Source organism: Pseudomonas sp. HP_14 (genome assembly GCF_055283875.1).
On record NZ_JBTOQI010000015.1, the window covers coordinates 1 to 57,671 of the forward strand.

Genomic DNA, 57,671 nt, shown 5'->3' on the forward strand with positions numbered 1-57,671 from the left:
TGCGTGGGTGTGCGCCTGCGCCCCGCTGGTGCGGGGGGGGCGCGACCCGCCCCCCACGCCCCCCCGCCCCCCCCCCCCCCCCCCCCCCGTCGGCCCCCCCCCCCCCCCCCCCCCCCCCCCCACAGGGTTTATGCTTAATCAGTTAAATCGCAGCCAATGCTAAACTCCCGCCCTTCATCCAGCGGTCCCTTCCTTGTGTCTATCGCCCCCATTCACTGGCAACCCAACGCTCCCCTCCAGCGGCTGAACCTGCCTTGGCTCGCCAGTGCCGGGGTCGAGGTTGCGGTCCTGCGTCTTGACCTCATCGACCCGCTGATCAGCGGCAACAAGTGGTTCAAGCTTGCTCATCACCTGAGGGCCGCCAGTGAGATCAGCGCCAATGGCGTCATCAGCCTTGGCGGCGCGCATTCCAACCATCTGCATGCCTTGGCTGCAGCGGGCAAGCGATTTGGCTTCGCGACGGTCGGCTTGTTGCGCGGTCATCCTGTGCAAACGCCCACCACCGTGGACCTGCAAGCGTTCGGTATGCACCTGCACTGGCTGGGCTATGGTGGTTATCGCGCGCGGAATGAACCGGACTTCTGGCCGTCGTGGCTGAAGCAATACCCTGATTTCTATCCGGTCCCGGAAGGCGGCGGAGGTTTGCCCGGCGCGCTTGGTTGCGCGGAGTTATTGGAGATGGTGCACGACCAACTGAGCGTCATGGGCTGGAGTAGTTACCACGGTTGGTGGCTGGCCGCCGGGACGGGCACGACGCTGGCTGGACTGGTGTTGGCCGAGCAGGGCGCGCGTCCAGTGTATGGCGCCATGGCAGTACCTGATGATCATGGGGTTGAGCAGAATGTCACAGCAATTCTGGCCCATCGCAAAACCGGTAGGAGCGAACTGGTTCGCGAAGCGTCTAGCCTGACACACCGCCTCGCGAACAAGTTCGCTCCTACCGATGACTACATCCTCATCAACGCCTCCCGTGGCGGCTTCGCCAAAACCGACCCCCACTTGCTGGATTTCATCACCACCAGCGAATCTCAAAGCAGTATTCCCCTCGAACCGCTGTACACCGGCAAGGCGCTGCTGGCCCTGCACGATGAGGTGCTCGCCGGACGTTTTTCGGCGGGCACCCGGCTGATTTTCGTCCACACCGGCGGCTTGCAAAGTCGTCGGGCGATGGGCTTGTAAGCTTTGATTTAAAGCCTTTGGCATGAATCATGCGCTGTCGAACCACGGTGGGGTCGGTCCTGACTATGCGGATGACACTTTTGGAGTAAGCCGCTTCAGCGACTGTCCCGATAATCGATAGCTTCCTGATGAAATGTCGAGGTCCAGCATGACAAGCGCCGCTACGGAACAAGTCAGCCCCAAAACGCTGAGAAAAGTGATTGTCGCCGCCGCCATCGGCAACTTCGTCGAATGGTTCGACTTCGCCGTTTATGGCTTTCTGGCGACTGCGATCGCCCAGCAGTTTTTCCCCAGTGGCGATGCCAGCGCTGCGCTGCTGAAAACCTTCGCGGTGTTCGCCGTGGCGTTCGCATTCCGGCCATTGGGAGGGATTTTCTTCGGTATGCTCGGCGACCGGATTGGCCGCAAACGCACTCTGGCAATGACCATTTTATTGATGGCCGCTGCCACGACCTTGATTGGTCTGCTACCGACCTACGCCGCCATCGGCGTGATGGCGCCGATTCTGCTGACGTTGATTCGCTGCGCTCAGGGCTTTTCAGCAGGCGGTGAATACGCCGGTGCCTGCGCCTACCTCATGGAACACGCTCCCAGTGACAAGCGAGCCTGGTATGGCAGTTTTGTCCCGGTCTCGACCTTTTCTGCGTTCGCTGCCGCAGCCGTCGTCGCCTACGCCCTTGAGGCATCACTTTCCCCGGAGGCCATGGGCAGTTGGGGCTGGCGCTTGCCGTTCCTGATCGCTGCACCGCTGGGGCTGGTCGGCTTGTACCTGCGCTGGAAACTGGACGAAACACCGGCGTTCCAGGCAGTGACCCAGGAACATGACGTCGCCCATTCGCCCCTCAAGGAAACCCTGCGCAACCACGGCGCGGCGATCTGCTGCCTGGGTGCGTTTGTGTCACTGACGGCGCTGTCGTTCTATATGTTCACCACGTACTTTGCCACCTACCTGCAAGTCGCGGGTGGTCTCAGCCGGGCGACGGCGTTGCTGGTGTCGTTGATTGCGTTGCTGTTTGCGGCAGCGATCTGCCCGTTGGCCGGGTTGTATTCCGACAAGGTGGGGCGCCGCAAGACGGTCATGACGGCCTGCGCGCTGTTGATCGTGGTGGTCTTTCCGTCTTTCCTGATGGCCAGTTCCGGTTCGTTCGCTGCCTCTATTGTCGGCGTGATGTTGCTGGCGGTCGGTGCAGTGTTGTGTGGTGTGGTGACAGCGGCGCTGCTCTCGGAAACCTTCCCGACCCGCACTCGTTATACCGCTTCGGCAATCACCTACAACATGGCTTACACGATCTTTGGCGGTACCGCGCCGTTGATGGCAACCTGGTTGATCACCACGACGGGCAGTAATCTGTCACCCGCGTTTTACCTGATCGCGATTGCGTTGTTGGCATTGGCAGGTGGGTTGGCGCTGCCGGAAACCTCGCGGATATCGCTGCATGACGTGCCGACGGGGGAGAAGGGCGTGGCTGTTGGGGCCACGGCTTGACTGGCTGCTGTAAAAGAAAATACAGCGACTGAATTGAAATGCATTTTCTGTAGGAGCTGCCGAAGGCTGCGAAGCATTTATCCAGGCACACTGCCATCGCAGCCTTCGGCAGCTCCTACAGGTCCAATGTTTGCCGCCCGGCAAGGGAGGCAGGATGCGGTCATGCAAAATCAGATTTCGCGTTCATTCTACGCAACAATATGTAGCGGCCATGCCCCAAAAAATGGCACATTGGCGGACCTTGTGCCGCTGACATATTTTGCAATATCCAGGTCGTGGCACATCCAATAGCTTCGCGGATGAACTCCATGGACGTCAGTAACTCCCCCACCAGTGCAATTCCCGCTGCAACCCCTACGCCTTCCAGTACCAGCAGTCCGCTGGTCATGCGCATCATTGGTGCTGTGGCACTGGCGCATCTGGTTAACGACCTGATTCAGGCGGTATTGCCGTCGATCTACCCACTGCTCAAGGAAAGTTACGGCCTGACGTTTACTCAGGTTGGATTGATCACCCTGACGTTCCAGATCACTGCTTCATTGCTGCAGCCATGGGTGGGTTATTACACCGACCGTCATCCCAATCCGCTGGTGCTGCCGGTGGGCTCGCTGTGCACACTGATTGGCATTTTGATGCTGGCCGTGGTGGGCAGCTTCCCGATGATTCTTCTGGCCTCGGCCCTGATCGGCATTGGCTCCTCGACCTTCCACCCGGAAGCTTCGCGTATTGCGCGGCTGGCCTCAGGCGGGCGGTTCGGCCTGGCGCAGTCGACCTTTCAAGTGGGCGGCAATACCGGCTCGGCATTCGGCCCGTTACTGGCGGCGGCGATCATCATCCCTTTCGGCCAGGGGCATGTGGCCTGGTTCGGGCTGGTCGCGCTGTTTTCCGTTGGATTGCTGTACGCGATCAGCCGCTGGTACCGCGCGCATTTGAGCCTGTTCAAGCTCAAACAAGGTCAGGCCGCGAGCCATGGCTTGTCGAAAGGCCGGGTCACTGGCGCACTGGTCGTGCTGGCATTCCTGATCTTTTCCAAGTTCTTCTACATGTCGAGCATCACCAGTTACTTCACCTTCTATCTGATCGAGAAGTTCGACCTGTCGGTGGCCAACTCCCAGCTGTATCTGTTCCTGTTCCTCGGTGCAGTGGCAGCGGGCACGTTCTTTGGTGGGCCGATTGGTGACCGGATCGGCCGTAAAGCGGTGATCTGGTTCTCGATTCTGGGCGCTGCGCCGTTCACCCTTGCGTTGCCTTACGCTGATCTGTTCTGGACAAGCATTCTGAGCGTGATCATCGGCTTCATTCTGGCCTCGGCGTTTTCCGCCATCGTGGTCTACGCCCAGGAGCTGGTGCCGGGTAATGTCGGCATGATCGCCGGGATCTTTTTCGGCCTGATGTTTGGCTTTGGTGGTATTGGCGCGGCTTTGCTGGGCTATCTGGCGGATAGCCACGGCATTCTGTTCGTCTACAACCTGTGTTCCTACCTGCCGCTGCTGGGGATCATGGCGATTCTGCTGCCGCGCACTAAAAAAGCCGCTTGAGGATCATGCGGGCGACACAGGTAACGTAATGGATTGAATCGTATTGCTCGTGTCACCCAGCCTTGGCCAGATGTCGGAAACCAGAAACACCCGTTCGGCTTCCTCCCATTCGCTGCTGCCGTTTTCCACCATTCTTACCAACAGTTGCGCCGGGGCCAGTGGATCCAGCTGAGTCAGCCAGTCTTGCAACTGCGAATCTGTCCAGGCTTCGGGGTAATGGGCGGGTGCGAGCCAGGCGTGTCTAGGCAGTAACTGCCAGCGGCCTTCGGGCCGTTGCGCGACAAATGCGTGCCAATCCTTTTGATGCAGCCAACTGCCCCGCAAGTGCTGGTGATGGACGCCTTGCGGAGAATCAGTCTGGCCGGGCCACGGATACAGCAGATAGCCGCCAAGCCACAGTTGGGCATCGAACGTTTCTATACCCAGTGCGGCAAGTAGCTCACGACTTTCCGGCCGTGCGGAAATCGGCAGTTGATGTTGGCTCAGATGGGCAAGTTTGAGGTCAAGTCGATCATGGCAGCCTGGTCCCAGCCATTGCGACGAATCGCTGCCGTTACCTTGTTGCGGACCTAGATAGAGTTTTATCGCCAGCTCCACATGGTGCACACCGTCGGCATCGCGCAGCAACATGTCCAGTTCACCCAGGGTTTGTCCGCCATTGCGAATTGGCAGGTTGGCTGCAACCATTTCGACACCGGGCGCCTGAGCCACTGCAAATTGCCATAAACGCTCGTAATACACGCCCAGCCGACGGGTTGCGCTCAATGCCAGCCAGTGGAGCAGGGCACGGCTGTCCTGATCGAGCAGGAACAGAAAATCCGCCAATTGCTGCGGCTCCCGCACCCAGTCACTGGCCGTCAGCGGATGGCGCTGGGGCCACGGCGTCTGCTCCAGCATCGGCGGCGCCAGAATCACCCACGCCAGATCCCGCACGTGTGGCGTGCGTAACTGGCGGGGCAGGTGGGTGAGGCTGGGAAAAAGAGTCATGGGCGCAGGATAGCCTTAACTGGCAGTCACTGGTCAAAGTAGGAGCTGCCGAAGGCTGCGATCGGCCGGGAACCGGGCGTTTAATCAGACCTGTGGAAGGTCGTTCCGACCTTTTCGCAGCCTTCGGCAGCTCCTACAGGGTGAACATCCGGGAACGATCAATTGCCGCTACCCCGGCCTTTCGCCCATAATCCCTGTCTTTAAGCCGCATCAAACCCCGCAGGAGCCCCATGGAGCAGTTTCGTAATATCGGCATCATCGGCCGCCTGGGCAGTGTTCAGGTGCTCGATACCGTGCGCCGACTCAAGAGATTCCTGCTGGAACGGCACCTGCACGTCATTCTGGAAGACACCATCGCCGAGGTTTTGCCCGGCCATGGCCTGCAAACCTCATCGCGCAAGATGCTCGGCGAAGTCTGCGATATGGTCATCGTGGTGGGTGGTGATGGCAGCCTGTTGGGTGCCGCCCGTGCGCTGGCCAAACACAACGTGCCGGTGCTGGGTATCAACCGTGGCAGCCTGGGCTTCCTGACCGATATTCGCCCTGACGAGCTGGAAGTCAAAGTCGCCGAAGTGCTCGATGGCCATTATCTGGTCGAGAACCGCTTCCTGTTGCAGGCCGAAGTCCGCCGTCACGGCGAAGCCATCGGTCAGGGCGACGCGCTCAACGATGTCGTGCTGCATCCCGGCAAGTCGACTCGGATGATCGAATTCGAGATCTACATCGACGGCCAGTTTGTGTGCAGCCAGAAGGCCGATGGCCTGATCGTCGCCACGCCTACCGGGTCAACTGCCTATGCGCTGTCCGCTGGCGGGCCGATCATGCATCCCAAGCTGGATGCGATCGTCATTGTGCCGATGTACCCGCACACCTTGTCCGGTCGACCTATCGTGGTTGATGGCAACAGCGAGCTGAAAATCGTAGTGTCCAAGGACATGACGATTTATCCGCAGGTCTCGTGCGACGGCCAGAACCACTTCACCTGCGCACCGGGCGACACCATCACGGTCAGCAAGAAATCGCAGAAGCTGCGTCTGATTCACCCCCTTGATCACAACTACTATGAAGTCTGTCGCACCAAGCTTGGCTGGGGTAGCCGACTTGGTGGTGGAGGCGACTGATGCTCGATCCCGCGCGTAGCTACGATTTGATCGGTGACGTGCATGGTTGTGCCCATACGCTGGAGAAACTGCTCAGCGTGCTGGGTTATCGCTTTCAGGCGGGCGTCTGGCGCCATCCTGAACGCATCGCGTTATTTCTCGGTGACATCATTGACCGCGGCCCGTTGATTCGCGAATCGCTGCATATCGTGCGTGACATGGTCAAGGCGGGTCACGCGCTGTGCATCATGGGTAACCATGAGTTCAACGCGCTGGGCTGGCACACCCCGGCCCCGCCGGAGAGTGGCAAGCAGTTCGTACGCGAGCACTCGCTGCGTCACAGCAAACTCATGGGCGAGACTCTGACCCAGTTCGAACACTATCCGGATGAGTGGAAGGAGTTCGTCGACTGGTTCTACGAGCTGCCACTGTTCATGGATGCCGGACGCTTCCGGGTTGTGCATGCCTGCTGGGATGCCAGCCTGATCACTCCGCTGATCACCATGCATGGCGGCGGCTGCATCAATCAGCAGTTCGTTCAGGCGTCGGCGGTGCAGGGCAGTTTTGCCTGCGCGGTCTTTGACCGTTTACTGCGTGGCACGGACATGCGGCTGCCTCATGGCATAACGCTGACCGGCGGTGATGGCCTTACTCGCGAGTTTTTCCGCACCAAGTTCTGGGAAGACGATCCGCAAACCTACGGTGACGTGGTGTTCCAGCCCGACGCATTGCCTGAAGGCGTGGCCAAGACGCCCTTGTCCACCACTGAAAAGAATGCCTTGCTGCGCTACGGCGCCGATGAACCGATGCTGTTTGTCGGCCATTACTGGCGCAGCGGCATCCCTGCTCCGATCCGGCCAAACCTGGCCTGCCTGGACTACAGCGCCGTGCTCTACGGCAAACTGGTCGCCTACCGGCTTGACCAGGAAACCTGCATTGATCCGGACAAGTTCGTCTGGGTTGATGTTGAACGTCCCGAGGCTGTTTGATGAGTCCTGTTGCTGTATTACGTCTGCCGTTGACCACCGACCTGAGTGGCTTCGTCAGTTTGTTGAATCGCCTGCGCGTGCCTCACCGGGTTAGCGAAGAGGCGGGTGAGCAAGTGCTATGGGTGCCGGATACGCCGCAACTGGCGGACGATATCCGGGCTCTGTATCAGCAATACCCGGAAGGCGACGAGCATTATCAGCTGCCACCGGGCGAGCAGAGTACCAAGGCTCCACGGCCCGGTTTTGTTCAGCAATTGCGTAAGAGCCCGGTTACCACGCTGGTGCTGCTGGCTTCATTGATCGTTGGCGCGATCACGCTGCTGGGGGAGAACCTTGACGCGGTGCGCTGGCTGACGTTTCTCGATTTTCGCGTGCATGGCGAGTACGCCACGTTTCTACCGCCCGGCGACAGCCTGGCCGCCGGTCAATGGTGGCGAATCGTCACGCCGATGCTGATTCACTTCGGCATCCTGCATCTGGCCATGAATGCAATGTGGTACTGGGAGCTGGGCCGCCGTATCGAATGGCGTCAGGGCAGCCTGCATCTGCTCGGTCTGACCCTGCTGTTCAGTGCAGTTTCCAACACCATTCAATATCAGTTCGGCGGTGCCAGCCTGTTCGGTGGCTTGTCCGGCGTTCTGTATGGCCTGCTGGGTCATTGCTGGATCTTTCAATTGCTGGCACCCAACCCCATCTATCGTTTACCGCGCGGTGTGCTGGTGATGATGCTGGCCTGGCTGGTGCTGTGTCTTTCAGGATTGGTCAGCATGCTGGGTTTTGGCGAAATCGCCAACGGTGCCCATGTCGGCGGGCTGATCATGGGTTGTTTAACAGGTCTGATTGGCGGGGCAATTGCCCGGGTCAGAGCCTGATTTTGAATGCTGGTTAATTAAGAGTCAGGAGTGCGCTATGTCCTCTTTTGCCGAAATGATTGAAAACATCACCCCGGACATCTACGAAAGCCTGAAGCTGGCTGTGGAAATCGGGAAATGGTCCGATGGCCGCAAACTGACTCAGGAACAGCGTGAGTTGTCCTTGCAGGCCTTGATTGCCTGGGAAGTGCAGAACCTGCCGGAAGACCAGCGCATCGGTTACATGGGCCCGCAGGAGTGTGCGTCCAAGTCCACGACCGTGCCGAATATCCTGTTCAAGTCGGATGCTATCCATTGATTGAGATTGGTCGCGGAGCCGTTAATAAAATGTCGGCGCGTCTGGACGCGTCGGCGGTGCAGTATGCGTTTCGTCTGGGTGACACGGAGATTCCGGTCAACCCGCTGATTGGCAAAACAGTCCGTCTGGAGTTCCTTGGCGCTATCCATTGCAGCCATTGCGGACGCAAGACCAAGTCCAGCTACAGCCAGGGTTATTGCTACCCGTGCATGCTGAAGCTGGCGCAGTGCGACATCTGCATCATGAGTCCGGAAAAGTGCCACCACGAGCACGGCACGTGTCGTGATCCGGCGTGGGGCGAGCAATTCTGCATGACCGATCATGTGGTCTACCTGGCCAACTCGTCGGGCGTCAAAGTCGGCATTACCCGCGCCACGCAGTTGCCAACCCGCTGGCTGGATCAGGGCGCCAGTCAGGCGTTGCCGATCCTGCGGGTTGCGACCCGCCAGCAATCCGGTTTCGTCGAAGACCTGTTGCGCAGCCAGGTCGCCGACCGCACTAACTGGCGGGCGTTGCTCAAAGGCGACGCACAGCCTGTGGACCTGGCCGCCATTCGCCAGCAACTGTTCGACAGTTGCGCCGAAGGCCTGGCCGGGCTGCAAGAACGATTTGGCTTGCAGGCCATCCAAATGCTGCATGACGTCGAACCGATCGAGATCCGCTACCCCGTAGAGGCGTACCCGACCAAGATCGTCAGCTTCAATCTGGACAAGAACCCGATCGCTGAAGGCACATTGCTGGGGATCAAGGGCCAGTACCTGATCTTCGACACCGGCGTGATCAATATTCGTAAATACACGGCTTATCAGCTCGCCGTGCATCAGTAAGAGGACTCATCATGCGCACCGAACAACCGCAAATGATTTACCTGAAGGACTATCAGGCCCCTGAGTACCTCATCGACGAAACGCACCTGACGTTCGAGCTGTTCGATGACCACTCGCTGGTTCACGCGCAATTGGTGATGCGCCGCAATCCCGAGCGTGGCGCGGGTTTGCCGCCGCTGGTGCTGGACGGTCAGTTGCTGGAACTGCTGTCGGTCAAGCTGGGCGACGTCGAACTGAGCGCTGCTGATTACCAACTGACCCCGGACCACCTGACCCTGCACCCTACGGCCGAGTCGTTCACGGTCGACACCAGCGTGCGTATCCATCCGGAAACCAACACCGCACTGGAAGGGCTGTACAAGTCCAGCGGCATGTTCTGCACCCAGTGCGAGGCCGAAGGCTTCCGCAAGATCACCTATTACCTTGACCGTCCGGACGTGATGAGCAAGTTCACCACGACCCTGAGCGCCGACAAGCACAACTTCCCGGTCTTGCTCTCCAACGGCAACCCGATTGCCAGCGGGCCGGAAGATGACGGTCGCCACTGGGCGACTTGGGAAGACCCGTTCATGAAACCGGCGTACCTGTTTGCGCTGGTGGCTGGTGATTTGTGGTGCGTCGAAGACAAGTTCACCACCGTGAGCAACCGCGAGGTGACCCTGCGTATCTATGTCGAGCCGGAAAACATCGACAAATGCCAGCACGCCATGACCAGCCTGAAAAAGTCCATGCGTTGGGATGAAGAAGCCTACGGTCGTGAGTACGATCTGGATATCTTCATGATCGTCGCTGTGAACGACTTCAACATGGGCGCCATGGAGAACAAGGGTCTCAACATCTTCAACTCCAGCGCCGTGCTGGCCCGCGCCGAAACCGCCACCGACGCCGCGCACCAGCGGGTCGAGGCCATCGTCGCCCACGAATATTTCCACAACTGGTCGGGCAACCGCGTGACCTGTCGTGACTGGTTCCAGCTGTCGTTGAAAGAAGGCTTTACGGTTTACCGCGATGCGGGTTTCTCGTCAGATATGAACTCGGCCACGGTCAAGCGCATTCAGGACGTGGCGTACCTGCGTACCCACCAGTTCGCCGAAGATGCCGGTCCGATGGCCCACGCCGTGCGCCCGGACAGCTTCATCGAGATTTCCAACTTCTACACCCTGACCGTGTACGAAAAGGGATCGGAAGTCGTTGGCATGCTTCATACGCTGCTCGGCGCACAAGGCTTCCGCAAAGGCAGTGATCTGTACTTTGAGCGTCACGACGGCCAGGCCGTCACCTGCGACGACTTCATCAAGGCCATGGAAGACGCCAATGTCGTCGACCTGACCCAGTTCAAACGCTGGTACAGCCAGGCCGGTACGCCGCGTCTGGCGGTCAGCGAGTCCTATGACAGCGCTGCCAAAACCTATAGCCTGACCTTCCGCCAGAGCTGCCCGACCACACCGGGTCAGCCTGGCGAGAGCAAAAAACCGTTCGTGATCCCGGTAGAACTGGGCTTGCTGGACAAGCAGGGCGGTGAAATTCCGTTGCGCCTGCAAGGCGAAGACGCTGCCGCTGGCAACACGCGGGTGATTTCCGTCACCGAAGCCGAGCAGGCATTCACCTTTGTGGACATCGCCGAACAGCCATTGCCGTCGCTGCTCCGCGGTTTCTCGGCCCCGGTGAAACTCAGCTTCCCGTACAACCGCGATCAGTTGATGTTCCTCATGCAACATGACAGCGACGGCTTCAATCGCTGGGATGCGGGCCAGCAACTGTCGGTGCAGGTGCTGCAGGAATTGATTGGGCAGCATCAGAAAGGCCAGCCGCTGGTACTCGATCAGCGGTTGATTACTGCGCTGGGTACGGTGTTGGCTGATACTTCGCTGGATCAGGCCATGATTGCCGAAATGCTTTCTTTGCCGGGTGAAGCCTATCTGACCGAAATCAGTGAAGTGGCTGACGTCGATGCTATCCATGCCGCTCGCGAGTTCGTGCGCAAACAGCTTGCCGACAGCCTTTTCGACGCTCTGTGGGCGCGCTACACGGCTAATCGCAAGGTGTCGAAAGCCACTGAATACGTGGCTGAAGCCGAGCATTTCGCCCGTCGCGCCCTGCAAAACATTGCCCTGTCGTACCTGATGCTCAGTCAGAAACCGGAAGTGCTGGCCGCGACTATCGAGCAGTTCGATACCGCCGACAACATGACCGAGCGCCTGACGGCCCTTGCGGTGCTGGTCAACTCGCCGTTTACCGCCGAGAAGGACAAGGCGCTGGCGGTGTTTGCCGAGAACTTCAAAGACAACCCGCTGGTCATGGATCAATGGTTCAGCGTTCAGGCAGGCAGCCCGTTGCCTGGCGGTCTTGAGCGGGTCAAGGCGTTGATGCAGCACCCGGCATTCAACATCAAGAACCCGAACAAGGTCCGTGCGCTGATTGGCGCGTTTGCTGGCCAGAACCTGATCAACTTCCATGCTGCGGACGGCTCCGGCTACCGTTTCCTGGCCGATCTGGTGATCCAGCTCAATGGCTTCAACCCGCAGATCGCCTCGCGCCAATTGGCACCATTGACCCGCTGGCGCAAATACGACAGCAAACGTCAGGCACTGATGAAGGCCGAACTGGTACGCATCCGTGACTCGGGTGAGCTGTCCAGCGACGTGTTCGAAGTGGTAAGCAAAAGCCTCGCCGAGTAAAAACACCGGTTGATGAAAGGGCCCTCCGCGCAAGCGGCGGGCCCTTTTTTATGGCGTTAATCCGGTCCCAGTGGATTGCGGCGGGTGCGTTCACGGCACCTGCGCCGTCAGGACTACGATCTTCTTGGGTTCCTGCAGGCCGAACCGTCAAACCCGGCCTACACTGGCAATGAATTATCCCCTGTAGGTGCTGCCGAAGGCTGCGAGTCGATTTATCTGACCCAGCGCTTTCGCAGCCTTCTGCAGCTCCTGCAGGGGAGAGGGTTCCAGGCCTGCATCACCCCAACTGATAATCCACCAATCACACAAGAGGCCTCGACCAAAGATAACTATATGTCGATTGTCATGCGTTTCCAAAGCTGGATAGGATAGGTCGGCTTCCAGAAGTCCAAGGCTAGAGCGCTTCGCCAAGGCTTTCTGATAAAAGTCGCCTAATAAAAATAATGGAAAGGGGACGCTTCATGAGTGAGCCTGCAAATCGGCGCACACAGTCCGGTGGGGATTCGGCAGTCGGACAGCCATTGGCATTACGAATGGGCAAGCCCTTGGCGACAGCCTGGTCGCTGTGCGCAATCATGGCTTTATCAAGTCTGGCCATGCCATCAATGGCGGCCACCGAAAGTACGACCCAAAACCCTGACTCGCCTCAGAGCACTCTGTACTCCATCGAATCTGCCAAGGCCTCGCGCAGCCTTCTACTCGACGTAGCCCATGCGGGTGCGCGACTGGTGGTGGTTGGCGAGCGTGGACACATTTTGTATTCAGATGATCAGGGCAAAACCTGGGTTCAGGCCAAAGTGCCAACCCGGCAACTCCTGACCTCTGTGTATTTCGTTGATGACAAGCACGGCTGGGCCGTGGGGCATGACGCGCAAGTCCTGGCCAGCAGCGATGGCGGCACCACATGGGTCAAGCAATTCGAAGACCTGACGCGCGAGGCACCGCTGCTGGATGTGTGGTTCAAGGACACCACCACCGGTTTTGCAGTCGGTGCTTACGGTATGTTGCTGACGACCGTGGATGGCGGTCAGCACTGGGAAGACGTCAGCGACCGCCTCGACAACGAAGATCAGTATCACCTCAATGGCATTACCCATGTTGCCGATAGCGGCCTGTTTGTCGTCGGCGAAGCGGGGGCGATGTTCCGCTCTGGAGACGATGGCGAGTCCTGGGAAAAGCTTGAAGGGCCGTACCAGGGATCGTTGTTTGGCGCGATTGGCACCGGGCAGCCCGGCACGCTGCTGGTGTATGGGCTGCGTGGCAATCTCTACCGCTCCGCTGACTTTGGCGACACCTGGGAGCCTATCGAGTTAAAGGCTGCGCGGGGGCCGCTGGAGTTTGGTCTGTCCAATGCGACGCAACTGGAAGATGGCTCGCTTGTACTGGTGGGCAACGGTGGCAGTGTGATGCGCAGCGCCGACGACGGCCTGACATTCAAGGTTTACAACCGTCCTGACCGGGTTTCTTTATCCGGGGTGACGGCTGATGCACAGGGCAATCTGATTCTGGTTGGACAAGGAGGCGTACGCGTCACCTCGCCGACGGGCGCCGAGTCGAGCCAACAATAAGAACGATCAGGGCGGGGAAATTTCGGCATGAGTAATCTGCACGACACTCAGCAGCACAGCAGCGGCAAGGAAACCTTTCTTGAGCGTCTGATTTTCAATAATCGTCCGGCAGTCATCTTCATCTGTCTGCTGGTCAGCATCTTTCTGTTCTGGCAGGCGACGCTGGTTCGGCCTTCCACCAGTTTTGAAAAAATGATCCCGCTGGATCACCCCTTCATCCAGAAAATGATGGAGCACCGCAACGATCTGGCCAATCTGGGTAACACGGTGCGGATATCGGTCGAAGCGCTGGACGGCGACATATTTTCCAAGCAGTACATGGAAACCCTGCGGGAGATCAACGACGAGGTTTTCTACATATCCGGCGTCGATCGTTCTGGTCTGAAATCCCTGTGGAGCCCCAGCGTACGCTGGACCGAAGTGACGGAAGAGGGCTTTGCCGGTGGTGAGGTCATCCCGCAAAGCTATGACGGTTCGGACGACAGTCTCGATCAGTTGCGCAACAACGTACTCAAGTCCGGGCAGGTCGGACGGCTAGTGGCCAACGATTTCAAGTCGAGCATCGTTGATGTTCCGCTGCTCGAGTCCTACCCGGACCCGGCGGATCAGGGCACGCTGCTCAAGCTGGACTACCAGCAGTTTTCTCATCAACTGGAAGAGAAAATTCGCGACAAGTACGAAGTTCAGAACCCCAACATCAAGATCCATATCGTCGGTTTCGCCAAGAAAGTCGGCGACTTGATCGACGGCCTGTTGATGGTGGTGCTGTTCTTTGGTGTGGCCTTCGTCATTACCCTCGTGCTGCTGATCTGGTTTACCCGGTGTATTCGCAGCACTATCGCCGTGTTAAGCACCACCCTGATTGCGGTGGTCTGGCAATTGGGGTTGATGCACGTTGTAGGTTTTGGTCTGGACCCGTATTCGATGCTGGTGCCGTTCCTGATCTTTGCGATTGGCATTTCTCACGGCGTGCAGAAAATTAACGGTATTGCCTTGCAGTCCAGTGATGCCGATAACGCCCTGACTGCAGCGAGGCGTACGTTCCGCCAGTTGTTTCTGCCAGGCATGATCGCGATTCTGGCGGATGCGGTGGGTTTCATCACTTTGCTGATCATCGACATCGGCGTTATTCGCGAGCTGGCGATTGGCGCGTCGATTGGTGTCGCGGTCATCGTCTTCACCAACCTCATCCTGCTTCCCGTGGCGATTTCCTACGCGGGGATCAGCAAGAGGGCAATCAACCGCAGCAAAAAGGACGCGGTGTCCGAGCATCCCTTCTGGCGCCTGCTATCCGGTTTTGCCAGCGCCAAAGTCGCTCCGGTGTCGATCGTGCTGGCGTTAATCGCCTTCGGTGGCGGTCTCTGGTACAGCCAGAACCTGAAAATTGGCGACCTCGACCAGGGTGCACCGGAATTACGTCCCGATTCACGCTACAACCAGGACAACAGTTTCATCATCAACCACTACTCCACCAGCTCTGATGTGCTGGTGGTAATGGTCAAGACGCCGCCAGAAGGCTGCTCCGCGTATCCGACCATGTCAGCCATCAATGAACTGACCTGGAAGATGGAGAACACGCCGGGCGTGCAGTCGGCGATTTCTCTGGTGACGGTTTCCAAGCAGGTCATCAAGGGCATGAACGAGGGCAACCTCAAGTGGGAGGCCCTGTCGCGCAACAAAGACGTGCTCAACAGCTCGATTGCCCGGGCGGACGGCCTGTACAACAACGACTGTTCGTTGGCGCCATTGCTGGTCTTCCTCAACGACCACAAGGCAGAAACCCTGGACCGCGCCGTGCATGCTGTGCAGGAGTTCGCCAAGGAGAATAATCGTGAAGGCCTGGAGTTCATGCTGGCAGCGGGTAACGCGGGTATCGAAGCGGCCACAAATGAAGTGATCAAACGCTCCGAGTTGACCATCCTGATTCTGGTCTACATCTGCGTGGCGGCCATGTGCATGATCACCTTCCGCTCGTGGGCGGCGACACTGTGCATCGTCTTGCCGCTGGTGCTGACCTCGGTACTAGGCAACGCGCTCATGGCGTTCATGGGCATCGGCGTCAAGGTCGCAACCTTGCCGGTGGTGGCGTTGGGCGTGGGGATCGGTGTCGATTACGGCATCTACATCTATAGCCGTCTGGAAAGCTTCCTGCGCGCAGGACTGCCATTGCAGGAGGCGTATTACGAAACTCTGAAGTCCACCGGCAAAGCCGTTCTGTTTACCGGTCTGTGTCTGGCGATTGGCGTATGCACCTGGATCTTCTCGGCAATCAAGTTCCAGGCTGACATGGGCCTGATGCTGACGTTCATGCTGCTGTGGAACATGTTCGGCGCACTGTGGCTGCTTCCCGCTCTGGCGCGGTTCCTGATCAAGCCTGAGAAAATGGCGGGCAAGGTGGGGAATTCACTGTTTTCACATTGAGATCAATGCATCCACTGTAGGCGGTGCCGAAAGCTGCGAAGGCGATGTAACAGACATACCGCTTCGCAGCCTTCGGCAGCTCCTACAGGAGCAGTGTTACAACCCCAACTCCCGCCCCAGCACCACGCTCAACGCATTGCGCGCATCATCAAGCTGCACCAGCGTTGCATGCCGTGCGCCGAGGGCGTCGCGGTTTTCGATGGCGGTGAGGATTGCCTTGTGACGCGGCAACGCCAGCTCATGCAGGTTAGGGCGCTGGTTTGAGTGCTTGAGCGCTTCACGCAAGGCCAGCGAGAGCATGTTGCACAGGTGCGCGAGCAGATCGTTGTGAGTTGCGTCGGCAATCCTGCTGTGGAAGTCCAGGTCAGGCTGCAGCAACGCTTCCGGTGTTGGCGCAGCTTCCATCCGCTGGTAAGCCTCGCCGATTGATGCGATCTCCTCGTCGGTAGCATGTTGCGCGGCGAGGGCGGCGACGGCGGGTTCGATGACGGCACGGACGCTGGTCAACAGATTGAAGAATTCATTTTGTGGCGTGCACTGCATGATCCAGTGCAACACATCCGGATCGAGCAAATGCCATTCACGACGGGCTTTGACCACAGTGCCGACCCGCGGGCGCGAGTAAACGAGACCTTTGGCCACCAGCACCCGGGTTGCTTCGCGCAACACTGGTCGACTGACAGCGTATTCCTCACAAAGCAGGGCTTCAGCAGGCAACTTTTCATCCGGTTTGAAACGTCCGGAAACGATCTGCATGCCCAGCTCCTGGACAATGCGGGCGTGCATGCTTTTGCGGTCGGAAGGCTTTCGGTAATCCATGGGGACGCAAGTCGATCCTGAGCGATGAGTGCGGGGCATCATAGCATCGGGGAAGTCCGAGGCGTACGGGGCCCGGCAGGAGCGAACAAGTTCGCTCCTGCCGGGTAGCGCTGTGTCAAGCCGTTCAGGTAGGAGGCAACTTGTTGGCGAGGGGGCTGACGCGATTTTTCAGGCACACCGCCTCGCGAACAAGTTCGCTCCTACCGGTATGTGCTGCTCATCAATGCGAATGCCTTGGCACCTCAGCCCCGCGCATGCCCACCAGGAAGTCGAAGTCGCAGCCCTGATCAGCCTGCAGCACATGCTTCACGTACAGTTCGCGATAGCCACCCACCAACAGTTGCTGTTGTTGAGGTGGCTGCCAGTCGGCAAGGCGGGCGGCGAGTTCGGCGTCGGGAATGTCCAGATGCAGGCGGCCGCTGGCGCAATCAAGTTCGATCCAGTCGCCTTCCTGCACCACCGCCAACGGGCCACCCGCAGCGGCTTCGGGGGCCACGTGTAAAACCACCGTGCCGTAAGCCGTGCCGCTCATGCGGGCATCGGAAATGCGCACCATGTCAGTCACGCCCTGGGCGAGCAGTTTGGCTGGCAGGCCCATGTTGCCGACTTCGGCCATGCCCGGATAACCCTTGGGTCCGCAGTTTTTCATGACCATGATCGAGTTGGCATCTATGTCCAGATCCGGATCGTTGATCCGCGCCTTGTACATGTCGAAGTTCTCGAACACCACTGCGCGGCCACGGTGTTGCATCAATGAGGCGGTAGCAGCCGAAGGCTTGAGCACTGCACCTAGCGGCGCCAGGTTGCCGCGCAGCACACAAATGCCGCCGTCAGCGCGGATCGGGTTGTCCAGTGCGCGGATCACTTCGTCTTCGCCATAGATCGGCGCGTTCTGAGTATTCTCGCGAATGGATTTACCGTTGACGGTCAAGGCGTCCGGATTAGGCAGCAGGCTGGCCTCGTCCATGCGCCGCAGTACGGCGGGCAGGCCGCCCGAATAGTAGAACTCTTCCATCAGGAAGCGGCCGGACGGTTGCAGGTCGACGATAGTTGGCATGCCACGACCGATACGGGTCCAGTCGTCCAGCTCCAGGTCAACACCGATGCGTCCGGCGATGGCTTTCAAATGGATGACGGCGTTGGTCGAGCCGCCAATGGCCGCGTTGACCCGAATGGCGTTCTCGAACGCGGCCTTAGTGAGAATCTTCGACAGACGCAGGTCTTCTTTGACCATCTCCACAGCCCGCATCCCGGACATATGCGCCAACACGTAACGCCGGGAATCCACGGCCGGAATCGCTGCGTTGTGGGGCAGGGAAGTACCGAGGGCTTCGGCCATACAGGCCATGGTCGATGCGGTCCCCATGGTGTTGCAGGTACCCGCCGAGCGCGACATGCCGCCTTCTGCTGCGAGGAAGTCGTCGAGGGTGATTTGCCCGCCTTTATAGGCTTCATGCATCTGCCAGACTACGGTGCCGGAACCGATGTCCTTGCCTTTGTGCTTGCCATTGAGCATCGGCCCGCCGGTCACGACGATGGCGGGCACGTCGCAGCTGGCCGCGCCCATCAGCAGAGCGGGGGTGGTTTTGTCACAGCCGGTGAGCAACACAACACCGTCGATGGGGTTGCCGCGAATCGCTTCCTCGACGTCCATGCTGGTCAGGTTGCGGGTGAACATCGCGGTGGGGCGCAGGTTGGATTCGCCATTGGAGAACACCGGGAATTCCACAGGCCAGCCGCCTGCTTCGATCACACCACGTTTGACGTGTTCGGCAATCTGTCTGAAGTGGGCGTTGCAGGGGGTCAGCTCCGACCAGGTGTTGCAGATGCCGATGATGGGCTTGCCCTGAAACTGGTGATCGGCAATGCCCTGATTCTTCATCCAGCTGCGGTACATGAAGCCGTTTTTGTCGGCAGTACCAAACCATTGGGCAGAACGCAGGGGTTTTTTATCGGAATCAGACATGCTCGGCTCTCTTATTGTAAGACTTAATGGCTTTTATGATGGTTAAGTTAAGCGCAAATTCGCTACATTGGAAGAGTTGTGAGCTAAATAGTATTACTATATAGTCGATTTTCAGTGAGGGACGACCGTGGCGGCAGCATGCAAATGCTTCAGGCCAGAGGCGATCTCCACTCCATAACAAGAACAATTGGAGATCGCACACATGAGCCAGGAACTCAGGCTTATTCGCCGCATCACCCTGAAACTGATTCCCTTCCTGATCCTGCTTTACCTGATCGCTTATGTGGACCGCTCCGCCGTGGGCTTCGCCAAGTTGCACATGGGCGCGGACATCGGTATCGGCGATGCGGCCTACGGGCTGGGTGCCGGGCTGTTTTTCATCGGCTACTTCCTGTTCGAAATCCCCAGCAACCTGATGCTTGAACGCTTCGGTGCCCGTCGCTGGTTCGCGCGGATCATGATCACTTGGGGCGCGATCACCATTGGCATGGCCTTCGTGCAGGGGCCGCACAGCTTCTATGTGATGCGCTTTCTGCTGGGCGCGGCCGAGGCGGGCTTCTTTCCGGGCGTGCTGTACTACATCACGCAGTGGTTCCCGGTTCGCCATCGCGGCAAGATCCTCGGGCTGTTTATCCTCTCCCAACCGATTGCGATGATGATCACCGGTCCTGTGTCCGGTGGTTTGCTCGGCATGGACGGCGTGCTCGGTCTGCATGGCTGGCAGTGGCTGTTTATCGTCATCGGCACCCCGGCCATTCTGCTGACGTGGCCGGTTCTGCGCTGGTTGCCGGACGGCCCGCAACAAGTCAAATGGATGGACCAGACCGAGAAGGACTGGCTCACCGGCGAGTTGAAAAAGGATCTGGAGGAGTACGGTCAGACGCGTCACGGCAATCCGTTGCACGCCCTGAAGGACAAACGCGTCCTGCTGCTGGCGCTGTTTTACCTGCCGGTGACCTTGAGCATTTATGGCCTTGGCCTGTGGCTGCCGACGCTGATCAAACAGTTTGGCGGTACTGATCTGGTGACCGGCTTCGTGTCCTCGGTGCCTTACATCTTCGGCATCATCGGCTTGCTGATCATCCCGCGCAGTTCCGACCGTCTTAACGACCGGTACGGGCACCTTGCCGTCCTTTATGTGCTGGGTGCGATGGGGCTGTTCCTCAGTGCCTGGCTGACCTTGCCTGTCGCGCAACTGGCGGCGTTGTGCCTGGTGGCCTTCGCGTTGTTTTCCTGCACTGCGGTGTTCTGGACCTTGCCGGGCCGCTTCTTTGCGGGTGCCAGTGCGGCGGCGGGGATAGCCCTGATCAACTCGGTGGGCAATCTGGGTGGCTACATTGGTCCGTTCGTGATCGGCGCGCTCAAGGAATACACCGGCAACCTGGCTTCGGGCCTGTACTTCCTGTCCGGGGTAATGGTCTTTGGGCTGGTGTTGACCGGCGTGGTTTACCACTTGCTGGAGCGTAAGCATGTGCTGCCCGCCAGCGATTTCGCCGCCAGTGCTCGCAGCCGCACTTGATTAATAACGGTAGGAGCGAACTTGTTCGCGAGGCGGCGTGCCTGACACACCGCATTCTGCATTTCGCCAATAAGTTGCCTCCTACCGAAAGGTGCGTTAGTGAATTTTGAAAGGAGAAACCCATGAACCTGGTGCAATTCGAACTCAGCAATGGCCAGCGCCGCGTCGGTCTGGTCGACGGTGATCTGATCCGTGAAGTGCAGGGCGCGCAGAGTGTGCGTGATCTGGCGTTATCCGCTATCGACGCCGGGATCGGTCTGGCGCAGCAAGTCGACAAACAGGGCCTGGGCGACAGCCATAATTACGCGCAATTGTTGCAGGAACTGCGCATCCTGCCGCCGCTGGACCATCCCGATCCTTCGCACGTGCTGATCAGTGGTACCGGCCTGACTCACCTGGGCAGTGCTTCTGCCCGGGACAAGATGCACAAGCAGGCGGGCGATGAAGCCTCGATGACTGACACCATGCGCATCTTCAAATGGGGCGTGGAGGGGGGCAAACCAGCAGCCGGGCAGGCGGGTGTACAGCCGGAATGGTTTTACAAAGGCGATGGCAGCATCGTCGTGCGCCCCGGCAAAGCTTTTTCACTGCCGCCGTTCGCCGAAGACGGCGGCGAAGAACCCGAGCTTAGCGGTTTGTATGTGATCGGCAATGACGGTAAGCCGTATCGGCTGGGTTTCGCCATCGGCAATGAATACTCCGACCATGTCATGGAACGTCGTAATTACCTCTATCTAGCCCACTCGAAGTTGCGCGCCTGTTCCTTTGGCCCCGAGCTGCGCATTGGCGAGCTTCCGCAGAACCTGGCCGGGACCAGTCGGGTGCTGCGTGACGGTGAAGTGCTCTGGGAGAAGGAATTCCTCAGTGGTGAAGCCAACATGTGTCACAGCCTGGAAAACCTTGAATACCATCACTTCAAATACAGCCAGTTCCTGCGTCCGGGTGACGTGCATGTGCACTTCTTCGGCACCGCGACCCTGTCCTTTGCCGATGGCGTGCGCACTCAGCCGGGGGATCAGTTTCAGATCAGCCAGGCAGAGTTCGGTAAGCCGCTGGTGAACGGGATCGAGAAGACCGAAGCCGTGTTTTTGCCGGGCGGGATTGGAAAGTTGTGAGGGGCTTGCTCCGTTGGAATGCGATTTAACCCTGTGGGACCGAATTCATTCGGGAAGGCGTTTTTTTCGTCGATAAAGAGGCTGCGGATGTACTGGCCTCTTCGCGAATAAATTCGCTCCCACAGGGTTCATTCCACAGGATCAAATCGCATTTAAGTTCGACACCCACTAATAACAACAAGGAGGTGCGCACATGACCACCCACACTGCGCCAGTCGAATCGTTCGATGCGGACGCTTTCGAGGACAAGATCTACCGCAAGGTGAACTGGCGGATCATCCCGCTGTTCATTGTCTGCTTCCTGTTTGCCTATCTGGATCGCGTCAACATCAGCTTTGCCAAACTGCAGATGCAGAGCGATCTGGGTTTCAGCGAGACGGTCTATGGCCTCGGGGCCAGCCTGTTTTTCGTCGGCTATTTCCTGTTCGAAGTGCCGAGCAACATGCTCCTGCACAAGATCGGCGCCCGGGTATGGATCGCGCGGATCATGGTCACGTGGGGCATCACCTCCGCGTGCATGATGTTCGTGCAGACCGAGTTCTGGTTTTACACCCTGCGTTTTCTGATTGGTGTGATGGAGGCGGGCTTTGTGCCTGGCGTGCTGTACTTCTTCACCCAGTGGTACCCAAGTAACCGCCGCGCTCGGGTCAATTCCTACTTCAAGAGTTCGATCTGCCTGTGCGGTATTGTTGGCGGGCCGATTGCCGGGCTGATCCTCAACCACTTCGACGGTGTGCTGGGCATGCCGGGCTGGCGCTGGCTGTTCTTGCTGGAAGGCCTGCCGTCGGTATTGCTCGGTATCGTAGTGTTCTGGTTTGTCTGCGACCGCATCGAAGATGCCAAATGGCTGAACGACGCCGAGAAAAAAGTCGTGCTGGCGCGCATGGCCCGGGAAGTCGAGCCCGAGACGCCGCAAAGCTTCAAGGACATCTGGAAACATCCGACCACCTACGTGATGTCGGTGATTTACCTATGTCTGGTCATGGCACTGACGGGCCTGCTTTTCTGGATGCCGCAACTGATCAAAAGCGCAGGCGTTGCCGATACCATGACCATTGGCTGGCTGACGGTGATTCCCTATGTGGGCGCGGTAGTTGGCAACCTGCTGATCGGTGCCAGCTCTGATCGACACGGTGAGCGCCGTTGGCACATGGCAGCTTGCGCATTACTGACGGCGGCGGGCTATCTGGTCTGCGCGTTGCTTCCAGGGCAATTGCTGCCGTTGATGGTTGGCATGACCATGATCATGACTGGCATCATCGCCTGGATGCCGATTTTCTGGACCATTCCGCCACGCTTCCTTAGCGGCCTTGCAGCGGCGGCAGGTATCGCGCTGATCAACTCCATCGGCCAGTTGGGCGGGATCATCGCGCCGTTCATGGTCGGCCGGGTCAAGGATCTGACCGGTGCGGCGACGCCTGCGCTCTACGTCCTGTGCGCGGTTTGCGTCCTGGCCGCTGCGTTGATTATCTGGGGGATTCCGAACCGGTATTATGTGCGCGAGACCACCCACGACAAACCCTCATCGGCTGCCGTTGAAGCTACTGCTTAAACTTGCAGGTGGTTTTGGCCTATCATTCGCGCTTTTACACAGACGAAGACTGCCATGACCACCACCCCGACGACGATGAGTGCAGCCCTGAAAGACGCCACGATGCTGGAAATTGACGGGCTGCATGCCTGGGATTTCTTTCTGGGCGATTTCCTCACCCTCGAGTGCATGGACGGTCGCGAGCGCAAGACCTGGCGGTTCACCATGGAGCAGGTCAACGCCGCGACATTCGATGAAGCTCAGCAGTGCTGGCTGATCAGCGATGGCACTCATGATTACCGCATGAAGTGCCTCGAAGCGTTCACGCCGACCAAAGACGACGATGAAGACGTGCAAGAGGATTGATCCGCATAAAACCAATCAGGGCAAAGCAGTGTCTTAGACGTTGTTCGCGCGTCGATGGCGCCCAATAACAACCTGAAAAAAGAAGGCTCTGCCCATGACTCGTACATTTCTGCCTTGGCTGGCACTGGCCGGCGCAATGAGCGCTTTCCCGATACAGGCGCAAAGCATGACTGAATACGATGTACTGATTGGTTCTTATACCCAGGCCGCCAGCGAAGGTATCTATCGATACCGGTTCAACAGCCAGACTGGCCAGCTGGATGCCAAACCGTTGCAAGTGATCAAGACTGACAATCCGTCCTGGCTGACGCTGTCTAAAGATCAGCGCCACCTGTTCGTCGTCAACGAAAACGGCCCTGGCGGCAAAGATGTGGTCGGCAAAGTGAGCAGTTTTGCCATTGATGCCAAGACCCACCAGGTCACGCCGATCAACCAGGTGAAGAGCCAGGGCGATGAGCCGACGCATTCCAGCCTCAGCCCGGACCAGCGTTTTCTGTTCGTTTCCAACTATGCCGTGCAACCCGATCCGGGTGGTGCGCTGGCAGTCATTCCGGTTGGCCAGGACGGCAAGCTGTCCGACGTTGTTCAGGTCAGCAATAATCACGGTGCAAGTAAGGTCAATCCGGAGCGTCAGGCGTCTTCCCATGTGCACTCGGCCATCCCGACGCCGGACGGCAAGTATGTGGTGACCAGTGATCTTGGCGCTGACAAGATGCTGGTGTTCAGCTACGACGGCAAGCGTGCCAAGCCTTTGCAGCCGGCGAAAACGCCGACCGTGCAATTGCCGGCAGGCAGTGGCCCGCGTCATCTGTTGTTCAGTCAGGATGGCAAACGCGCCTGGTTAACCCTTGAGATGGTCGCGCAGGTCGCGGTGTTCGATTACCACGACGGAGTGTTCAAGCAGACCCAACTGGTGGATCTGAAGAACAAGGACCAGCAGCAGAAAGTCGGTGCCGGTGGCTTGCACACCTCGCCAAACGGCAAGTACCTCTACGTGGCCAATCGCGGCGAAGCCAACCAGTTGCTGGTATTTGCCATCGACGCGAAAGGGCAGCTCAGCGAAGTGCAGCGTCGCTCGGTTGAAGGCCTGGAGCCTCGTGAGTTCAGCTTCGACCCAAGCGGTCAGTTCATGCTGATTGCCAATCAGAAGAGCAATCAGATTGTGACGGTTAAAGTCGATCCGAAAACCGGTTTGCTCGGCGACACGGTGCAAAAGCTCGACTTTGATTCACCGTCGGACTTCCGTTTCCTGACGGGCAAGTGATTGTCCCGGAGCCTCAACCCCGCTATTTACGCGGGGTTGAGGTTCTATCAATTCAAGTGATATGAGCTAGTGCTACAAAACATTTCGGCTGAGCTGCCCTCGGGGGTAAGTTTGAGTCACGGCCAAGACGGTCAAGACTTGAAACGCAGTAAACAGAACTCCGAGGGTTAACGCCATGAACTTCAATATCTTTTCCATCATTGCCGCGTCTGCCATCTCCGCCACTGTTGCATTGCCTGCACAGGCCAGTGTTGATGTCAGCGACAAAAAAAATCACGCGACTCAGACATACACCCCTAAATACTTGCAGCAAAGTGCTAATTTCTACGCAGCACTGGATCACAAGACTCAACAATGAATAAGCGATTGAATCCATTCCCGGTTAACGAATAGAACATCGATACCCGGGAATGGATTCTTAAAGAAACAACCCTGTTTTGATTAAACGCCGCTTTCGCGAGCATGTTCGCTTACCCAGGTTTTTGCGACCTTCTGATCATCGCGTATCAGAGCCATGCAAATTCTGCCAGTGAGCCTGCTCGCGAAAGCGCCGGATGAGTCCCTCTTGGCCCGTGTCTCTCATAGGATGCGGGCTTTTTTTATGCGGATTTTTTGTGGCGTTTATAGGTGGGAGGGGGGGGGGGGGGGGGGGGGGGTCCCCCTCTTTTTCTCTACAACCCCTCCCCCCCCCCCCCCCCCGCTCCCACAAGGGATTGGGTTTCAAGGCTGAATTTTTAATAGGGCTAATTAAGGCACTCAATAATCAACCCAGCTGATACTCGCTATCTCTAACCATCGTTTTTCAATACTCCGTTTTTTCGCGATCCTGTCGGCCAGGAAACACAACACTGCAACTGACGGAGTTACACCCATGGCCACTGCCATTCTTCATTCAATCAAACAAGGCGCTTATATCGCCATTTCGCTTTATGTGGTTTTTATTGCAGTGGTCACTGTTACCAGCATGAATCCGCAACTGACTTCTCCCTCAACTCAAACCGTTGTTGACCGCACGGCTTTGAATACTCAGGAGCGTGCATCGTGAGTGGCGGCAAGATGTGGGTGACGGCGGGGCTGGCAGTCATGATCAATGGCAGTTCATTGTTGGGCATTGGCCAGAACTCGGTGGGCGGGGTCGCGCGTAATATCGAATGCCGGTATGAAATCGCTCAGGCTATCGAGTTGTCCAGAGCGCAGAAAGTGCAGGCGGGTACCCGGCCGGACAGGGTTGAGGTGGTTGTATCGGTTTAGGCTTGTTGGAGCGAGGCTTGCCCGCGAAGAACGCTGACGCGGTGTTCCTGTTGAATCCGGGTCCCCGTTCGCGGGCAAGCCTCGCTCCAACAAGAACTGTGATCACTTGACCATCACTGCTTTAAACAATGCTGACTGAATAAACCGCTGCAACCAGTCGCGCAACTCAGGATACGGACTTGTCTTAAACCAATCCGGATCCACTGCGCTGAATTGCCGTATGAACGGCGCGACGGCGATGTCCGCCAGGCTCACTTGATCCGTTACCAGAAAGTCCCGGTGCTGCAGGCGATTTTCCAGGTTCTGCAAAAACTCCTCACCCAGTTGCCGGTAGTGTTCCTGCGGATGCTCTGGGTGGCGCACGAAATATTTGTAGCGATCCAGATGCGGCTTGAACACCTGGTCGTTTTCTTCGATCAGCGCCTGAATGTCCCGACGACCATCACCGTTGTCGATCAGCAGCCAGTTATGCGGATCATTGCAGGCCAACGCCCAATGCATGATATCCAGGCTTTGCTCCAATACCTGATCGTCCACTATCAGAACAGGCACCGTGCCTTTAGGCGAGCGTTCGAGCATCTCGGGCGGTTTTGCCTTGAGGCTGACTTCGTGGATTTGCACCACGCAGCCCGCATACCGCAAAGCCATGCGAGCGCGCATGGCGTATGGGCAGCGGCGGAATGAGTAAAGCACTGCGCTCATCAGTGGCTGACCTCTACGGTACTCAAGCCATTGCCCTGACGCCGCACCTGAATTTGCACAGGAATGCGCTCGTGCATTTCCTGTACGTGAGAGATCACCCCGACCTTGCGTCCCTGGGCCTGCAAACCATCCAGCGCATCCATGGCCAGTTGCAGGGATTCCGGGTCGAGGCTGCCGAAGCCTTCGTCGATAAACAATGATTCGATTTTCAAGGTGCTTGACGCCATGGATGCCAGTCCGAGGGCCAGCGCCAGCGAAACGAGAAAGGTCTCGCCACCAGACAGCGAATGCACCGAGCGCAGCTCGTCGCCCATTTCCGTGTCCATCACCAGCAACCCGAGCATGCTGCCGCCGCGCTTGAGACGATAACGTCGCACCAGTTGTTTTAGCTGGGCGTTGGCATGATGGACCAGCAAGTCGAGGTTGTAAGCCTGAGCGATCTTGCGGAATCGATCGCCTTCAGCCGAGCCGATCAACGCTGCCAGGCGAGCCCAGCGCAGGTACTCGCTGTGGGCCTTGGCGATCTGTTCCTGCAGGTCGCGACTTGCGTTGTTACGGCGCTCGTCTTCGCTGAGTTGAGCGCGCAAGTCAGCGCATTGCTGTTCCTGATCGGCGCAGAGTTTTTGCGCCTCCAGCAACGCGGCGGCCAATTGCTCGGCATCGGTCACATCGCTGTGATGGGCCTGATGCAGTTGCAACCGCTTGTCGCGTTCATGCAGCAGAATACGACTCTGCTCCAGAGCCTTTTCGCTCTGTTGCAGTTGCTGACGCAGTTGAGTGATGCCCTCATCGTTGTAAGTGAGCAACACCTCCAGTGCGGCATCGTCCAGCTCGGCGTGGGTACTGCGCCATTGCGTGATGTGCTGATTCAGCTCGGCCAGCTCCTGCTGCAAATCCTTCAGGCGGGACTGTTCGCTTTCAAGCCCTGTGGCCAGTTTTATCAGTTCGCTGCGTGCCTGTTGCAGCTCATCACTGGCGTTGGCTTGAGCCCGGCGAGCCTGTTCCAGCAGAGTCTCAAGCTGCTGTTGCCATTGTTCGGCACTGGTGTAATCGCCGAGCATTTGCGCGAGACGTTGCTGACTGGCCAGTTGCTGGGCTTGCAGGTCTGCCAGACGTTGCTGCTGTTTCAGTCGTTCCTGTTCCAGATTGTGCTGGCTGTCTTGCTCGCGCTCGATTTTGCGTGCTCGCTCGCTGTGTTCCTGTTGTTCTTCCTGCTGGCGATCCAGTTGTTCCAGGCGTTGCGCAATGTCGTTATCGAGTTGCATGAAGCTGTCGGTGGCTGCTTCACGCCAGCGCGGCAGGCTTTCGGCAGGCAGTAGAGGCTCAAACTCTTGAAGTGCCGCTTCGAAGGCCTGATTGTCCAGGGCAATGTTGCGCTGCTGGTCGTCGAGCATTTTCATCGCGTTCTGGCTGGCGTCGCGGGCGATTTGCACGTGCTGCTGCAATTGCTCGGCGTCCTGCTGCACTTTGAGCAGCAGGCGCTGGCGTTGCTCGCTAGCGGCTATTTCTTCAGTCAGTGCATGCAGTCGTTCGCTCAGCCAGTCGCCGCGTTGCGACTCGGGTTGTTCCAGCAGGCGCGGGTACAGCGGGTGCGCCTCAAGCTCGGGGGCCAGTTTTTGCAACTGCTCTGTCAGTTGTTCCAGCTGTGGCCGGGCCTGTTTAAGACGGGTGTTGAGTTCCGTGACTTCGGCACGCAGTTCGGCGAGCTTTTCGCTTAGCTGGCTGACCTTTAGACGGGCGCTGTTTTCTTCGCTGTCATCATGGCCGGACAACGCTTGCAGCAAAGCATCGGACTGGTGATAAGGATGATCTTCGCTGCCGCAGACCGGGCAGGGTTGTTGATCAACCAACTGGCCACGCAGCTCTTCGACGCTGGCGCTGCGGGCCAGACGCTGGCGTTGCATCAGCTCGACGGTCACTTTCAGTGCCTGCTCGGCTGCGTCGTGTTCGGTTTTCAATTGCAGGCCGTGGGCGATGCTTTTGTTGCGCTGCTCATTGGCTTGCTGTTGCTGCACCTCGACATCTTGCAGGCGCTTTTCGATGTCCTGATGCCGTTGCCAGATGCGCTCTAGTGAATCGATGCCGCTGTGTTGCTGACGGTTGTCCTGCAACAGTTGCCCGAGACGCTGGATCTCTGCATTGACCGCCTCGGCCTTTACCTGTGCTTCGTTGTACAGCGTTTGCAAGGCATTGCGTCGGTCGGTCAATTCCTGCTCGGCGCGAGTCGAGCTTTTCTCCAGCTCGGGCAGTTCTTCACGTCCCTTGTTCAAGCGGGCGCTGAGTTTGACCGCTTCCTGAAAGCGCGGCCGGTAGGCTGTCCATGCCTGGCTCAACGGTGTAAGTACGGCACTCTTTTCCAACTGCCCGGCGATGGCCTGCAAGCGTTCGTCGAGCAGGCGTTGTTGATCAAGCAGCTGATTCAATGCGGCCTGGCTGTTGGCTTTTGTCCGTTCTGCTGTCTCGGCATGAAGCGCGGCGTCCTGCACTTCCTTGTTCAGGTGGGTGAGGTTGCCTTGCTGTTCGAACGCCTGGCCAATGATCGGTGCGGCGGTCTTTTTCTGTTGTTCGGCCTGTTCGAGGGCGGCAGTGGCAGCCAGCAGTTTTTCTTCAAGCCCGTTTTGCCGTGCTTGCAGGTCATTCTGACGCTGGACGTGCTCGCTGATTTGCGCACTCAGCGGGCTCAGTTGGGCATCCAGCCGGTTACGCTGGGCGAACAGGTGACGTTGTGGTGCGAGGCGTTCCAGTTGTCCCAGCAACTGACGCTGGCTGGCCTGGCTTTCCCAGTCCTGCTGGGCGCTGGCCAATTGTTTACTGGCGCTCAGGTGTTCGTCTCGCAGGCGTAGCAGTTCGGTTAGCCACTGCTGCTTGAGTTCCAGCTGACGCTGTTGCGCTTGCTGTGTCTTGAGCTGCTGCTGCGCTTCGCTAAAGTGTTGTTCCAGTGCGGCGCGTTGCTCCGGCTGCATGGGCGCGATGCCAGTGGCCAGCAACTTGAGGTCTTCGTGGACCTTTTCTGCTTCCTTGCTCTTGCTGAAAGCACGGCGACCCAGTTGGCTGTAGATCGCCGTATCGGTGAGCTTTTCCAGCAGTTCGCTGCGCTCTTTGTCGTCGGCTTTGAGGAACGCGCTGAATTCACTTTGGGCGAGCATGACCGCCCGGGTGAACTGCTCGAAATTGAGACCCAGACGGGCTTCGAGCATGGTTTTGTATTCGGTTTTGTTTTGCGTGCTGAGGATCTGCTCGCTGTCCAGATCGGTCAGGGTCTGACGGCTGGCCTGGAGTTTTTTCGCGGCGTTGTCCCGGGCGCGGTTGGTTTCCCAGCGGGCGCGATATCGACGTTTGTCGATACCGACGAAATCCACCTCGGCGTAACCACTGCCGGTGCCACGCCGCAGCAAGGTGCGCGGGTCGTTGGTGCTGATGTCGCCGTCGATTTCCGGCACCCGCGACTGGCCGATATTGCTCAGGCGCGGAATCGCCCCGAACAGTGCCAGACACAATGCATCAAGCAAGGTGCTTTTGCCTGCGCCGGTGGGGCCGGTGATGGCGAACAGACCGGCGCTGACCAGCGGCTCTGCGGTGAAATCCAGTTCAAAAGGCCCGGCCAGGGAGGCGAGGTTTTTCAGGCGGATGGCGAGGATTTTCATGGTTGTTCGCTCTCCAGCTGGACTTCCTGCAACAGCGTGGCGAAGTCACTCAGGGTCTGTTCGTCGACCTCGCTGCCATAGTTATCCAGCCATGCGCGGCTGAACAGCTCCTGTGGGCTGAGCTGATCCAGTTCGATCAGGCCTTCGTCGCTGTCATCACCGTCACCGCTGCCTTTACCGACATATTCGGCGCCGATCCGCACCAACCGCACGGCTTTGCCTTCCAGTGCGCCTTCTATCTGGTTACGCAGGTCCGGCTGAGGTTCATCCAGTCGCACGCGCACTTCCAGCCAGGGCTGGCGATCAATGTCGGCCAGCAGGTCGATGTCGGGCAGGTCTTTGAGTTGCAGCAGCAGCTCGGCCAGCGGTGCCGGGCCGATCCGTTGCAGGTTGACGGCGCGTGGAATCAGCAATGTTTCGACGCTGCGCAGTTGATCGCCGTCGCAATCGATTTCGAGAATCTGATGCTGGTAGCCGATTTCCGAAAATGACAACGGGATCGGCGAGCCACAGTAACGAATGCGTTCTTCGCCGTTGACTCGCTGCGGCTTGTGCAAATGGCCTAGGGCAACGTAGGTAATACTCGGCCCGAACAGGCTTGCGGGCAGCGCTTCGGCGTTACCAATGATCAGGCTGCGCTCGGAGTCTTCCGAGACCGAACCACCGGCCATGTGTGCGTGGCTGATGGCGATCAGCGCCTGTCCCGGTTGGCGCTTCAGATTGGCCGCTTCGATCAGCAGTTCATGCACGCGGCCAATGCCGCGCAAGTAGTCGTCGCCCAGAGTTACGCCGGTGACTTCAGCAGGACGCAGGAAAGGCAGTGCCAGGCACCACGCGCGGATTTCACCTTTGGCGTCGGGCAGTGGCAGTAACAGGCGTTCGACATCCAGAGTGCCGTCGTCGAGCCATAGCACCCGACCCAATGCGTGGGTGCGCAAACGCCGCATTAGCGGAGCGGGCAGTTCGATGCGCGAACCGGAGTCATGGTTACCGGCAATCATCACGATGGTCAGCAGCGGTTGTTGCTCGTGGGCGCTGACGATGAAGTCGTACAGCCGCTCCTGGGATTTAACCGGCGGGTTGACGGTGTCGAAGATGTCACCGGCAATCAGCAGCACATCAGGCTGCCGCTCGGCGAGCCGCGCCAGTAGCCAGGTCAGGAAGCTGGCGTGTTCGAAGTCCCGCTCCTGGCCATGAAGGTTCTGGCCGAGGTGCCAGTCGGAGGTGTGGAACAGTCGCATGTTTTTACCTTGTTTATTCGGCGCTATTGACCCTGTAGGAGCTGCCGAAGGCTGCGATATCGGTTTACCGATTCATTGCGACGAGTACGAATATGCCTTCGCAGCCTTCGGCAGCTCCTACAGGGTTAGCGGCGTGATTCTATTTTGGATACAACGGCGGCAGACTCTGCTCGCCCGTTGGGTCCTGAATGTGTTCGGCAGCGGGCAGGGTGCGCACCGCTCGCCACAATTGTTCGCCCAGCCAGAGCTGGCCGGTTTCGCTGTACAGCGCGCCGTTGAGACCATCCAGTGCGTCGGACAGCGGCACAAAACGGGCAGCCATGTCGGCTAGGGTTTCCGGTTGCTGACGCGCCCAGGCGTCCAGTGCCTGACGGGTGGCTTGCGGGTCATTCGCCAGGCTGGCGCGCTTGAGATCATCCAGCACCGTGCGTGGGCTTGGCCCTGTTTGCACGGCGCGGGTGACGGCTGGCTGGCCGCGAGCGCGCCACCAGAGGACAAAACCAATCAGCGTGGTGACGGCAAAAAACAGCGTGCTCATCTGCCATGGCCATACCGGCGGGCCTATGACCGTGACACCGTTAAGATCGCTGCTGACCGGTGTGTCCACCGCCAGGCTCGGGTTGATGCTGACCTGCAAGGTACGTGCGGGCAGGGTCGAGTGTTCAAGATGGTCTTCAAAGGTGTTCCACCAGACCACGTCGACACTTGGTAAATCAATCGCACCTGGACGAGTGGGCACCAGCGCTTCACGTTCTTCACGCGTGCCAATCAGGCCACGTTCGCTGGTCAGGTTGGCCAGCTTGGGCTGGTCGGGGTAACGCCGCAACGCGCTGACTTCTGTCGCTGGCAACGGCGGTAACTGTGCGCCGGACAGGCCTTCGACCTTGAGGGTAATGGTCCGGGTCAGGGAGTCGCCTACCTGACTGCGGCCGGGCTCAGGGCTCCAGCTTTCGCTCAGGTTAATGCTGCGTGCGGGCAGCCAGGGCGCATCGGCCGGGTAGTTGGCAGGCTTGGCCTTGACCGTCAGTGGCAATTGCGTCGAACTGACACGCATCACTTTGCCTGGCTGTGGCCCGAACGGCGTACCCGGTTCATTGCTCGAAGGCCCGTCGCTATTAGGCTGAACCAGCGTTGCGCTGAAGTGCTGCTGCGGTATCACCAGCGTGCCGCTTTGCTGCGGATAGATCGCGTAGCGCATTTCGATCACGCCGTGGCGGATACCGTTGATGAGCTTTTCGTAGGTTCGCGATTCGCCGAGTTTCTCGACCCGTGCTTCGGGGATTTCCAGCGGGCTCAGAGTACTGTCGTCGAACAGCGATACCGAATGGTAAACCCGCAGGGTCAATACGGCCTGGGCCTGGACGTAAACGGTGTCTTTATCCAGCGTCGCCTCGACGAATACGGGCGCCTGTTGGCTGGCGTGATCCGGATTGTCGCTTTGTATGACCTGCAGGCTGATCGGCTGGCTCTTCAGCGCGCCCAGTTGCAGCGAAGGAATTTCCACCGACCCTGTCTGTTTTGGCAGCAGGGTGATGATCCAGCGCGTGGTGGCCTGATTACCGCCATCCAGTGTGTTGAGGCGGTTGATCTGCCGCGTACCGCCCACGTCGAAGCTGTTTTCCAGAGCGCTCAGGTCCGGCTTGCCAAATTGAGTGACGTCGCTGGTTTCCAGGGTCAGCTCCACGGTTTCCCCGGAGTTGAGCCGCGTGCGGTCAACACTGGCTACCAGTTCCGCAGCCTGCCCCGGCATCGCAACAAGGCTGAGCAGCAAGCCGAACAATAGGGAGTAGGCGCGACTCATTGAGTGTTTTCCTGACGCTGTTGCTGTTCATACCAGAATTTACGTCGCAACAGCTCGCCGGGATCATCCGGGATCTGCCGCAACCATTGCTCAAGCGCCTGGCGCCGTTCGCCATTTATATTGCCGTCAGCCGGCCGGATCGGTGGCCGGGTGGTTTCTTCGTCATCCATCGGCGAACCGGACTGCGGGTTAGCTTTGGGTTGAACTGTCGACTCACCGGGCGAGGGCTCACCGTCGGCAGTGCTGGCCTCGGCGGATTCGGCCGATTGCTGACTTTCGGTACGCTGATGGGTCGCAGCCTGATTCTGCGGGTTTTCGCCGTCACTGTTGTCGTCGCGGCTTTGAGCCTGATCGGACTCTTGAGGTTCCGCCGCTTTACTCTTCTCCAGCGCCTCTTCTACCAATGCCTTGTTCTGCAGGGCTGCCTGCAAGTCAGGCTGGCGCTCCAGTGCCTGCTCATAAGCGTCCAGCGCGGCTTCAAGTTCGCCATTGCGGGCCAGCGCATTCCCGCGATTGTAATGGTCGGCGGCGCTATTGCCCTCGGCAAAACGCTGGGCGGCGCTGGCGTAATCTCCGGCCTGGTACAGCGCGATGCCTTTCCACTGGGAATTTTCAAAGTGCTGAGCGGCTTCGGCGGGACGCTGCTGCTCAAGCAGTTGCTGACCCTGCTGATCGGGGCGCAACCACAGATCGGCGAACTCGAAGGCATAGCTGTTCTGCGGCAGCGCCATTAATAGCGGCAGGCACAGCAGCCAGCCGCGACGTCCGGCGCAAGCCGCCAGCAGCAACAGCGGCAGCAGGAACCAGTAGCCCTGGTCGGTCCAGCTGTCGAGCTGAATCAGTTGCCCATCGTTTTGTACTTGTTTCGGGCTGTCCAGCAAGCCCAGTTCGCGTAGATCGTGATCGTCCATGCGCAACTGCCGGTACTGACCGCCGACCTGCCCGGCAAAGTCCGTGAGGCTGGCGCTGTCCAGACGCGGCAGCAGGATCGCGCCCTGGGCGTCTTTGAGCAGACCGCCTTTTTCCTGCTCGACCGGTGCACCTTCAGCGGTGCCAACCCCGAGAATCAGCAGCGGCGGTGACTGGCCGACCAGCGCCTGACGAATACCCTGGCGCTCCTGTTCGCTCAGCGATGAGCCGATGATCAACAAACGCCCTCGTCCCAGCTCGCCTTGCTTGAGCAGGGCTAGCGCCTTGTGGACGGCCAGATCGGCGCGGTGCCCGGCCTGCGGCATGATCGACGGTTTGACCGCATCCAGCAGATTGCGAATAGTGATCTGATCATCGGACAGCGGCACCAGCGTATGGGCGCTACCGGAGTAGACGATGATCGCCGTTTGCGAATCGCTGCGGGCCTGCAGCAGGTCCATCAGTTTACGACGGGCTTGTTCGAGTCGCGTCGGCGGGGCATCGGTGGCGAGCATTTCCGGGGTCAGTTCCAGCATCACCACCAGCGGATCAACAGGCTTCTGGCTCAACTGTTCGACACGCTGCCAGCCAGGGCCAAGCAGCGCCAGCAAACCCAGTAGCCAGGCAATGCCGAGCACGATCCACGGTTTTTTACTGTCACGACCGCGGCCGCCGCTGAGCAGGACGGAATGGAACGCAGGGGGCAGAATCATCTGCCAGCGCCCGGCACGTTTCTGCCGATTCCAGAGTTGCCACAGCAGCCAGCCCAGTAACGGCAGGAGCAATAACCACCAAGGGCGGAACCAGTGCGGCCAAAGTGCGATCATCGGCGGCGCCCCAGACGTTTGACTTGTTGCCCGACCCGCTGACGCCAATGCTGACCATCACGAACAAAGCGTTGGCGGTTGAGCACGCGGTGCACCGGGTTGTTCGGCCAGCGTTCGTGCGCAACCAGCAACACGCTCAGCAGCATCGCCATCGCGAGTGGCCAGTGATAAAGCGCCTGAGCAGGGCGTGCCTGAGTCTGTTGTTGCGCAACCGGCTCAAGGGCGTCGAGGGTCTGACGAATTTTTTCCAACTGGTCGCCGTCCCTCGCACGGAAATACTGCCCGCCGGTCAACTGGGCAATTTCCTTGAGGGTCGGCTCATCCAGGTCCAGGCTGGGGTTGAGCCCAAGCATGCCCAGCGAGCCTTCTTTGTTTGGGTCCGAGCCGATGCCAATCGTGTAAATCTTCACCTGTTGTTCGGCCGCCAGACGCGCGGCGGTGACAGGATCAATCTGCCCGCCATTGTTGGCGCCGTCGGTGACCAGCACCAGCACGCGGCTCTGCGCAGGGCGAAGGCGCAAGCGTTTCAAGGCCAGGCCAATGGCATCGCCGATAGCGGTATTTTTCCCGGCGATGCCGATGCGTGCTTCATCCAGCCAGACGCGCACGGTGTGGCGGTCGAAGGTCAGCGGGGCTTGAACAAATGCCTGGCTGCCAAACAGGATCAGGCCGACTCGATCTCCTTTGCGGCCTTGCAGAAAGTCACCCAGCAAATGCTGCACCAAAACCAGTCGGCTGACTTCGTCGCTTTTCCACTCCATGTCCGGGTAATCCATGGAGCCGGAAACATCCACGGCGACCAGCAGGTCCCGACCGCTGGACGGCAATGGCAGCGGCTCGCCCAGCCATTGCGGGCGGGCAGCCGCGACCAGCAGCAGTAACCAGATCAGGATAAACGGCAGTTGCTGGCGCCAGCCGGGCAGGGCGACTTTGGCGCGCCGCCCGACCAATTCCTCCAGATCACCGAGAAAGCTGACTTTGAGTGCCGCTTCGCCGCTGTCGGCACCGGGCAACAGCAGCCGCATCAGCCACGGCAAGGGCAGCAGGGCGAATACCCACGGCCAGGCGAACTCAAACATGTTTGCGAATCCAGGTTTCAACGGATTGCGTCAGACCATTGATGGCCTTGTCGTCGAGTTTGCATTCGGGCTTGTACACGCCCTCCACCAGTACCATCCAGCGGGTCAAACCGGCAGCCGGGCAGCGGTTGTCGAGAAACGCCAGCCATTTGCGGCCATTCAGCGTATGGCTCTGGCTGTACGGATAGTGGTTACGGCACAGTCTTTTCAGCAGACCGTTGATTTGCTGCAACCAGGCACCGGCCGGAGCGCCGTCATAAGGCTTGGGCATGTTGGCGAGTTCGGCGAGGGCTGCAACGCGCACAGGGTCCAGCGGCAGTTCGGCACGGCGAACCCGGGTTTTCACTGGCAGCACATGCCGCACTCGCCACAATCCCCAACCGGCCAGCGGAACCAGCAACAACAGTAACCACCAGCCCGGAGCCAGCGGCCAGAAGCCCACGGCTTGTGGGGCAATCAGCGGTTGCAGTTGGTCCAGCGGGTTCATTTGCGTTTCACCGGGCGCTGAGCGTTCAGGTATTCGCGCAGTTGTTCGACCATTTCCTGCTGGGTGCTCAGCGGCATCAACAGCACACGCAGTTTCTTCGCGAGCATTTCCCAGCGATCTTTACGCGCCTCGCCCTGGGCGCGATAGGCCTGGCGCAGTTCGGGGTTCAGGGTGTCCATTTCCAGCTGCGCGCCGCGTTCGGCAAAGCGCAGCAGGCCGGAGGCGGGAAGGGCATGATCCAGCGGGTCGGACAACGGCAACAGCAGCAGGTCACAATGTCGCGACAACAGGCTCAGCTGTTGTTCCGCGGCATCGGTTAGTGCGCGTTCATCACACAGGACAATCACCAGACTGCCCGGCCGCAGCACCTCGCGTGCTCGCCGCAAAGCGATGCCGAGTGCGTCGCGGTCGGCAGCAATTTCGGTGTGCAGCGACTGATTGACGCGCACCAGTCGGTTGAGCAGTTGCAGCAGGCTCTGCTTGCTGCGCCGGGGTTTGATTTCGTAATGCTCGTTGTCGCCAAACACCAGGCCGCCGACCCGGTCGTTGTGGATCAGCGCCGCCCAGCCGATCAGTGCCGCAGCCTGGGCGGCGAGCACTGATTTGAACATCAGGCCCGAGCCGAAAAACAGCCTGCGGCTTTGCTCGACCAGGATGAAAATCGGGCGTTCGCGTTCTTCGTGGAACAGCTTGGTGTGCGGTTCCTGAGTCCGTGCGGTCACTCGCCAGTCAATGCTGCGAACGTCATCACCCGCCTGATAAACCCGCACCTGATCGAAATCCACACCCCGGCCGCGCAGCTTGGAATGGTGTAAGCCAATCAACGGGCTACGCTGGCTCGGGGTGGAGAACAGCTGGACTTCGCGGACGCGATGACGCATCTCGATCAGCTCAGTGAGGCTGACGCGAATACCCGGCTGGGGGATCAGGTAGGGTTGCATGGCTTCACGCAACAGCCACGACATCAAGAATGCGCTGGATCACCCGGTCCTGATCGATCCCGGCGGCTTCCGCTTCGAACGACAGGATGATCCGGTGGCGCAATACGTCGAACAGAACTGCCTGAATGTCTTCCGGGCTGACGAAGTCTCGGCCCGCTAACCACGCGTGAGCACGGGCGCAGCGGTCCAGCGCAATGGACCCGCGCGGGCTGGCCCCGTAGGAGATCCATTCAGCCATTTCCGCATCGAACTTGGCCGGGGTGCGGGTCGCCATGACCAACTGAACCAGGTATTCCTCCACCGCATCGGCCATGTACAAACCGAGGATTTCCTTGCGAGCGGCGAAAATTGCCTGCTGGCTGACCCGGCGCTCTGGCTTGGTTTCGCCATTCAGGGCTTCGCCGCGGGCCTGGGCAAGAATCTTGCGTTCTACCGAAGCATCCGGGAAACCGATCTTGACGTGCATCAGGAAACGGTCGAGTTGGGCTTCAGGCAGCGGATAGGTGCCTTCCTGCTCGATGGGGTTCTGGGTGGCCATGACCAGGAAAAGTGGCGACAGGTCGTAGGTGCTGCGACCAACGCTGACCTGGCGCTCGGCCATGGCTTCGAGCAGTGCCGACTGAACCTTGGCGGGCGCACGGTTGATTTCGTCTGCCAGCACCAGATTGTGGAAGATCGGCCCCTGTTGGAAGACGAAGCTGCCGGTTTCCGGACGGTAGATCTCGGTGCCGGTGATGTCGGCAGGCAGCAGGTCAGGGGTAAATTGAATGCGGTGGAATTGTGCTTCGATGCCTTCTGCCAGTTCCTTGATCGCTTTGGTCTTGGCCAGACCGGGTGCGCCTTCGACGAGCATGTGACCGTCGGCGAGCAGGGCGATCAGGAGACGTTCGATCAGTTTTTCCTGGCCGAGAATCTGCGTGGAAAGAAAGGTTCGCAGCGCAATCAGCGCTTCACGATGTTCCATCGGTGACTGTTCCTGGCAGGTAATCAGCGGCGTCATGTGACACCGAAGCTGGGGGCGTTACTTTAATGCATTAGGGGGGCGGGAGACTAACGTGGATGGGGGAATTTTCCGCAAAACATGATGGTGTACCGTTTATCAGTCAAAGCTCAGAGTGCCAAGGCAGGTAAAAGCGTCCTAGAAGCCTCTAGGTCCGGCTCTTGTCAGCGATGACGGTTGAGGGGCAGGAGGGCGATGCAGGGGATCTGGATGCCGTCGGTCATTTGCAGCTGTCAGGCTGGTCAGCATTTGCTTAGCTGAAGTATGTCGGGTCTTTTGCTGTGGCTCAGAGAGGAACATTCTCAGGATGAGTTTTCCGCCATGGCAAGCAAGAAAGGCAAAGCCGTCAAGCCGCTGTCGGCAATGGATGTGTTGCTGAGCAGCACCGGTCAGCACCGTAACGCTCCTTTAACCCTGTCCGAGCAATACCCTACGGTGTTGAGCGTGGCGCGCAGCGATGTGGTCGGGCTGCTGAACAACAACCCCGGTCTGCACATCACTGAAGCCCGTGAACTGGTGCAACGTGCTCGAGCGATGTCGGTAGTGATTGCCCGGCAATTTCGCGAGCAACGGCTGACAGCATCTGTGCACCATGCCAACCGTCCGCCGACGGGGGTCAAAGGGCTGGTCGAGGGCCCGACCTATACCGACATGTTCAACCCGGACTGGGCGAATCAGTGCCCACCTGACGCCATTGAGGCGACCACCTCCCCCGTGGCTTACCTGGCTGACCTGTATCGTTATAGCCAGGAACTGGAAGCTACCGGTAAGCCAGCGGATGTCATCACCCTTGATGCTCGTCGCCCCGACCTCAAAAATCTGGTGCTGGATCACACCGCCCTGAACCGTATCGAGCCAACTATCGTGCTGGTCAACGAGATTCTGGATTCATCGATCCGCAAACACCTGGATGACCATAACCTTACAGACACGACCGTTGACGATGCGCTGCTTGAGGCTCGCTACCCCAATGCATTGCCGTTCGAGCGCTACACCAGCCAGATCAACTATGTGCTGGAGCGTAAAGGCCATTCACTGGGCGACGTGATTCGTCAGGCTGACCCGGCTTACCCGTACTTCAAAGAGCCGGGAGCACATTCGGCACTGTCCGATGTTGCGCTGATTCAGGACACCGGTTTCGGGCCGGCGCAGCAGTCGCTGCTGTTGGAGGCGCCGTACTTCCCGGACGCTGCAACCCGGACGCGCTCGCTTGTCGCCGGTAAATGGCGCATTGAGCCCCGCACTCGCTTGCTGGTAGAGGCGACAGAGGATGAACATCAGTTCAGCACTTTTTTCGAAGATAACTTCGGTGTGGGGGGACTCATTGATCTGCAAGACACCCAGACCTTCTGCCTGCGTACCGGGCTGAACACCGAAGAGCTTGAAGCCTTGCTGTCGGTTGGGGCTTTTGCCCCCAGCCGCTCGGTCAACGTGACCGCCGCTGCCGAAGCCGCCCCAGTGGATGGCAGCCAGGCCGGTTCGGTGTACATCAATGCGGGCAAGGCACCGGCCATGGCGATAGAAACCCTGCCGGGTGAAAGCGTTGATGGCGTACTGGTCGAAGGGCCGCGCCATCATATTGTCAATGCCAGCCCAGACCGTTTCGACCGTATGAATCGCATGATAAGGCTGGCGCGCTGGCTGGACCTGCCGTTTGATGAAGTGGATCAGATCATCGTTGCCTGCATGCGGGCGGAAGTGCAGTCAGCAGCGGTGTTCCCGGTCATCACTGCGAACACTCTGCGTGCTATCGGTCTGTTTCAGACATTGCGGCGCAAGTACAAACTGCCCGCCGAGGATTTTGCGGCGCTGATTCAGGGCATCGGTGTTTATGGGCGCGGCAAGGAAGCGTCGCATTTCGACCGGGTCTTCAACAGCCAGGCGCTGTTTTCCGAACCGCTGAAACTCGATAACACACCCATGGTGGTGGCGCCTGCCACTGAGGCCCAGCGGCAGAAAGTGGATCATCTGTGCGCCTCGCTGGGCATGACCTATGAAAGCTTTCGTTATTTGGCGCGCATCGTTGTCCAGTCCCGCGGCGATTCAGAGGATCACCCGTTGCTGTGGTCGGTGGAGGTGGTGTCGACGTTTTATAGACTGACAAAACTGCCACGCTATATGGGGGTGACCACCATTGAGGCCCTCGCGCTGATCGAGATTCTTGACAGCCGCGCGAGCCAGTTAACGTCGAAAGTGGCGGGGCGGGTGCGCATTGAAACCCATGCGGCGAGCACTGAAACCGACACGTTGAGCGTCCTCCATGCCTGGGTGGATTGCGTGGCCTGGATGCAGGAAACCGGCTGGCAGGTCGCGCAGCTGTACCCGCTTTTGGGTGCGAGGTTTACCGACATCGTTGCGTCGGATGCGGAGCTAGGTTTGCTTGATCAAATCAACCAGCGGCTGCAGGCAGCTTTGATCACGGACAGCAGCTTTGCAGAAATCGGCGCGCCCGTTTCTGAGGTCTTGTCGGTGCTCGATGATGAGGGACAGGAGCGCCAGGTGCTGCAGGAGATTGACTGGTTTGAAAGGCTCGAGGCCTTTATTGACACCGCGCCTCAGACTAAAGGTCTGGTCAAGTATCTGGCGGACAATGAGCCCGGGTTTGAGAGTTCTCTTGAGGTAATAGTTAAAGCCGTCGTTGCTCAGTTGAAGCCGGATGATGATGCCTTGGCTGACAAGATAATCAACCGGGTGATGCGCGCGCGGGCAGAGCAAGGCGCCTTGTTGATGGAGGGTCTTGCGGGGTATTTGAATGTTTCTGCCGACCAGGCCGATGCGCTTTTAGCCTGGGCGCAGGGCAATCGTTATGAGCTGTTGAAGGAGGTATGCCGGATAGGTGGCGGGGGTAACACCATAAAGGTGGCTATAGGCGATGACATATTGTGGCTGTTGGTGCAGTTGTCGCAGCGCGCGACAATCACCCGCCATCTGCACATGAGCTCGGCACTGATTCGACAGTTTGTGGGACAGCCAGACTGGTTGGGTCTGCCCGATGCCAGCCTTTCATTTCGAGCTGTTTATACCCTGACCCAATACGCCACGGTAGTTCAGCGCAGTGAGCAGAGTGAAGACACGTTGCTGGACTATATACGGCTGGTAAATACCCATACCGGGGGAAGTCCAGGGGATAAACGACTTATTCGCGAGAGCGCGGCACAACGGCTGGGTGCTTACTTGCGCTGGGGTATTCGCGAGATATTGGCGGTTGCGATGTATCTGGACAGCGATAGCGGTGTAAGTCGCACTGTGCCGAGCATAGACGTAATCAGTCGCCTGGCGCTCATGGGCCATCAGGCGAGCCTGGACGCCAAGTCATTGCTGGCCTTGGCCATGTTGCAACCGACCAGCCGGGTAGCGGAATATCGAGACGCTGCCGAGCAGGCACTCAGCACCATCAATAGCTTGATGTCCCAGGTGCCGGAAAGCGAAGTGGGTCAGAGCCGGGCGCATACCATCACTGTGTCCAGGGATTATCTGGTTGCCAATAAACCGGGTGAGCAAGCTGTCTTTACTCTTACCCTGCGTTCGCTAACGGATGAGCCACTGGTGGATATATCCCTTCGCTGGGAGACAAGCCTGGGTCAGTTGAGCGGTGGCGGTAACTCTGATGCGCAGGGCGTAGCCATCGCGACGCTGGATGCGGGCGACGCAATAGGGATTGCGATAGTGCAGGTGCATTTCGGCCTGGGTGAAACCCAAAAGGCGCCTGCTGTAACGATTGGTTATGACAAGGTCACCATGAATTTTGTTCGCCAGCCCGGCGAACGAGAACCCGACTCCGCTTTGGCTAACAGGCTTGAACCCATTTTCTTCAGCAATTACCTGCAAGATGATTATGGCAATTGGGGGATCGATTACCCGGTGACGTGGGGAACAACTCTGGGCGAGTTCCGGCGTCATATCACCTTGGGCGACGGCGATGGCAAGGTAGAGGCAGAGCTGAGGAGCCTTTCTCCAAGCGAGGGGCCTGAAGTTGCAGTCGTCGCTGTGTGTGAAAATGGCAACGCCTGTCAATTCATCGGTGTAACGTTCACTGACGATCCCTACTTTCAATATATTCGCTTCGCCGATGCAGTAACGGTTGGCTATGAAGTCAAGGTTGAGTGTCGTGTGGTGAGCATTGATGGTAATCCTATTGAGCCGGTAACCGTTGTTGAGTGGGTGAGCGATAACGGTGATTTTGAAGTTGCCACCAGCGAAACGGATGAGGATGGGGTGGCTTTCGCAATGTTTACGCCCGCAACGGTTGGTAATGTGATTGTCACTGTAAGCTCTATTGATGTTAAAACTGATAAACAAAGTGAAAGCACTCCGGTGTATCCCGTTACGACATTGGCGCTCACAGTGTCCGATGAGACCTACCTTATAGGTACTGCTCCGCTGGTTTTCTCCAGTGAATTGAAAGTAGGTGTCGACCCCGCAGTAAAGCGGTGTGTCAATTGGTATGTGGATAATGTGAGGAAACCCGACTCTTATACCAACGCACGGGGGGTTGCGATATTTTCATCGAAGTTCCCATTTGGAACTCACGTGATTAAGGCCGTTGTCGCAGGGACAAATATTGAAGACGTTGCGACTGTGGAAACGGTAGGGTACACGTTTGAATGTGTTATGAGTGGATGGCTGTTGCCAGAACAGGCGCCAGACCTGTTGTCGCGATACGAGTCCTATACTCTGACTATTAAAGCTTTTGTGATCGATACCCATGAATTGGTGGTCGGTGCGCCATTTGTGGTCAAAGGCAAGGGGGTTGCAGAATTGGCCATAAATATAACGGGGTTGGATAAGCCTGCGCTGTCAACCGCTGATGGTAATAAATTTGACATTACCTTCGATGCGTTACCCCTTACCGGAGTTTTATCTTTGGAAGTTGAGTCGGGTGGGCAGGTGCTGTGGCGCGCTGATTATAAGGTGGGTTACTACTATCAGTTGAAAGAGATTCGCCGAAATTCATTGCTCAGTCTATTCGCGTTCCTGGTCCCTTATTCAAAATCAGAGAATACGAAGCCGATTCATGGGGTGTTGCACCCATCGGTTATTTGTCAGGTGTCTATTCCGGATGTCCACTGGGCTAATGGAGTCTTTTTTGAAAGCTCTCTCCTTGATCCTGCCGAGATTGGTGGTCTGCTTCTTTATCAAGGGGCCGTTGCGCGACCTGGTACTATCGTATTTGCTGATGGGGACGCCGAATTAGACGGATGTTTTTATTTGATTGAGAGTAGCGCCACTGTTCCACTTTAAGTTAAATAATGGTTCGGTTTTTTTCATGTGATCTCGATGGGGTCGTATGATAAAAACTTTATCGCTTGCTTGGAGGTACACCGCGAAGACGCACGGGCCGCCACCATTTGGCCTACTAATCAGGCCAACTAACACAGCCGTGCCCTAGCGAAGCACACCCGACGACGGCCAAACGACGGAGTAGTCTGTTCATATACATCACGGATGAGGATCACAATCATGAGCCAAGCAGTCATCGGCACTCTGGAGCAGCAGCGCAGAGACGCGCTGGTTGCCTACTACCTTGGGAAACTGGTCGGGCAAGGTAGCACGCCGCCCAGAATCGCCACCGAGAACGACTTGTACGAATACCTCCTTATTGATAACCAAATCAGTGCGCAGGTCGACACCAGTCGTGTAGCTCAGGGTATTGCCAGTGTTCAGCAGCACATTCATGCGATCTACCACGGTATGGAGCCTGGTTATTCAAAGGGTTTCGGTGACGAACGACTGCAGCGTTGGCGTGAAGGCATGAGTGAATACAGTGTCTGGACGGGCTACCAGATGATTGAGGATTATCCGGAGAACTATATCGACCCGACCCTGCGCTTGGGCAAGACCAGCCTGTTCCAGGCACTCGAAGTGGACCTGGGGCAAAGCAGGATCAGTGAAGATAACGTACAGGTTGCACTGAAAAACTATCTGGATAGTTTTGAGTTGGTCAGCAATTTGCACGTTGTCGCCTGTTATGTTGATGGCGAGGATTTCAAAAAGGCCGATTATTACTTTTTCGGGCGACAAAATGTAGAACCGTTTGCCCACTACTGGCGCAAGGCTAAAATAGATATACAGGAAAACAGCACTCAGATCAGCCCTTCGGCCTGGAGTGAATGGAAAAGTATTGACGTCGCGTTCGATGCAAAAGTATCGCATGTACGACCGGTGGTGGTAGACGGTAGATTACATATTGTCTGGGTCGAGTTGGGGCAGGCCGAAGTCAACGACAGCGGTGCGAAAACCGGCAAGTTTTTTTATCGAGCGAAAATGGCGTATAAGAAAATCTCGGACAGGTGGTCGCCGGCAACGACCATTTATGAAGGGTTGACCGATAAGCAGGATTTGGCCGATACCGCTGCAGGGCGTTTTACCTTGGTAGCGTCTATGGATGTACGTTTTGCTGGCGATCCTCGTCTGATAGTGTGTTTTCAGTTCAGGTCCGCGCAAAAGGAACAAGTCGTTGCCGCTGAAAGCGAGCGGTTTCTACTGGTGTTTGACAAAGTATTCAATAAACTAACACTGCCAGCTAGCGAGCAGGCTCAGTTGTATGGTATTGCTGCGACGATGTTGGGCGCAGATCCAACGCGTGTGCAATATCCCCTCGCGGGTCGGTATTCGGACGATACTAACCAGTGGGTGCTGGATAGCGTTTCCTGGAATACTGACGATGGCGCCGATAATGATAGGCCCGTTGAAGGGATCAATCAGGCACTTGACCTTGAAGTAAAGCTGTATACCTCAGGTGCTGATTGTTCATTGAGTGTTCAGGGCGTATGTACGGCAGAACGACTGCAACGCAGTTCTTTCCAATTCCGGGTAAGGAACGTTACCCGGCATCAGGGGAATCAATATAACTTCCATGTGGAGGGTAGTCTGGATGGTTTTGTGTTGCGCTCGATGATGTGGGCGGATAGCGGACCTTTGACGGACACAGGTACGTTAAAATATAAGGGTTCAGCCATTTGTAATCTGGAACCTGAGGACTTTGAATATGTAGGCGGTACAAACTATTCATCGCGGCTTCCCTTGACGGGGATTTCTGTTGATGAATTAGCGGCCTTGTCGCAGGAGGATATCCAGGCCGGTGCTGGTTTTACGATGGATATGTTCGGGACTGCGCTTTCATTTGCTTCCACTGATGATTATTATTTTGAGGAGTTCGCCCCGATAACTCATGGTTTTGATATCTGGGCTTTTGCGCCGTCGGTGTCATGCGAGTTGACGCTCAATGGTGCAGCCAGAACACCGATAGAGTCAATTGAGTGGGCTGGCGAAGAGGCAGTCAAGATACTTCACTTTGGCGCTTTACCTAAAGGCTCCGGTTTGGGGTACAACGAATTCAGTATTGTAAGAATCCGGAAACCTTTGCCTGTTCCAGTCGTTGTCAACACGCCTGAGGGTGGGCAGTTTCTTGATTTCGCGGCGCTAAAATTGCCCTCCCTACGCTATGTGCGCTTGAATACTACCTTTGCAAAAGAACTGGTAAAACGGGCGGAGGTTTCCTCGAAGAGCGTTTTGAGTTGGGAGGCTCAACACACCTTAGAGCCGGCAGTCCCCAACGCTGAGAGCCCCTCTGAAGTGCCTCTGGATTTCAAAGGCGCCAATGGCCGCTACTTCTGGGAGTTGTTCTTCCATCTACCGCATCTGGTCGCCCATCGTCTGCACGCGGAGTTTGATTACTCCGGCGCCGAAAACTGGCTGCATTACTTGTTCAATCCGCTTCAGCGAATCGCTCCACTGTATCCGCCCCCTGTGGCAGAGCATTCCTATTGGGTCAGTCGCCCTCTGAGCTTTGCCTATGACCCCGGCTATGAGTGGGGTGGGCCAGGTGATCCCGATGCCATTGCCTATGGCGTTCCATCGCATTATCGCAAAGCGATTTTCGTCTTTTATCTGAATAACCTGATTGCTCACGGCGACACGCTCTATCGGCAGTTGACCCGCGACACACTCGGCCACGCGCAATTGCTCTACATCCGCGCGGTTTCGCTGCTTGGGCCGCTTTCCAAGGGCCGCAGTATCAGTCGTTGGACACCGATGTCGCTGAAGGCGGCCTCTGCTGACGACTCGCTGTTTGCCGATTTTGAGGCCTTGGGGTTCAGGGGGGGTGAGCACGATGTGCCCAGCCACATCGAAGGGGCGGCTTGGCTGCGTTTGCTAGATGCGCCTTGGTTCCGTGTGCCGGTCAATGTCCAGTTACTCGATCTCTGGGACCGCCTAGCCTTGCGGCTTTATAACCTGAGGCACAATCTGAGCCTGGATGGTAAAACCATGTCACTGTCGCTGTATGAGCCGTCCGCAAACCCCTTTGATCTGCTACGCGCCCAAGCGGCGGGCGGCGGCAGTGGTCGGCGGCGTCTAGCGTCGCTGGCGATCATCCCTGCGTATCGTTTCCGGGCCATGTTGCCGCGGGTTCAGAATGCCGTCGAAACATTAATCCGTTATGGCGAGCAAGTGCGCGGCTATATGGAGACGCGTGATCGGGCACATCAGGAAGAGCTGCAACAGTCTCATCTTCTGGAATTGGCCGCCTTTACTGAAACTTTGCAATTGCAGCTGAAAAAGCAGGCTGACGCGGCGAAGACTGCACTGACTGGTAGCAAGGTTGCGATTGAGGCGCGTAAGGATTATTACCTCAAGTTGGTTGAGCAGGATGTCAGCTCGGCCGAGAAGAGCGGAATGGGCAAGCAGCTTGAAACCAAGTCCTGGAACAATGGCGTTGCAGGTGTCACGACTACGGCGCACATACTTGACTCGTTTCCAAGTATTTTTGGGGTGGCGAACGGCGGTGCTCACTTCGGGGCGGCAAGCTTAGCGATCTCTGCTGGTCTTCAGATGAAAGTCAACGATCTGGCCATTGATGCAGACCGTATGCTGATCAAAGAACAATACCGCCGCCGCCGTGACGACTGGCAATTCCTGAAGATGCAAGCCGACCACGAGTTGGCGGCGGTCGAATTACAGATCAAAACCCAGGACATTGCCATCGAAGCCGCAAAAACCAGTTACGAACAAGGGACCAAGGCCCAGCAACAGGCTCAGGACTACTATGCCTTCCTGAAAAGTCGTGATGCCGGTATGGCCTTGTATCAGTGGCTACTGAGCCAGATGTCGACCCTGTATTTCCAGGCTTACGACGCGGTGTTATCGCTGTGCCTGGCTACCGAGGCGTGCTGGCAGTACGAAATCGGTGATCGCGATACGCGCTTCATTTCCACCAATGCCTGGGCGGACAATCGCTTTGGACTGACGGCCGGTGAGTCTTTGAAGCTCGGCTTGCTGCAAATGGAGTCGGCATTCCTCTCGCGGCACGAGCGCAGGCTGGAACTCACCAAAACCATTTCTCTGAAAAGCCTGCTCAAGGACTACGATCCCGGCGCGGACAGCCAGGGCGCAGAACCATTGGTGACAGGTTGGCAGGCGGTGATTGCCCAGTTGCACGACAAGGGTGAGATTACCTTCGACCTTAAGTCTTCACTGTTCGACAAGGATTATCCCGGCCACTACTTACGCCAGCTAATACGCGTTTCCGTGTCGATACCGGCCGTTATCGGACCCTATGAGGACACACGGGTCATATTGACGCAGCAGACCAGTAGCACGCTCTTGAAACCGGACCTGCCGGGGGTGCGTCACCTCTATAAAGAAGCCGGCGAGTTACCGCCGGACCTGGAGGATGAAAACATCGCGCCGACGCATATCGTCTTTAACCCGAGGGCCCAGCAGCAGATCGGTATTTCAACGGGCGTCGACGACCACGGGATGTTCATGCTCGATTTTGGAGATGAACGTTACTTTCCCTTCGAAGGCACGGGTGCGGTTTCCCGTTGGAGCCTGAGGTTTGCGCGCCATGCCTCCGAGCGGCAAAGCGCAATCCTCGACTCACTTACCGACATCATCCTCCACGTTCGCTACCTGGCCGTGGACGGAGGCGAGGTCTTCACCCGCGAGGTAGAAGAGCTGGTCGTGACGGTCGAGGCCGGCGAGGAAACGCGTCGGCGTTCATTGGCGTCAATGTCAGCGCAGAAGCTGCTTAACTGATCTCGCTGACGTAAGCCCCGACGTCCTTGAGGATGAGCCGCAATGTCTCGTCCAATTCACGCAGCTCGTTGGCGGGCGTGCTGTGGCGAATCTCGTATCGGGTATCGCCGCCCAGCGGCAGCGCATCGGCCGCATCGATTTCTACCAGCAGACGTTCGGCACTGAAGGTTACTTTCAGGTTTGAACTGACGTTAATGGTGTCGTCAACGAAGGTTATGTCGACTTCGTCTTCATCCGGAAAACGCGCCAGCAGAAACAAATCTCCGTTGCTGCCATGGCAGCAGACCAGCGCCATGTTGTCTTCTTCCTCATCGCAGGGGTTGAAGATGAAGTTGTCGGTGGTCATTTGCATGGTCGTGATTCTCGGGGAAAGAGTGCAGAGAGGGATTTTGCCAGCCCCGGCCCCACTTTGCCGAAGCAATTTTTTACAACGGCAATTGCCTCGGGTTTTACGTGCATGGCGATGACCGAATATGTCGCAGCACGACAAGTAACTGCCCGTCGGCTGTCGTTAAGCTGGGTGGCGGATGAACGGTAGTGGGAGAAATCTTACCCTGCGTGTTGTTTTTTCCGGCAACGGATGCAGAAAGCAAATGTGACGAGTCGTTCGCGGCAAGCGTTAGTTCTTTGGCTTATGCTGTGCCTCTGCCGTTTCATCCAGGCACAGCATGTGCAGGCAACACTTCCTTCAAGCTTCCTTCTAAAAAAGCACAAGCGGAGTACCTCAGATGGCGTTCTTCACCGCAGCCAGCAAGTCTGACTTTCAGCATCAACTGCAAGCAGCACTGGCGCAGCACATCAGTGAACAGGCACTGCCACAAGTGGCGCTGTTCGCTGAGCAATTCTTCGGCATCATTTCCCTTGATGAACTCACTCAGCGTCGCTTGTCCGATCTCGCAGGCTGCACCTTGTCAGCCTGGCGTCTGCTTGAGCGTTTCGAACACGATACCCCGCAGGTCCGCGTTTATAACCCCGACTACGAACGTCACGGCTGGCAGTCGACCCACACTGCCGTCGAAGTGCTGCATCACGACCTGCCATTTCTGGTGGACTCGGTACGCACCGAACTGAACCGTCGCGGTTACAGCATCCATACGCTGCAAACCACCGTCCTGAGCGTGCGTCGTGGTAACAAAGGCGAGCTGCTGGAATTGCTGCCTAAAGGCACCAGCGGCGAAGGCGTGCTGCAAGAATCCCTGATGTACCTCGAAATCGACCGCTGCGCCAACGCCAGCGAGTTGAACGTGTTGGCTCGCGAGCTGGAGCAAGTGCTCGGTGAAGTGCGGGTTGCGGTAGAAGATTTCGAACCGATGAAAGCCAAGCTGCACGAGCTGCTGGCCGGTATCGATTCAGTGCAGTACAGCGTTGAAGAAGGTGAAAAGTCCGAGGTCAAAGCGTTTCTGCAATGGCTGGTGGATAACCACTTCACCTTCCTGGGTTATGAAGAGTTTCAAGTCAGCAGCGAGGCCGACGGCGGCCAGTTGGTGTACGACGAGTCGTCTTTCCTTGGCTTGACCAAGCGCCTGCGCGCCGGCTTGACCCGCGAAGACCTGCACATCGAAGACTACGCCGTCAGCTATCTGCAAGAGCCGATGTTGCTGTCCTTCGCCAAGGCTGCGCACCCAAGTCGCGTGCATCGTCCGGCGTATCCTGACTATGTGTCGATCCGCCAGATCGACGCGTCGGGCAAGGTCATCAAGGAATGCCGTTTCATGGGCTTGTACACCTCGTCGGTGTATGGCGAAAGCGTACGTGTCATCCCGTATATCCGTCGCAAGGTGGCGGAGATCGAGCGTCGCTCCGGTTTCCATCCCAAGGCGCACCTTGGCAAGGAACTGGCTCAGGTGGTGGAAGTGCTGCCGCGTGATGACTTGTTCCAGACGCCGGTGGATGAGCTGTTCAACACCGTGATGTCGATTGTGCAGATCCAGGAGCGCAACAAGATTCGCGTGTTCCTGCGCAAAGACCCTTATGGCCGCTTCTGCTACTGCCTGGCTTACGTGCCACGCGATGTCTACTCCACTGAAGTGCGCCAGAAGATCCAGCAGGTCTTGATGGAGCGCCTCAAGGCCAGCGATTGTGAGTTCTGGACCTTCTTCTCCGAATCCGTGCTGGCCCGCGTGCAGTTGATTCTGCGGGTCGACCCGAAAGTCACCCTCAATATCGACCCCGTGCAGCTGGAAAACGAAGTTGTCCAGGCCTGCCGTTCGTGGAAAGACGACTACGCCAGCCTGGTCGTGGAAAGCTTTGGTGAAGCCCACGGCACCAATGTGCTGGCGGATTTCCCGAAAGGTTTCCCGGCTGGTTATCGCGAGCGTTTCGCCGCGCATTCGGCCGTGGTCGATATGCAGCACCTGTTGAACCTGAGCGAAGCCAAACCGTTGGTGATGAGCTTCTATCAGCCGCTGTCCGGCGACAAGGCGCAGCTGCATTGCAAGCTGTACCACGCGGATACGCCACTGGCCCTGTCGGATGTACTGCCGATTCTGGAAAACCTTGGCCTGCGTGTACTGGGTGAATTCCCGTATCGTCTGCGTCACACCAATGGCCGCGAGTTCTGGATTCATGACTTCGCGTTCACGGCGGCTGAAGGTCTGGAAATCGACATCCAGCAACTTAACGACACCTTGCAGGATGCGTTCGTGCACATCGTGCGCGGCGACGCCGAAAACGATGCATTCAACCGTCTGGTGTTGACCGCTGGCCTGCCGTGGCGCGACGTGGCGCTGCTGCGTGCTTACGCCCGTTACCTGAAACAGATTCGTCTGGGCTTCGACCTTGGCTACATCGCCACCACCCTGAACAACCACACGGACATCGCCCGTGAGCTGACCCGGCTGTTCAAAACGCGTTTCTATCTGGCGCGCAAACTGACCACCGAAGACCTGGACGACAAGCAACTGCGTCTGGAGCAGGCGATTCTGACGGCCCTGGACGATGTTCAGGTGCTCAACGAAGACCGCATCCTGCGTCGCTATCTGGACCTGATCAAAGCCACGCAACGCACCAACTTCTACCAGACCGACGCCAACGGCCAGAACAAGAGCTACTTCAGCTTCAAGTTCAACCCGCGTCTGATCCCCGAGTTGCCCAAGCCGGTGCCGAAGTTTGAAATCTTCGTTTACTCACCGCGCGTTGAAGGCGTGCACCTGCGCTTCGGCAACGTGGCCCGTGGCGGCTTGCGTTGGTCTGACCGTGAAGAAGACTTCCGCACCGAAGTGCTCGGGCTGGTGAAAGCCCAGCACGTGAAGAACTCGGTGATCGTGCCTGTGGGCGCCAAAGGCGGCTTCCTGCCGCGTCGCTTGCCGTTGGGTGGCAGCCGTGACGATATCCAGGCCGAAGGTATCGCCTGCTATCGCATCTTCATTTCCGGCTTGCTGGACATCACCGACAACCTCAAGGAAGGCGAACTGGTTCCGCCGGCCAACGTGGTGCGTCACGACGATGATGACCCGTACCTGGTGGTGGCTGCGGACAAGGGCACTGCGACCTTCTCCGACATCGCCAACGGCATCGCCATCGATTACGGCTTCTGGCTGGGCGATGCGTTTGCTTCCGGTGGTTCGGCCGGTTATGACCACAAGAAAATGGGCATTACCGCCAAGGGCGCGTGGGTTGGCGTGCAACGTCATTTCCGCGAGCGTGACATCAATGTTCAGCAGGACAGCATCAGCGTCATCGGTATCGGTGACATGGCCGGGGACGTCTTCGGCAATGGCTTGCTGATGTCCGACAAGCTGCAATTGGTGGCGGCGTTCAACCACCTGCACATCTTTATCGATCCAAACCCTGAGCCAGCCAGCAGCTTCGTTGAGCGCAAGCGTCTGTATGACCTGCCACGTTCGGCCTGGACCGATTACGACACCAGCATCATGTCGGCGGGCGGCGGGATTTTTCCACGCAGCGCGAAAAGCATCACCATCACGCCGCAGATGAAAGAACGCTTCGACATCAAGGCTGACAAGCTGACCCCGACCGAGCTGCTCAACGCGCTGCTCAAGGCACCGGTGGATCTGCTGTGGAACGGCGGCATCGGCACTTACGTCAAGTCCAGCGAAGAAAGCCACGCCGACGTGGGCGACAAGGCCAACGACGCGCACCGGGTCAACGGTGACGAGTTGCGCTGCAAGGTGGTGGGTGAGGGCGGTAACCTGGGCATGACCCAATTGGGTCGTGTCGAGTTCGCACTCAATGGCGGCAGTTCCAACACCGACTTCATCGACAACGCGGCTGGCGTGGACTGCTCCGACCACGAAGTGAACATCAAAATCCTGCTCAACGAAGTGGTGCAGGCGGGGGACATGACTGAAAAGCAGCGTAACCAACTGCTGGAAAGCATGACCGACGAAGTCGGCAATCTTGTGTTGGGCAACAACTACAAGCAGACCCAGGCACTGTCTTTGGCAACGCGTCGTGCTTACGAGCGCATTGCCGAGTACAAGCGCCTGATGGCGGATCTGGAAGCCCGTGGCAAGCTTGACCGCGCCATTGAGTTCCTGCCTGCTGAAGAGCAGATCAGCGAGCGTGTGGCGGCCGGTCATGGTCTGACGCGTCCTGAACTGTCGGTGTTGATCTCCTACAGCAAGATCGATCTGAACGAAGCGCTGCTGGAATCCCGCGTACCGGATGATGATTATCTGGCGCGTGATATGGAAACCGCGTTCCCGCCATCGCTGGGTGCCAAGTACTCCGGCGCCATGCGTCAGCACCGCCTGAAGCGCGAAATTGTCAGCACCCAGATTGCCAACGATCTGGTCAACCACATGGGCATCACCTTCGTGCAGCGACTCAAAGAGTCCACCGGCATGAGTGCGGCCAACGTGGCGGGCGCTTACGTGATCGTGCGGGACATCTTCCACCTGCCGCACTGGTTCCGTCAGATCGAAGCGCTGGACTACAAGGTCCCGGCTGAGATCCAGTTGGCATTGATGGACGAGTTGATGCGTCTGGGTCGTCGCGCAACACGCTGGTTCCTGCGCAGCCGTCGCAACGAGCTGGACGCGGGGCGTGATGTGGCGCACTTCGGTCCGCACATCGCGGCATTGGGTCTCAAACTCGACGAACTGCTGGAAGGTCCGACGCGTGAAGTCTGGCAGACCCGCTATCAGGCTTACGTCGAGGCCGGTGTGCCGGAGTTGCTCGCACGTATGGTTGCCGGTACGAGCCACTTGTACACGCTGTTGCCGATCATCGAAGCGTCTGACGTCACCGGGCAGAATGCTGCCGACGTGGCCAAGGCTTACTTCGCCGTGGGCAGTGCGCTGGACGTGACCTGGTACCTGCAACAGATCAGTAGTTTGCCGGTGGAAAACAACTGGCAAGCCCTGGCCCGTGAAGCGTTCCGTGATGACATCGACTGGCAGCAACGGGCGATCACCATCTCGGTTCTGCAGATGGCTGATGGTCCCGCCGACATCGAAGAGCGCCTGAATCTGTGGCTTGAACAGCACAGTGCAATGGTCGAACGCTGGCGCGCCATGCTGGTGGACATCCGCGCAGCAAGCGGCACGGACTACGCGATGTACGCCGTCGCCAACCGTGAGCTGCTGGACCTGGCCATGAGTGGGCAGGCTATTACCGTTTGATGGTTTAGTGCGGCTGTAATGAGAAAGCCCTGCATCGCGAGATGTGGGGCTTTTTTTATGGGTTGATACTGTCAGCGTCGCAAAGGTCCTGTGCGAGGCTTGCCCGCGATACATGAGAAGTAGCTACCAGTCACACCGCGTTATCGTTTATCGCGAGCAAGCTCAGCTCCCACAGGGGATCGCCGATATCTGTGGGGGCTGGGCTTGCCCGCGATACATGAGAAGTAGATACCAGTCACACCGCGTTATCGTTTATCGTCGGAATGCCGCCCAGACCAAGCTCGGCTCCCACAAGACCCAGGTTCGCCACGCAATTGTATTAATCCATGCCAATAAAAAACCCCGTCACAAGGACGGGGTTTTTTAACGCTGTGTTTCGTTTTTACGCTTGAACAACCGGGATGTTGGCGCTCGCTGCGATGTCACGGAACTCGGCGATCTGATCGAAGCTCAGGTAGCGGTATACGTCCGCAGCCATGGTATCGATCTGTTTCGCGTATTCCATGTACTCCTCAACGGTCGGCAGGCGACCCAGGATCGAAGCAACGGATGCCAGCTCGGCCGAGGCCAGGTAGACGTTCGCGCCGTCGCCCAGACGGTTCGGGAAGTTACGGGTCGAAGTCGACACAACCGTCGAGTTCGGCTCAACACGTGCCTGGTTACCCATGCACAGCGAGCAGCCCGGCATTTCCATGCGCGCGCCAGCCTTGCCGTAGATGCCGTAGTAGCCTTCTTCCGTCAGCTGGTGAGCATCCATCTTGGTCGGCGGCGAGAGCCACAGACGTGTCGGCAACTGGCCTTTGACCTTGTCCAGCAACTTGCCCGCAGCGCGGAAGTGGCCGATGTTGGTCATGCACGAACCGATGAACACTTCGTCGATTTTCTCGCCAGCAACGCTGGACAGCAGACGAGCGTCGTCCGGATCGTTCGGCGCGCAGAGCACTGGCTCGTTGACGTCGTTCAGGTCGATTTCGATGATTTCAGCGTATTCCGCGTCAGCATCGGCAACCATCAGCTCAGGGTTGGCAACCCAGGCTTCCATCGCTTGAGCACGACGTTCCAGAGTACGCACATCGCCGTAACCTTCGCCGATCATCCAGCGCAGCAGGGTGATGTTGGAGTTCAGGTACTCGGTGATCGACTCTTTCGACAGCTTGATGGTGCAACCGGCGGCAGAGCGCTCGGCCGAAGCGTCGGACAGTTCGAAAGCCTGTTCGATGCTCAGGTCATCAAGGCCTTCGATCTCCAGGATGCGGCCGGAGAAGGCGTTCTTCTTGCCTTTCTTCTCAACAGTCAGCAAGCCCGACTGAATGGCGAAGTAAGGAATCGCATGAACCAGGTCACGCAGAGTAATGCCAGGCTTCATTTTGCCTTTGAAACGCACCAGAATCGATTCCGGCATGTCCAGCGGCATAACGCCGGTGGCCGCAGCAAACGCAACCAGACCAGAACCAGCCGGGAACGAAATGCCCATCGGGAAACGGGTGTGGGAGTCACCACCGGTACCGACGGTATCCGGCAGCAGCATGCGGTTCAGCCAGCTGTGGATGATGCCGTCGCCCGGACGCAGGGAAACGCCGCCACGGGTCATGATGAAGTCAGGCAGCGTGTGGTGCGTGGTGACGTCGATCGGCTTTGGATAAGCAGCAGTGTGGCAGAAGGACTGCATGACCAGATCAGCGGAGAAGCCCAGGCACGCCAGGTCTTTCAGCTCGTCACGGGTCATCGGGCCAGTGGTGTCCTGGGAACCGACGGTAGTCATCTTCGGTTCGCAGTACGTACCTGGACGAACACCTTTGCCTTCCGGCAGGCCGCAGGCCTTGCCGACCATCTTCTGAGCCAGGGTGTAGCCCTTGCCAGTGTCGACCGGTGCTTCCGGCAGTTTGAACAGGTCAGTAGGACCCAGACCCAGCTCGGCACGAGCCTTGTCAGTCAGGCCGCGACCGATGATCAGCGGAATACGGCCGCCAGCACGGACTTCGTCCAACAGAACCGGCGTCTTCATTTCGAAGGTGGTCAGGACTTCGTCAGTGCCGTGTTTGCAGACTTTGCCAGCATGCGGATACAGGTCGATCACGTCGCCCATGTTCATGTTGCTGACATCGAACTCGATTGGCAGTGCGCCGGCATCTTCCATGGTGTTGTAGAAGATCGGAGCGATTTTGCTGCCGAAGCAGAAACCGCCAGCGCGCTTGTTCGGCACGTAAGGAACGTCGTCGCCGAAGAACCACAGCACCGAGTTGGTGGCTGATTTACGCGAAGAACCGGTACCGACCACGTCGCCAACATAGGCAATCGGGAAGCCCTGGCCGCGCATTTCTTCGATCTGCTTCATCGGACCGATGGAGCCTTGTACGTCCGGAACGATCCCTTCACGGGCCATTTTCAGCATGGCCAGGGCGTGCAGAGGGATGTCAGGGCGCGACCATGCGTCTGGCGCAGGGGAGAGGTCGTCTGTGTTGGTTTCGCCAGTCACCTTGAAAACGCGCAGGCTGATTTTGTCGGCCAGGGTCGGGCGCTTCTTGAACCATTCGCCGTCAGCCCAGGACTGCATGACAGCCTTGGCGTGGGCGTTGCCGCTCTTGGCTTTTTCGGCCACGTCGTGGAAAGCATCGAACATCAGCAGCGTGTGCTTCAGTTGTTCGGCGGCCACCGGGGCCAGCGTTGCGTCATCCAGCAGGTCAACCATGGTGACGATGTTGTAGCCACCCTGCATGGTGCCGAGCAGTTCAACGGCGCGCTTCTTGTCGATCAGGGGAGAAGTGGCTTCGCCCTTGGCCAGGGCAGACAGGAAACCGGCTTTGACGTAGGCAGCTTCGTCAACGCCAGGTGGAATGCGATTGGTGATCAGGTCAACGAGGAAAGCTTCTTCGCCAGCCGGGGGATTCTTCAGCAGTTCGATCAAGCCGGCAGTTTGTTCGGCGTTAAGCGGCTGGGGCACGATACCCTGGGCGGCACGCTCTTCGATGTGTTTACGGTAGGCTTCAAGCACAGTATTACCCTCATCAGTGGTCCCAAATGGGTGTCCGGGACGCTCATCCAGGAATTGCCCGAAAAACCTGCACGACGAAACTTTTTGAGTTCCTTGGCCAGGGTTTTCGGCAATTCCTTACAGAAGCTGTTTTCAAAGTTTTACGCCTGCAGGACGGCTGATGAGTGTTGACGAGGGCTTGAATCCTGCGTCAACACCGGACTGCGGGGTTACTTTGACTGTGCTCGTGACGCTTTGAAAACAGCTTCCAACGGACATTGGCGCCTTAAAAGGCTCGCTGATTCTACGGCAAATCTTCCGTAAAGGTAAGTTAGCCCTACACGTTCGGGGGTGATCGTTGTTAGACAAAGGGCTAATATGCGGGCTCGTTCTCGCCTGTCGTTGCCCTGCCTGCCATGCCCAATCAAATCATCAAAACGCCCTGCGTCGGCCTTTGCTCCACTGTTTACGGGGACCTGGTGTGCCGTGGCTGCAAGCGTTTCCACCATGAAGTGATCCACTGGAACGGTTACGACGAAGACCAGAAGCGGGCGGTGTGGCTAAGGCTCGAACAACTGCTGGTTCAGGTGATGACTGCCAAGCTGGAAGTATTCGACGCGGGCAAACTGCGTGCGCAACTGGAACTGCGCAAAATCCGCTTCGTGCCTGCCC

38 protein-coding genes (1 of these 38 running past the window's edge) are annotated in these 57,671 nt (G+C 58.1%); 24 read left to right on the forward strand and 14 right to left on the reverse strand.

Annotated elements, in window-relative coordinates; translation table 11 throughout:
- Window positions 1-156: 156 nt before the first annotated feature.
- The 3 genes from ACYASS_RS12590 to ACYASS_RS12600 all read left to right on the forward strand — a co-directional run bounded on the left by ACYASS_RS12590 (window position 157) and on the right by ACYASS_RS12600 (window position 4,203).
- Window positions 157-1,179, forward strand: a complete 1,023-nt coding sequence (locus tag ACYASS_RS12590; RefSeq protein ID WP_463586371.1) for a 1-aminocyclopropane-1-carboxylate deaminase/D-cysteine desulfhydrase — start codon at window positions 157-159, stop codon at window positions 1,177-1,179.
- 148 nt (window positions 1,180-1,327) lie between these two features.
- Entirely contained in the window at window positions 1,328-2,665 is a 1,338-nt protein-coding gene (locus ACYASS_RS12595) for an MFS transporter (RefSeq protein WP_463586372.1), read from the forward strand.
- A gap of 308 nt (window positions 2,666-2,973) precedes the next feature.
- Window positions 2,974-4,203, forward strand: coding sequence for an MFS transporter (locus ACYASS_RS12600; RefSeq protein ID WP_463586373.1), 1,230 nt, complete (start codon window positions 2,974-2,976; stop codon window positions 4,201-4,203).
- 3 nt (window positions 4,204-4,206) lie between these two features.
- Here ACYASS_RS12600 and ACYASS_RS12605 read toward each other — a convergent pair whose 3' ends face one another.
- Window positions 4,207-5,190: a DUF1853 family protein gene (locus tag ACYASS_RS12605; RefSeq protein WP_463586374.1), complete on the reverse strand. Its 984-nt coding sequence runs from the start codon at window positions 5,188-5,190 to the stop codon at window positions 4,207-4,209.
- 230 nt (window positions 5,191-5,420) lie between these two features.
- Here ACYASS_RS12605 and ACYASS_RS12610 point away from each other — a divergent pair, with 230 nt between their 5' ends.
- The 9 genes from ACYASS_RS12610 to ACYASS_RS12650 all read left to right on the forward strand — a co-directional run bounded on the left by ACYASS_RS12610 (window position 5,421) and on the right by ACYASS_RS12650 (window position 15,943).
- Entirely contained in the window at window positions 5,421-6,311 is an 891-nt protein-coding gene (locus ACYASS_RS12610; protein WP_122664886.1) for an NAD(+) kinase, read from the forward strand.
- A complete protein-coding gene (locus ACYASS_RS12615) occupies window positions 6,311-7,279 on the forward strand; it encodes a metallophosphoesterase (RefSeq protein WP_463586375.1) in 969 nt (322 codons plus the stop codon). Before ACYASS_RS12610 ends, ACYASS_RS12615 begins: the two co-directional genes overlap by 1 nt.
- Window positions 7,279-8,151, forward strand: a complete 873-nt coding sequence (locus ACYASS_RS12620) for a rhomboid family intramembrane serine protease (protein WP_463586376.1) — start codon at window positions 7,279-7,281, stop codon at window positions 8,149-8,151. Before ACYASS_RS12615 ends, ACYASS_RS12620 begins: the two co-directional genes overlap by 1 nt.
- Before the next feature lie 37 nt (window positions 8,152-8,188).
- Complete coding sequence (locus tag ACYASS_RS12625; protein ID WP_027902009.1) at window positions 8,189-8,449, forward strand: YeaC family protein; 261 nt, start codon at window positions 8,189-8,191, stop codon at window positions 8,447-8,449.
- Entirely contained in the window at window positions 8,446-9,276 is an 831-nt protein-coding gene (locus ACYASS_RS12630; protein ID WP_205504999.1) for a DUF2797 domain-containing protein, read from the forward strand. The genes ACYASS_RS12625 and ACYASS_RS12630 overlap by 4 nt, the downstream gene beginning before the upstream one ends.
- An 11-nt stretch (window positions 9,277-9,287) precedes the next feature.
- A complete protein-coding gene (gene pepN / locus ACYASS_RS12635; RefSeq protein WP_463586377.1) occupies window positions 9,288-11,954 on the forward strand; it encodes an aminopeptidase N in 2,667 nt (888 codons plus the stop codon).
- Between the two features lie 84 nt (window positions 11,955-12,038).
- Complete coding sequence (locus ACYASS_RS12640) at window positions 12,039-12,326, forward strand: hypothetical protein (RefSeq protein ID WP_463586378.1); 288 nt, start codon at window positions 12,039-12,041, stop codon at window positions 12,324-12,326.
- Window positions 12,327-12,415: 89 nt separating this feature from the next.
- Window positions 12,416-13,522 (forward strand): WD40/YVTN/BNR-like repeat-containing protein, encoded by a 1,107-nt coding sequence (locus ACYASS_RS12645; RefSeq protein ID WP_463586379.1) that lies wholly within the window; start codon window positions 12,416-12,418, stop codon window positions 13,520-13,522.
- 27 nt (window positions 13,523-13,549) lie between these two features.
- Window positions 13,550-15,943 carry an efflux RND transporter permease subunit gene (locus ACYASS_RS12650; RefSeq protein ID WP_463586380.1) on the forward strand — a complete coding sequence of 798 codons (2,394 nt, stop codon included), beginning with the start codon at window positions 13,550-13,552 and terminating at the stop codon, window positions 15,941-15,943.
- A 96-nt stretch (window positions 15,944-16,039) separates the two neighbouring features.
- On the opposite strand, the gene ACYASS_RS12655 is transcribed toward ACYASS_RS12650, so the two are convergent.
- On the reverse strand, window positions 16,040-16,762 hold the full coding sequence (locus ACYASS_RS12655; RefSeq protein ID WP_087265582.1) for a FadR/GntR family transcriptional regulator: 723 nt from the start codon (window positions 16,760-16,762) through the stop codon (window positions 16,040-16,042).
- Between the two features lie 220 nt (window positions 16,763-16,982).
- Window positions 16,983-18,728, reverse strand: coding sequence for an IlvD/Edd family dehydratase (locus tag ACYASS_RS12660; protein ID WP_243247664.1), 1,746 nt, complete (start codon window positions 18,726-18,728; stop codon window positions 16,983-16,985).
- 202 nt (window positions 18,729-18,930) lie between these two features.
- On the opposite strand from ACYASS_RS12660, the gene ACYASS_RS12665 reads away from it, so the two are divergent.
- The 8 genes from ACYASS_RS12665 to ACYASS_RS12700 all read left to right on the forward strand — a co-directional run bounded on the left by ACYASS_RS12665 (window position 18,931) and on the right by ACYASS_RS12700 (window position 25,774).
- Window positions 18,931-20,247 (forward strand): MFS transporter, encoded by a 1,317-nt coding sequence (locus ACYASS_RS12665; protein WP_463586381.1) that lies wholly within the window; start codon window positions 18,931-18,933, stop codon window positions 20,245-20,247.
- 122 nt (window positions 20,248-20,369) lie between these two features.
- Window positions 20,370-21,362 (forward strand): AraD1 family protein, encoded by a 993-nt coding sequence (araD1, locus tag ACYASS_RS12670; protein ID WP_463586382.1) that lies wholly within the window; start codon window positions 20,370-20,372, stop codon window positions 21,360-21,362.
- Window positions 21,363-21,555: 193 nt separating this feature from the next.
- Complete coding sequence (locus ACYASS_RS12675; protein WP_463586383.1) at window positions 21,556-22,914, forward strand: MFS transporter; 1,359 nt, start codon at window positions 21,556-21,558, stop codon at window positions 22,912-22,914.
- 54 nt (window positions 22,915-22,968) lie between these two features.
- The gene (locus tag ACYASS_RS12680; protein ID WP_463586384.1) at window positions 22,969-23,259 is read left to right on the forward strand and encodes a DUF5629 family protein; all 291 of its coding nucleotides are present in this window, start codon (window positions 22,969-22,971) and stop codon (window positions 23,257-23,259) included.
- 94 nt (window positions 23,260-23,353) lie between these two features.
- Window positions 23,354-24,523, forward strand: coding sequence for a lactonase family protein (locus tag ACYASS_RS12685; protein ID WP_463586385.1), 1,170 nt, complete (start codon window positions 23,354-23,356; stop codon window positions 24,521-24,523).
- 175 nt (window positions 24,524-24,698) lie between these two features.
- Complete coding sequence (locus ACYASS_RS12690; protein ID WP_122664873.1) at window positions 24,699-24,881, forward strand: hypothetical protein; 183 nt, start codon at window positions 24,699-24,701, stop codon at window positions 24,879-24,881.
- Window positions 24,882-25,394: 513 nt separating this feature from the next.
- A complete protein-coding gene (locus ACYASS_RS12695) occupies window positions 25,395-25,568 on the forward strand; it encodes a hypothetical protein (RefSeq protein WP_463586386.1) in 174 nt (57 codons plus the stop codon).
- The gene (locus ACYASS_RS12700) at window positions 25,565-25,774 is read left to right on the forward strand and encodes a hypothetical protein (RefSeq protein ID WP_243247658.1); all 210 of its coding nucleotides are present in this window, start codon (window positions 25,565-25,567) and stop codon (window positions 25,772-25,774) included. The genes ACYASS_RS12695 and ACYASS_RS12700 overlap by 4 nt, the downstream gene beginning before the upstream one ends.
- 102 nt (window positions 25,775-25,876) lie before the next feature.
- Here ACYASS_RS12700 and ACYASS_RS12705 read toward each other — a convergent pair whose 3' ends face one another.
- From ACYASS_RS12705 to ACYASS_RS12745, 9 genes are all read right to left on the reverse strand, one after another.
- On the reverse strand, window positions 25,877-26,479 hold the full coding sequence (locus tag ACYASS_RS12705; protein ID WP_463586411.1) for a glutathione S-transferase: 603 nt from the start codon (window positions 26,477-26,479) through the stop codon (window positions 25,877-25,879).
- Window positions 26,476-30,120, reverse strand: coding sequence for an AAA family ATPase (locus tag ACYASS_RS12710; protein WP_463586387.1), 3,645 nt, complete (start codon window positions 30,118-30,120; stop codon window positions 26,476-26,478). The genes ACYASS_RS12705 and ACYASS_RS12710 overlap by 4 nt, the downstream gene beginning before the upstream one ends.
- The gene (locus tag ACYASS_RS12715; RefSeq protein ID WP_463586388.1) at window positions 30,117-31,361 is read right to left on the reverse strand and encodes an exonuclease SbcCD subunit D C-terminal domain-containing protein; all 1,245 of its coding nucleotides are present in this window, start codon (window positions 31,359-31,361) and stop codon (window positions 30,117-30,119) included. Before ACYASS_RS12715 ends, ACYASS_RS12710 begins: the two co-directional genes overlap by 4 nt.
- Window positions 31,362-31,500: 139 nt before the next feature.
- Window positions 31,501-33,162, reverse strand: coding sequence for a BatD family protein (locus ACYASS_RS12720; protein WP_463586389.1), 1,662 nt, complete (start codon window positions 33,160-33,162; stop codon window positions 31,501-31,503).
- Complete coding sequence (locus tag ACYASS_RS12725; protein ID WP_463586390.1) at window positions 33,159-34,898, reverse strand: VWA domain-containing protein; 1,740 nt, start codon at window positions 34,896-34,898, stop codon at window positions 33,159-33,161. Before ACYASS_RS12725 ends, ACYASS_RS12720 begins: the two co-directional genes overlap by 4 nt.
- Window positions 34,895-35,977, reverse strand: coding sequence for a vWA domain-containing protein (locus tag ACYASS_RS12730; protein ID WP_463586391.1), 1,083 nt, complete (start codon window positions 35,975-35,977; stop codon window positions 34,895-34,897). The genes ACYASS_RS12725 and ACYASS_RS12730 overlap by 4 nt, the downstream gene beginning before the upstream one ends.
- Window positions 35,970-36,464 (reverse strand): DUF4381 domain-containing protein, encoded by a 495-nt coding sequence (locus tag ACYASS_RS12735; protein WP_243247652.1) that lies wholly within the window; start codon window positions 36,462-36,464, stop codon window positions 35,970-35,972. The genes ACYASS_RS12730 and ACYASS_RS12735 overlap by 8 nt, the downstream gene beginning before the upstream one ends.
- Window positions 36,461-37,405 carry a DUF58 domain-containing protein gene (locus ACYASS_RS12740; protein WP_463586412.1) on the reverse strand — a complete coding sequence of 315 codons (945 nt, stop codon included), beginning with the start codon at window positions 37,403-37,405 and terminating at the stop codon, window positions 36,461-36,463. Before ACYASS_RS12740 ends, ACYASS_RS12735 begins: the two co-directional genes overlap by 4 nt.
- A 4-nt stretch (window positions 37,406-37,409) precedes the next feature.
- Window positions 37,410-38,369, reverse strand: coding sequence for an AAA family ATPase (locus ACYASS_RS12745; protein WP_027900522.1), 960 nt, complete (start codon window positions 38,367-38,369; stop codon window positions 37,410-37,412).
- Between the two features lie 357 nt (window positions 38,370-38,726).
- Here ACYASS_RS12745 and ACYASS_RS12750 point away from each other — a divergent pair, with 357 nt between their 5' ends.
- Together ACYASS_RS12750 and ACYASS_RS12755 are read left to right on the forward strand one after the other, a co-directional pair.
- Window positions 38,727-43,646: a Tc toxin subunit A gene (locus ACYASS_RS12750; protein ID WP_463586392.1), complete on the forward strand. Its 4,920-nt coding sequence runs from the start codon at window positions 38,727-38,729 to the stop codon at window positions 43,644-43,646.
- A 219-nt stretch (window positions 43,647-43,865) separates the two neighbouring features.
- Entirely contained in the window at window positions 43,866-48,443 is a 4,578-nt protein-coding gene (locus ACYASS_RS12755) for a Tc toxin subunit A-related protein (protein WP_463586393.1), read from the forward strand.
- Here the strand turns inward: ACYASS_RS12755 and ACYASS_RS12760 are convergent.
- Window positions 48,436-48,795, reverse strand: a complete 360-nt coding sequence (locus ACYASS_RS12760; RefSeq protein WP_463586394.1) for a hypothetical protein — start codon at window positions 48,793-48,795, stop codon at window positions 48,436-48,438. The genes ACYASS_RS12755 and ACYASS_RS12760 overlap by 8 nt on opposite strands.
- 376 nt (window positions 48,796-49,171) lie before the next feature.
- Between ACYASS_RS12760 and ACYASS_RS12765 the strand changes: the two genes are divergently transcribed.
- On the forward strand, window positions 49,172-54,028 hold the full coding sequence (locus ACYASS_RS12765; RefSeq protein ID WP_463586395.1) for an NAD-glutamate dehydrogenase: 4,857 nt from the start codon (window positions 49,172-49,174) through the stop codon (window positions 54,026-54,028).
- A gap of 382 nt (window positions 54,029-54,410) precedes the next feature.
- Here ACYASS_RS12765 and acnB read toward each other — a convergent pair whose 3' ends face one another.
- The gene (gene acnB / locus ACYASS_RS12770) at window positions 54,411-57,020 is read right to left on the reverse strand and encodes a bifunctional aconitate hydratase 2/2-methylisocitrate dehydratase (protein WP_463586396.1); all 2,610 of its coding nucleotides are present in this window, start codon (window positions 57,018-57,020) and stop codon (window positions 54,411-54,413) included.
- A 395-nt stretch (window positions 57,021-57,415) separates the two neighbouring features.
- Here acnB and ACYASS_RS12775 point away from each other — a divergent pair, with 395 nt between their 5' ends.
- On the forward strand, window positions 57,416-57,671 hold the 5' portion of the coding sequence (locus ACYASS_RS12775; RefSeq protein ID WP_095093317.1) for a DUF1289 domain-containing protein. Its footprint extends 215 nt past the window's final position; 256 of the gene's 471 nt are visible here — the first part of the coding sequence; its start codon is at window positions 57,416-57,418; the stop codon falls past the right edge of the window.

Excerpts from the sequence above, each read along its gene's own strand:
- ACYASS_RS12760 (WP_463586394.1), bottom strand. The coding sequence starts at position 48,795 with ATGCAAATGACCACCGACAACTTCATCTTCAACCCCTGCGATGAGGAA.
- ACYASS_RS12625 (WP_027902009.1), top strand. The coding sequence starts at position 8,189 with ATGTCCTCTTTTGCCGAAATGATTGAAAACATCACCCCGGACATCTAC.
- ACYASS_RS12715 (WP_463586388.1), bottom strand. The coding sequence starts at position 31,361 with ATGCGACTGTTCCACACCTCCGACTGGCACCTCGGCCAGAACCTTCAT.
- ACYASS_RS12695 (WP_463586386.1), top strand. The coding sequence starts at position 25,395 with ATGGCCACTGCCATTCTTCATTCAATCAAACAAGGCGCTTATATCGCC.
- ACYASS_RS12665 (WP_463586381.1), top strand. The coding sequence starts at position 18,931 with ATGAGCCAGGAACTCAGGCTTATTCGCCGCATCACCCTGAAACTGATT.
- ACYASS_RS12660 (WP_243247664.1), bottom strand. The coding sequence starts at position 18,728 with ATGTCTGATTCCGATAAAAAACCCCTGCGTTCTGCCCAATGGTTTGGT.
- ACYASS_RS12735 (WP_243247652.1), bottom strand. The coding sequence starts at position 36,464 with ATGAACCCGCTGGACCAACTGCAACCGCTGATTGCCCCACAAGCCGTG.
- pepN (WP_463586377.1), top strand. The coding sequence starts at position 9,288 with ATGCGCACCGAACAACCGCAAATGATTTACCTGAAGGACTATCAGGCC.
- ACYASS_RS12690 (WP_122664873.1), top strand. The coding sequence starts at position 24,699 with ATGAACTTCAATATCTTTTCCATCATTGCCGCGTCTGCCATCTCCGCC.
- ACYASS_RS12740 (WP_463586412.1), bottom strand. The coding sequence starts at position 37,405 with ATGCAACCCTACCTGATCCCCCAGCCGGGTATTCGCGTCAGCCTCACT.
- ACYASS_RS12655 (WP_087265582.1), bottom strand. The coding sequence starts at position 16,762 with ATGGATTACCGAAAGCCTTCCGACCGCAAAAGCATGCACGCCCGCATT.
- ACYASS_RS12595 (WP_463586372.1), top strand. The coding sequence starts at position 1,328 with ATGACAAGCGCCGCTACGGAACAAGTCAGCCCCAAAACGCTGAGAAAA.
- ACYASS_RS12650 (WP_463586380.1), top strand. The coding sequence starts at position 13,550 with ATGAGTAATCTGCACGACACTCAGCAGCACAGCAGCGGCAAGGAAACC.
- ACYASS_RS12725 (WP_463586390.1), bottom strand. The coding sequence starts at position 34,898 with ATGATCGCACTTTGGCCGCACTGGTTCCGCCCTTGGTGGTTATTGCTC.
- ACYASS_RS12755 (WP_463586393.1), top strand. The coding sequence starts at position 43,866 with ATGAGCCAAGCAGTCATCGGCACTCTGGAGCAGCAGCGCAGAGACGCG.
- ACYASS_RS12675 (WP_463586383.1), top strand. The coding sequence starts at position 21,556 with ATGACCACCCACACTGCGCCAGTCGAATCGTTCGATGCGGACGCTTTC.
- ACYASS_RS12720 (WP_463586389.1), bottom strand. The coding sequence starts at position 33,162 with ATGAGTCGCGCCTACTCCCTATTGTTCGGCTTGCTGCTCAGCCTTGTT.
- ACYASS_RS12645 (WP_463586379.1), top strand. The coding sequence starts at position 12,416 with ATGAGTGAGCCTGCAAATCGGCGCACACAGTCCGGTGGGGATTCGGCA.
- ACYASS_RS12730 (WP_463586391.1), bottom strand. The coding sequence starts at position 35,977 with ATGTTTGAGTTCGCCTGGCCGTGGGTATTCGCCCTGCTGCCCTTGCCG.
- araD1 (WP_463586382.1), top strand. The coding sequence starts at position 20,370 with ATGAACCTGGTGCAATTCGAACTCAGCAATGGCCAGCGCCGCGTCGGT.
- ACYASS_RS12680 (WP_463586384.1), top strand. The coding sequence starts at position 22,969 with ATGACCACCACCCCGACGACGATGAGTGCAGCCCTGAAAGACGCCACG.
- ACYASS_RS12685 (WP_463586385.1), top strand. The coding sequence starts at position 23,354 with ATGACTCGTACATTTCTGCCTTGGCTGGCACTGGCCGGCGCAATGAGC.
- ACYASS_RS12615 (WP_463586375.1), top strand. The coding sequence starts at position 6,311 with ATGCTCGATCCCGCGCGTAGCTACGATTTGATCGGTGACGTGCATGGT.
- ACYASS_RS12605 (WP_463586374.1), bottom strand. The coding sequence starts at position 5,190 with ATGACTCTTTTTCCCAGCCTCACCCACCTGCCCCGCCAGTTACGCACG.
- ACYASS_RS12590 (WP_463586371.1), top strand. The coding sequence starts at position 157 with ATGCTAAACTCCCGCCCTTCATCCAGCGGTCCCTTCCTTGTGTCTATC.
- ACYASS_RS12765 (WP_463586395.1), top strand. The coding sequence starts at position 49,172 with ATGGCGTTCTTCACCGCAGCCAGCAAGTCTGACTTTCAGCATCAACTG.
- ACYASS_RS12610 (WP_122664886.1), top strand. The coding sequence starts at position 5,421 with ATGGAGCAGTTTCGTAATATCGGCATCATCGGCCGCCTGGGCAGTGTT.
- ACYASS_RS12745 (WP_027900522.1), bottom strand. The coding sequence starts at position 38,369 with ATGGAACATCGTGAAGCGCTGATTGCGCTGCGAACCTTTCTTTCCACG.
- ACYASS_RS12600 (WP_463586373.1), top strand. The coding sequence starts at position 2,974 with ATGGACGTCAGTAACTCCCCCACCAGTGCAATTCCCGCTGCAACCCCT.
- ACYASS_RS12620 (WP_463586376.1), top strand. The coding sequence starts at position 7,279 with ATGAGTCCTGTTGCTGTATTACGTCTGCCGTTGACCACCGACCTGAGT.
- ACYASS_RS12750 (WP_463586392.1), top strand. The coding sequence starts at position 38,727 with ATGGCAAGCAAGAAAGGCAAAGCCGTCAAGCCGCTGTCGGCAATGGAT.
- ACYASS_RS12710 (WP_463586387.1), bottom strand. The coding sequence starts at position 30,120 with ATGAAAATCCTCGCCATCCGCCTGAAAAACCTCGCCTCCCTGGCCGGG.